At 35.8% G+C, this 57,160-nt stretch carries 69 protein-coding genes and 2 pseudogenes (1 of these 71 cut by a window edge); 3 read left to right on the forward strand and 68 right to left on the reverse strand.

Features of this window, described 5'->3' with window-relative positions:
* Positions 1–86: 86 nt before the first annotated feature.
* The 68 genes and pseudogenes from J2Z38_RS06075 to J2Z38_RS06405 all read right to left on the reverse strand — a co-directional run.
* Positions 87–416 (reverse strand): annotated as a pseudogene (locus J2Z38_RS06075) (VirD4-like conjugal transfer protein, CD1115 family); the annotation flags it as partial.
* Positions 413–898 carry a PcfB family protein gene (locus J2Z38_RS06080; RefSeq protein WP_008800878.1) on the reverse strand — a complete coding sequence of 162 codons (486 nt, stop codon included), beginning with the start codon at positions 896–898 and terminating at the stop codon, positions 413–415. The gene J2Z38_RS06080 and the pseudogene J2Z38_RS06075, both read right to left, overlap by 4 nt.
* On the reverse strand, positions 895–1,746 hold the full coding sequence (locus tag J2Z38_RS06085) for an ATP-binding protein (RefSeq protein ID WP_004830074.1): 852 nt from the start codon (positions 1,744–1,746) through the stop codon (positions 895–897). Before J2Z38_RS06085 ends, J2Z38_RS06080 begins: the two co-directional genes overlap by 4 nt.
* Positions 1,743–2,513 (reverse strand): replication initiator protein A, encoded by a 771-nt coding sequence (locus J2Z38_RS06090; protein WP_004830073.1) that lies wholly within the window; start codon positions 2,511–2,513, stop codon positions 1,743–1,745. Before J2Z38_RS06090 ends, J2Z38_RS06085 begins: the two co-directional genes overlap by 4 nt.
* Positions 2,514–2,602: 89 nt before the next feature.
* A complete protein-coding gene (locus tag J2Z38_RS06095) occupies positions 2,603–2,887 on the reverse strand; it encodes a CD1845 family protein (protein ID WP_004830069.1) in 285 nt (94 codons plus the stop codon).
* Positions 2,888–3,049: a hypothetical protein gene (locus J2Z38_RS06100; protein ID WP_209773856.1), complete on the reverse strand. Its 162-nt coding sequence runs from the start codon at positions 3,047–3,049 to the stop codon at positions 2,888–2,890.
* 595 nt (positions 3,050–3,644) lie between these two features.
* Positions 3,645–4,997, reverse strand: coding sequence for an MATE family efflux transporter (locus J2Z38_RS06105; protein WP_209773858.1), 1,353 nt, complete (start codon positions 4,995–4,997; stop codon positions 3,645–3,647).
* A gap of 26 nt (positions 4,998–5,023) precedes the next feature.
* Positions 5,024–6,769, reverse strand: coding sequence for an ABC transporter ATP-binding protein (locus J2Z38_RS06110; protein WP_071132113.1), 1,746 nt, complete (start codon positions 6,767–6,769; stop codon positions 5,024–5,026).
* Positions 6,762–8,552 (reverse strand): ABC transporter ATP-binding protein, encoded by a 1,791-nt coding sequence (locus J2Z38_RS06115; protein ID WP_000933065.1) that lies wholly within the window; start codon positions 8,550–8,552, stop codon positions 6,762–6,764. The genes J2Z38_RS06110 and J2Z38_RS06115 overlap by 8 nt, the downstream gene beginning before the upstream one ends.
* A complete protein-coding gene (locus J2Z38_RS06120; protein WP_019116057.1) occupies positions 8,542–10,011 on the reverse strand; it encodes an ABC transporter ATP-binding protein in 1,470 nt (489 codons plus the stop codon). Before J2Z38_RS06120 ends, J2Z38_RS06115 begins: the two co-directional genes overlap by 11 nt.
* Entirely contained in the window at positions 9,996–10,766 is a 771-nt protein-coding gene (locus tag J2Z38_RS06125; protein ID WP_442417715.1) for an energy-coupling factor transporter transmembrane component T family protein, read from the reverse strand. The genes J2Z38_RS06120 and J2Z38_RS06125 overlap by 16 nt, the downstream gene beginning before the upstream one ends.
* A complete protein-coding gene (locus J2Z38_RS06130; protein WP_001049471.1) occupies positions 10,699–11,295 on the reverse strand; it encodes an MptD family putative ECF transporter S component in 597 nt (198 codons plus the stop codon). Before J2Z38_RS06130 ends, J2Z38_RS06125 begins: the two co-directional genes overlap by 68 nt.
* Positions 11,296–11,418: 123 nt before the next feature.
* Positions 11,419–12,057, reverse strand: coding sequence for a TetR/AcrR family transcriptional regulator (locus tag J2Z38_RS06135; RefSeq protein WP_001273433.1), 639 nt, complete (start codon positions 12,055–12,057; stop codon positions 11,419–11,421).
* A 287-nt stretch (positions 12,058–12,344) separates the two neighbouring features.
* Entirely contained in the window at positions 12,345–13,928 is a 1,584-nt protein-coding gene (locus J2Z38_RS06140) for a recombinase family protein (RefSeq protein ID WP_019116058.1), read from the reverse strand.
* Positions 13,929–13,930: 2 nt separating this feature from the next.
* A complete protein-coding gene (locus tag J2Z38_RS06145) occupies positions 13,931–14,341 on the reverse strand; it encodes a recombinase family protein (RefSeq protein ID WP_019116059.1) in 411 nt (136 codons plus the stop codon).
* Positions 14,338–15,903 (reverse strand): recombinase family protein, encoded by a 1,566-nt coding sequence (locus tag J2Z38_RS06150; protein ID WP_019116060.1) that lies wholly within the window; start codon positions 15,901–15,903, stop codon positions 14,338–14,340. The genes J2Z38_RS06145 and J2Z38_RS06150 overlap by 4 nt, the downstream gene beginning before the upstream one ends.
* A 61-nt stretch (positions 15,904–15,964) precedes the next feature.
* Positions 15,965–16,177 (reverse strand): SHOCT domain-containing protein, encoded by a 213-nt coding sequence (locus J2Z38_RS06155; RefSeq protein ID WP_019116061.1) that lies wholly within the window; start codon positions 16,175–16,177, stop codon positions 15,965–15,967.
* Positions 16,164–16,574 (reverse strand): helix-turn-helix domain-containing protein, encoded by a 411-nt coding sequence (locus tag J2Z38_RS06160; protein ID WP_019116062.1) that lies wholly within the window; start codon positions 16,572–16,574, stop codon positions 16,164–16,166. The genes J2Z38_RS06155 and J2Z38_RS06160 overlap by 14 nt, the downstream gene beginning before the upstream one ends.
* Positions 16,575–16,748: 174 nt before the next feature.
* Positions 16,749–16,913 (reverse strand): hypothetical protein, encoded by a 165-nt coding sequence (locus J2Z38_RS10790; protein ID WP_459208507.1) that lies wholly within the window; start codon positions 16,911–16,913, stop codon positions 16,749–16,751.
* Positions 16,908–17,735: pseudogene (locus J2Z38_RS06165) on the reverse strand (N-acetylmuramoyl-L-alanine amidase); the annotation flags it as partial. The gene J2Z38_RS10790 and the pseudogene J2Z38_RS06165, both read right to left, overlap by 6 nt.
* Positions 17,728–18,138 carry a phage holin family protein gene (locus J2Z38_RS06170; protein WP_001933615.1) on the reverse strand — a complete coding sequence of 137 codons (411 nt, stop codon included), beginning with the start codon at positions 18,136–18,138 and terminating at the stop codon, positions 17,728–17,730. The pseudogene J2Z38_RS06165 and the gene J2Z38_RS06170, both read right to left, overlap by 8 nt.
* A 1-nt stretch (position 18,139) precedes the next feature.
* Positions 18,140–18,664: a hypothetical protein gene (locus tag J2Z38_RS06175; protein WP_001933613.1), complete on the reverse strand. Its 525-nt coding sequence runs from the start codon at positions 18,662–18,664 to the stop codon at positions 18,140–18,142.
* A gap of 9 nt (positions 18,665–18,673) precedes the next feature.
* Positions 18,674–19,267 carry a hypothetical protein gene (locus tag J2Z38_RS06180; protein WP_001933611.1) on the reverse strand — a complete coding sequence of 198 codons (594 nt, stop codon included), beginning with the start codon at positions 19,265–19,267 and terminating at the stop codon, positions 18,674–18,676.
* A gap of 14 nt (positions 19,268–19,281) precedes the next feature.
* A complete protein-coding gene (locus J2Z38_RS06185; protein WP_019116063.1) occupies positions 19,282–19,494 on the reverse strand; it encodes a hypothetical protein in 213 nt (70 codons plus the stop codon).
* Positions 19,494–19,790, reverse strand: a complete 297-nt coding sequence (locus tag J2Z38_RS06190; RefSeq protein ID WP_001933608.1) for a hypothetical protein — start codon at positions 19,788–19,790, stop codon at positions 19,494–19,496. Before J2Z38_RS06190 ends, J2Z38_RS06185 begins: the two co-directional genes overlap by 1 nt.
* A gap of 12 nt (positions 19,791–19,802) precedes the next feature.
* Positions 19,803–20,084 (reverse strand): hypothetical protein, encoded by a 282-nt coding sequence (locus J2Z38_RS06195; protein ID WP_001933606.1) that lies wholly within the window; start codon positions 20,082–20,084, stop codon positions 19,803–19,805.
* A complete protein-coding gene (locus J2Z38_RS06200; RefSeq protein WP_019116064.1) occupies positions 20,065–20,247 on the reverse strand; it encodes a hypothetical protein in 183 nt (60 codons plus the stop codon). The genes J2Z38_RS06195 and J2Z38_RS06200 overlap by 20 nt, the downstream gene beginning before the upstream one ends.
* A gap of 11 nt (positions 20,248–20,258) precedes the next feature.
* The gene (locus J2Z38_RS06205) at positions 20,259–23,084 is read right to left on the reverse strand and encodes a phage tail spike protein (RefSeq protein WP_019116065.1); all 2,826 of its coding nucleotides are present in this window, start codon (positions 23,082–23,084) and stop codon (positions 20,259–20,261) included.
* A complete protein-coding gene (locus J2Z38_RS06210; RefSeq protein ID WP_019116066.1) occupies positions 23,085–23,756 on the reverse strand; it encodes a hypothetical protein in 672 nt (223 codons plus the stop codon).
* A gap of 2 nt (positions 23,757–23,758) precedes the next feature.
* A complete protein-coding gene (locus tag J2Z38_RS06215; RefSeq protein WP_233463498.1) occupies positions 23,759–26,371 on the reverse strand; it encodes a phage tail tape measure protein in 2,613 nt (870 codons plus the stop codon).
* A gap of 294 nt (positions 26,372–26,665) precedes the next feature.
* The gene (locus tag J2Z38_RS06220; protein WP_019116068.1) at positions 26,666–28,009 is read right to left on the reverse strand and encodes an MATE family efflux transporter; all 1,344 of its coding nucleotides are present in this window, start codon (positions 28,007–28,009) and stop codon (positions 26,666–26,668) included.
* Between the two features lie 362 nt (positions 28,010–28,371).
* Positions 28,372–28,536 (reverse strand): hypothetical protein, encoded by a 165-nt coding sequence (locus J2Z38_RS06225; RefSeq protein ID WP_019116069.1) that lies wholly within the window; start codon positions 28,534–28,536, stop codon positions 28,372–28,374.
* On the reverse strand, positions 28,533–28,898 hold the full coding sequence (locus J2Z38_RS06230; RefSeq protein WP_019116070.1) for a hypothetical protein: 366 nt from the start codon (positions 28,896–28,898) through the stop codon (positions 28,533–28,535). The genes J2Z38_RS06225 and J2Z38_RS06230 overlap by 4 nt, the downstream gene beginning before the upstream one ends.
* Positions 28,899–28,909: 11 nt before the next feature.
* A complete protein-coding gene (locus J2Z38_RS06235; protein ID WP_019116071.1) occupies positions 28,910–29,500 on the reverse strand; it encodes a major tail protein in 591 nt (196 codons plus the stop codon).
* Positions 29,490–29,822: a hypothetical protein gene (locus J2Z38_RS06240; protein ID WP_019116072.1), complete on the reverse strand. Its 333-nt coding sequence runs from the start codon at positions 29,820–29,822 to the stop codon at positions 29,490–29,492. Before J2Z38_RS06240 ends, J2Z38_RS06235 begins: the two co-directional genes overlap by 11 nt.
* Complete coding sequence (locus tag J2Z38_RS06245; protein WP_019116073.1) at positions 29,815–30,195, reverse strand: HK97-gp10 family putative phage morphogenesis protein; 381 nt, start codon at positions 30,193–30,195, stop codon at positions 29,815–29,817. Before J2Z38_RS06245 ends, J2Z38_RS06240 begins: the two co-directional genes overlap by 8 nt.
* Positions 30,192–30,524, reverse strand: a complete 333-nt coding sequence (locus J2Z38_RS06250; protein WP_001933586.1) for a phage head closure protein — start codon at positions 30,522–30,524, stop codon at positions 30,192–30,194. The genes J2Z38_RS06245 and J2Z38_RS06250 overlap by 4 nt, the downstream gene beginning before the upstream one ends.
* Positions 30,524–30,802 (reverse strand): head-tail connector protein, encoded by a 279-nt coding sequence (locus J2Z38_RS06255; protein WP_019116074.1) that lies wholly within the window; start codon positions 30,800–30,802, stop codon positions 30,524–30,526. The genes J2Z38_RS06250 and J2Z38_RS06255 overlap by 1 nt, the downstream gene beginning before the upstream one ends.
* An 18-nt stretch (positions 30,803–30,820) precedes the next feature.
* Positions 30,821–32,014 carry a phage major capsid protein gene (locus J2Z38_RS06260; RefSeq protein ID WP_019116075.1) on the reverse strand — a complete coding sequence of 398 codons (1,194 nt, stop codon included), beginning with the start codon at positions 32,012–32,014 and terminating at the stop codon, positions 30,821–30,823.
* A gap of 6 nt (positions 32,015–32,020) precedes the next feature.
* A complete protein-coding gene (locus J2Z38_RS06265) occupies positions 32,021–32,761 on the reverse strand; it encodes a head maturation protease, ClpP-related (protein ID WP_209773861.1) in 741 nt (246 codons plus the stop codon).
* A complete protein-coding gene (locus J2Z38_RS06270; protein WP_019116077.1) occupies positions 32,682–34,007 on the reverse strand; it encodes a phage portal protein in 1,326 nt (441 codons plus the stop codon). Before J2Z38_RS06270 ends, J2Z38_RS06265 begins: the two co-directional genes overlap by 80 nt.
* A gap of 66 nt (positions 34,008–34,073) precedes the next feature.
* Positions 34,074–34,283 carry a hypothetical protein gene (locus J2Z38_RS06275; RefSeq protein WP_019116078.1) on the reverse strand — a complete coding sequence of 70 codons (210 nt, stop codon included), beginning with the start codon at positions 34,281–34,283 and terminating at the stop codon, positions 34,074–34,076.
* A 125-nt stretch (positions 34,284–34,408) separates the two neighbouring features.
* Entirely contained in the window at positions 34,409–36,001 is a 1,593-nt protein-coding gene (locus J2Z38_RS06280) for a terminase large subunit (protein WP_209773864.1), read from the reverse strand.
* Between the two features lie 86 nt (positions 36,002–36,087).
* The gene (locus tag J2Z38_RS06285; protein ID WP_019116080.1) at positions 36,088–36,366 is read right to left on the reverse strand and encodes an Nmad4 family putative nucleotide modification protein; all 279 of its coding nucleotides are present in this window, start codon (positions 36,364–36,366) and stop codon (positions 36,088–36,090) included.
* A 1-nt stretch (position 36,367) separates the two neighbouring features.
* Entirely contained in the window at positions 36,368–36,613 is a 246-nt protein-coding gene (locus tag J2Z38_RS06290; RefSeq protein WP_019116081.1) for a hypothetical protein, read from the reverse strand.
* Between the two features lie 106 nt (positions 36,614–36,719).
* Positions 36,720–36,893 carry a DUF5049 domain-containing protein gene (locus tag J2Z38_RS06295; protein ID WP_019116082.1) on the reverse strand — a complete coding sequence of 58 codons (174 nt, stop codon included), beginning with the start codon at positions 36,891–36,893 and terminating at the stop codon, positions 36,720–36,722.
* Positions 36,883–37,113: a DUF4314 domain-containing protein gene (locus tag J2Z38_RS06300; RefSeq protein ID WP_019116083.1), complete on the reverse strand. Its 231-nt coding sequence runs from the start codon at positions 37,111–37,113 to the stop codon at positions 36,883–36,885. Before J2Z38_RS06300 ends, J2Z38_RS06295 begins: the two co-directional genes overlap by 11 nt.
* Complete coding sequence (locus J2Z38_RS06305; protein WP_209773866.1) at positions 37,097–37,753, reverse strand: virulence protein; 657 nt, start codon at positions 37,751–37,753, stop codon at positions 37,097–37,099. Before J2Z38_RS06305 ends, J2Z38_RS06300 begins: the two co-directional genes overlap by 17 nt.
* 74 nt (positions 37,754–37,827) lie before the next feature.
* Positions 37,828–39,420, reverse strand: coding sequence for a DNA cytosine methyltransferase (locus J2Z38_RS06310; protein WP_019116085.1), 1,593 nt, complete (start codon positions 39,418–39,420; stop codon positions 37,828–37,830).
* A complete protein-coding gene (locus J2Z38_RS06315; protein ID WP_209773878.1) occupies positions 39,401–40,663 on the reverse strand; it encodes a site-specific DNA-methyltransferase in 1,263 nt (420 codons plus the stop codon). Before J2Z38_RS06315 ends, J2Z38_RS06310 begins: the two co-directional genes overlap by 20 nt.
* 12 nt (positions 40,664–40,675) lie before the next feature.
* Positions 40,676–41,458, reverse strand: a complete 783-nt coding sequence (locus J2Z38_RS06320; protein ID WP_019116087.1) for an S-adenosylmethionine synthetase N-terminal domain-containing protein — start codon at positions 41,456–41,458, stop codon at positions 40,676–40,678.
* 5 nt (positions 41,459–41,463) lie between these two features.
* Entirely contained in the window at positions 41,464–42,060 is a 597-nt protein-coding gene (locus J2Z38_RS06325) for a P27 family phage terminase small subunit (RefSeq protein ID WP_019116088.1), read from the reverse strand.
* Positions 42,061–42,170: 110 nt separating this feature from the next.
* Complete coding sequence (locus J2Z38_RS06330; RefSeq protein WP_026064998.1) at positions 42,171–42,539, reverse strand: HNH endonuclease; 369 nt, start codon at positions 42,537–42,539, stop codon at positions 42,171–42,173.
* Between the two features lie 159 nt (positions 42,540–42,698).
* Positions 42,699–43,133 carry a DUF1492 domain-containing protein gene (locus tag J2Z38_RS06335; RefSeq protein WP_001933558.1) on the reverse strand — a complete coding sequence of 145 codons (435 nt, stop codon included), beginning with the start codon at positions 43,131–43,133 and terminating at the stop codon, positions 42,699–42,701.
* A gap of 48 nt (positions 43,134–43,181) precedes the next feature.
* Positions 43,182–44,525, reverse strand: a complete 1,344-nt coding sequence (locus J2Z38_RS06340) for an SNF2-related protein (protein ID WP_019116091.1) — start codon at positions 44,523–44,525, stop codon at positions 43,182–43,184.
* Positions 44,506–44,796: a VRR-NUC domain-containing protein gene (locus tag J2Z38_RS06345; protein WP_019116092.1), complete on the reverse strand. Its 291-nt coding sequence runs from the start codon at positions 44,794–44,796 to the stop codon at positions 44,506–44,508. The genes J2Z38_RS06340 and J2Z38_RS06345 overlap by 20 nt, the downstream gene beginning before the upstream one ends.
* The gene (locus J2Z38_RS06350; protein WP_019116093.1) at positions 44,774–45,103 is read right to left on the reverse strand and encodes a hypothetical protein; all 330 of its coding nucleotides are present in this window, start codon (positions 45,101–45,103) and stop codon (positions 44,774–44,776) included. The genes J2Z38_RS06345 and J2Z38_RS06350 overlap by 23 nt, the downstream gene beginning before the upstream one ends.
* A gap of 183 nt (positions 45,104–45,286) precedes the next feature.
* Positions 45,287–47,560, reverse strand: coding sequence for a DUF3987 domain-containing protein (locus tag J2Z38_RS06355; RefSeq protein ID WP_209773887.1), 2,274 nt, complete (start codon positions 47,558–47,560; stop codon positions 45,287–45,289).
* Positions 47,547–47,924, reverse strand: a complete 378-nt coding sequence (locus tag J2Z38_RS06360; protein ID WP_019116095.1) for a DUF7768 domain-containing protein — start codon at positions 47,922–47,924, stop codon at positions 47,547–47,549. Before J2Z38_RS06360 ends, J2Z38_RS06355 begins: the two co-directional genes overlap by 14 nt.
* On the reverse strand, positions 47,917–48,591 hold the full coding sequence (locus J2Z38_RS06365; protein WP_019116096.1) for a Rha family transcriptional regulator: 675 nt from the start codon (positions 48,589–48,591) through the stop codon (positions 47,917–47,919). The genes J2Z38_RS06360 and J2Z38_RS06365 overlap by 8 nt, the downstream gene beginning before the upstream one ends.
* Positions 48,566–48,712, reverse strand: a complete 147-nt coding sequence (locus J2Z38_RS06370) for a hypothetical protein (RefSeq protein ID WP_019116097.1) — start codon at positions 48,710–48,712, stop codon at positions 48,566–48,568. Before J2Z38_RS06370 ends, J2Z38_RS06365 begins: the two co-directional genes overlap by 26 nt.
* A gap of 95 nt (positions 48,713–48,807) precedes the next feature.
* Positions 48,808–50,805, reverse strand: coding sequence for a DNA polymerase (locus J2Z38_RS06375; RefSeq protein ID WP_019116098.1), 1,998 nt, complete (start codon positions 50,803–50,805; stop codon positions 48,808–48,810).
* Positions 50,793–51,317, reverse strand: a complete 525-nt coding sequence (locus tag J2Z38_RS06380) for an NUMOD4 motif-containing HNH endonuclease (protein ID WP_001933546.1) — start codon at positions 51,315–51,317, stop codon at positions 50,793–50,795. Before J2Z38_RS06380 ends, J2Z38_RS06375 begins: the two co-directional genes overlap by 13 nt.
* A gap of 120 nt (positions 51,318–51,437) precedes the next feature.
* The gene (locus J2Z38_RS06385; protein WP_001933545.1) at positions 51,438–51,986 is read right to left on the reverse strand and encodes a DUF2815 family protein; all 549 of its coding nucleotides are present in this window, start codon (positions 51,984–51,986) and stop codon (positions 51,438–51,440) included.
* Between the two features lies 1 nt (position 51,987).
* A complete protein-coding gene (locus J2Z38_RS06390) occupies positions 51,988–53,172 on the reverse strand; it encodes a DUF2800 domain-containing protein (RefSeq protein WP_019116099.1) in 1,185 nt (394 codons plus the stop codon).
* Positions 53,165–53,443, reverse strand: a complete 279-nt coding sequence (locus tag J2Z38_RS06395; RefSeq protein WP_019116100.1) for a hypothetical protein — start codon at positions 53,441–53,443, stop codon at positions 53,165–53,167. Before J2Z38_RS06395 ends, J2Z38_RS06390 begins: the two co-directional genes overlap by 8 nt.
* 2 nt (positions 53,444–53,445) lie before the next feature.
* Positions 53,446–53,640 (reverse strand): hypothetical protein, encoded by a 195-nt coding sequence (locus J2Z38_RS06400; RefSeq protein WP_019116101.1) that lies wholly within the window; start codon positions 53,638–53,640, stop codon positions 53,446–53,448.
* Positions 53,641–53,731: 91 nt separating this feature from the next.
* On the reverse strand, positions 53,732–54,349 hold the full coding sequence (locus tag J2Z38_RS06405) for an RNA polymerase sigma factor (RefSeq protein ID WP_209773891.1): 618 nt from the start codon (positions 54,347–54,349) through the stop codon (positions 53,732–53,734).
* Positions 54,350–54,767: 418 nt separating this feature from the next.
* Between J2Z38_RS06405 and J2Z38_RS06410 the strand changes: the two genes are divergently transcribed.
* The 3 genes in view from J2Z38_RS06410 to J2Z38_RS06420 are tightly spaced (each overlapping or abutting the next) and all read left to right on the forward strand, a layout consistent with a single transcriptional unit that may run on beyond the window.
* Positions 54,768–55,895, forward strand: coding sequence for an ABC-three component system protein (locus tag J2Z38_RS06410; RefSeq protein WP_070607199.1), 1,128 nt, complete (start codon positions 54,768–54,770; stop codon positions 55,893–55,895).
* On the forward strand, positions 55,879–56,103 hold the full coding sequence (locus J2Z38_RS06415) for an ABC-three component system middle component 7 (RefSeq protein WP_209773894.1): 225 nt from the start codon (positions 55,879–55,881) through the stop codon (positions 56,101–56,103). The genes J2Z38_RS06410 and J2Z38_RS06415 overlap by 17 nt, the downstream gene beginning before the upstream one ends.
* On the forward strand, positions 56,094–57,160 hold the 5' portion of the coding sequence (locus tag J2Z38_RS06420) for a DUF2326 domain-containing protein (RefSeq protein ID WP_019116103.1). The gene runs 595 nt beyond the window's last position; 1,067 of the gene's 1,662 nt are visible here — the first part of the coding sequence; its start codon is at positions 56,094–56,096; the stop codon falls past the right edge of the window. Before J2Z38_RS06415 ends, J2Z38_RS06420 begins: the two co-directional genes overlap by 10 nt.

Below are 57,160 nucleotides of genomic sequence, written 5' to 3' on the forward strand. Positions count from 1 at the left end.
GTGATTTTGTTATGATATTCTATCATGGCATTATCCTCCTTTTCTCGTGTCTATATATCACTCCTGTTCAGTTAATATTATGCAACCCATCTTGCCGAACCATACTCTTTCCCCTGTCTAAACTTTTTCGCATTTTTGCCTTTGGTATAGACGATAAATTTAATTAAAGCTGCCACGCCCACACCCATTAAAACATCTATTGGATGAACGCTTGGAATAAAGCTCATGGTATTAAGCTCTAATATTCCTTGAAAGATTTTGTCTATCACATCGCCACCAGTATAGGCTCGTACATGGTGAGAAAAGATATTGCCAAAATAGAAAAATGCAAGATAGGGAATATTCTGCTTTAGAAACTTTGCCTTATCTTGCACCTTAAATAAGCCTTTGATGTCTTTTAGTATCTTATCTATCATAGGATCTGCTCCTTTTGTTTATTCTTGACTTTATCTTTAGAAACAGTGTTCTTTGCCATCTCCTTGAACTTCTCAATATTTTTGTGAATGGACTCTTTCCTTTCCGTTTTCTTTTCTGATTCTGAAAGAGCGTGTTTAAAGGCTTTATCCATCACTTTCATGTCTTTTGCCTGAAAGAATACGGAGTATTTACCGCTTTCCTTATCTTTCATTACTGAAAACTTTACCCCATACCGATTAAGTTCCTTTTTCAGTTCCTTCAGCTCTGCTTCTTCTACCGGAATTTCTTCAAGCTGTCCCTTTTTAACCATATCTTTGAGCTTCACTTCATTTCCTTTGCTACTAACGAGCTTTTCCAGTCCTCCGAGTTTCTCAGCCTCTTTCATCAGTTTCTTGAGTAAAGTCAAAAGAAGTTTTGCTGTTACTTTTCCGGCTTTAACCTCCATATTCAGCGTTTTTCTTGCAATTTCTTCATTGATCAAGTTCTCTCACCTCCAGTCAGTAATCTTTCTTTATTCCTCTTCAATTTTTCTTCCTGAATAACTTTCCTGTAATCTTCTCCAAGCACCATCACAGGAATACACATCTCGATAATCCTTGAGTAAATTCTTTGGTATTCCACACTCTCCGTACAGTTTTCAATTTGGCTGTATGAAAGATTTGTGGTAAAGATTGTTGGTTTATGCTTTAAGTACCTGTTATTCACAATGTTATATACCTGCTCTTTTGCATAGCTTGTATCTCTTTCAATTCCTAAATCATCTAAGATGAGAACGGAAGTGTTTACAAGGGATTCGATATATGCGTTTTTATCAAGGTCAAATCCGCCTTTTTGCAGTTCGTTGATTATCTGTGCAAAGTTTCTAATCTTAACGCTTATCTGATACTGTTCAATCAGAGCATTGGCAATAGAGCAGGCAAGATAGGTCTTTCCGCTACCCACCGAACCATAGAATAGGAGTCCGATATTTTCTTTTCTCATCAGCTCATAGTCTTTTACAAAATTCTTTGCGATGATAAGACTCTGATTTTCTTTTCCCTCATAGTTTTCAAAGGTATATGCCCATTGAATCATGGATGTGAAGCAGATACTTTTTAATCTCTCGATTTCAAGCTGCTTTTGTCTTTCTTTTTCTTTTGCTTCTCTATCTCTATCGCATTTACAAGCTGTCTTAAATATCATCTGCTTTCCGAAAAATTCTAATGCTTTTCCATCTTTTCTTTCATGGCACACTTTACAGTAGGCGTGTCCGTCTTTGATGTATTCTTTTTCAGGATCAAAGCTGTATTCCACATCTTCTATCATCACTTTTTCTAATTCTTTAATCATAAATGTACTCCTTTGTTATATTCCTCCCATGTAGGGATATTGGTTTTTTTCTTACTTCCCTGATCTTTATAGAACCAAGAAAGGATTGTTGCTTTATGGTCTTTATATGTCTTTCCGGTACTTTGAAGATAGGTTGATAGTCTTTCAATGTAGTTATCAAGCTCTCCTGCCATTTTTATTTGTAATTCTCCTATATCCTCATCTTTCAAAAAGACATTTTGAAATGTTCCAAGTCCGCTTTTCCCAAAACTATATTCTCTCTTACTATATTTACTCTTATTATTCTCTATATAGTTAGAGTCAACATTTTGAACTTCCTGAAGTTCATTTTCTTTACTTCTGAGGTTAAAATCTTTTACTTCTGAAGTTAAGTTTTTTGACTTCTGAAAGTCATTTTCTTTTACCGCTATTATGCTCATAAAATCTTTAACATAAATGACATTCGGCTTACCAAGTCCAAGCCTTACTCTTTCAATCAGTCCTATTCCTTTTTTGCTGTCTAACTCGTCCAATGTTTTTATAGCTGTCGGCTTTGAGATATTTCTTCTTCTCATAATTTCTTCAACAGTAAAATAGATAAATACTCTGCCTTCCTTGTCCACCCAGTTATTCTTAAAGGACATTCCTGTGCGTTTCAAAAGCATGGAGTATAGGATAATGGCTTCAGCAGACAGTCCCTTAAATTCTTCTCCGTCTACCAATATTTCAGGCACTTTTAGAAAGTTAAATCTTTCCGCTTCTCTGTTATAGAAATAGTCAAAGTTCATGCAGGATCACCTCCTCTCTTAAAAATTTGCAAAGAAAAAGACGATAGTTTTTTCTCTATCGCCTTTGGTAACCATTTTTATGAAATTTTTTAGGTTGATTTTATTGCTTCATTGATACCTTGTAAAAAAGCTATAACAGTTGCTCCAACCATCGGTATTCCGTATGGACTTAACAAGAAACCTAATATCAATGCTTCTATTCCGATGGTAACTTCTTTTTGCAGAAAAGAGGCAATTGCTCCAAATATGCAAAACATCATCAGCAAATATAGTAGGGCTGTTCCAATACCAAGTAGAAATGTCAGAAATGCTGTGAGGATACTTAATGCCAAGCTAATTGGAAACAAAATTATTTTTATTATCCATCTCATCATTTAGTAGTCCTCACTTTCTAAAGCATTCTTTGTATCTCCACACACCATATCAATGCAAACATTCACATCCATATAATTTTTTAAGACTTTTTTTCGTCCTCCCTCTCCGTCTTCTACAAATACATAATGTTTGTAAAACTGCTTAAAATGCAGTATTTTCACGATTTCACTCTTTGTATCAACGCTATGCACTCTACATGGCACGCAAAAACAGTATGAATAACAAGTCGTATTGTCCGTTCGTGGAAACTTGTCGAGTACACTTTTTAACGATAGGACAAGGCTATCGTTAAAAGGTTTAAGCTGTAATGATAATTATTTTCTAACATTTTATTATAAACGAAATTTTAATATTTACAATCCACTGATTATGTTGATTTTTTTTATATCTGCTCTCTGACTTTGACCTTTTGTCCGTTGACATAAAGGTAATATTCTTTGGGCATATATGTTTCCTCCATTTCTTTTTTGTCTGCGTTTTTAGACAAAAAAGGAGGACTTCTGCACATAGGCATAAGAAGTCCTCTAAAATGAAAGAAACTTGCTCTTCCTTTAATTATATTTAATTGTTTAGAAGAGCATATGGAAAGACAAACAGCTATAAAGCTTATAGGAAAAAGGACTATTTTTATTGTGGTTTATTCTTTCAAATAAATATATAGACTTTTCCATTTCTATCCCTCCATTTTATAGCTAACTATTTTCCATAAATTAAGTCCTTCTAATGTTTCAAATTCTAAACACCTAATAAGAAATTTTATGCTTTAACTTTTTCTTTCCCCATTTTATTAAGTTCTCCAAGCATCATGAAGATTCCAACAACAATCATAATGAAATCAACAAGGGGCTGTGTGAACCAAACAGCTTTTACTCCAAATACCATTGGCAAAAGAATCATTGCAGGGACAAACAGGAACAGCTGTCTAAGCATAACAATAATCCCCGCTTTCTTTCCGTTTCCAATAGATTGGAAAAATGTAATGCTCATGACCATTACTCCATATAAAATAAATACGGAATAGAACAGTCTGAAATTTCCTACCCCTTGTTCTATGATATTTGTCTCTACTCCAAACAAAGAAAGTATCTGACTTGATAGCAATAATGATGGAATCCAAAAGATTGCCGCAAGCACAAGTCCTCCGATAGAAAATACCTTCATTGCTTGCCTTACTCTGTCATATTGCTTTGCTCCGAAGTTTGTTCCGACAACAGGCTGCAATCCTTGACTCATTCCCCAAAGTGGAATGAACGAAAAGGCATATACACGAAGCGATGCTGCCATCAAAATTCCGTTTGGATCTCCGCCATACTTAAATGCCATTTTATAAAGCATAGTTTGTTGTATCATAAATAAAAGCTGCATCATCATAGCTGATGATCCTACCCCAAACATTTCTTTTTTTATCTCCGGATTAGACTTTATCTTATGGATTTTAACAACTTTACTCTTTTTCAAGAAATAATGTAGTGTTGCCACTGCCTGAACAAATTGTGCTGTGATGGTTGCAAGGGCAGCACCTTCAATCGCATATTCACCCATAACAGTCATTAAGATAGGGTCAAGAATAATATTCAGTAATGCCCCAAATCCCATAATCGTCATAGCTTTTTTCATCAGTCCTTCACCACGCATAACCATGTTTGCGGACTGTGTGAAGTTTACAAACAAAGAGCCTATAAAGATCACTCTAAGGTATCTAATGCCATAGGCTTTGATTTCACCTGTTGCTCCAACCATAGACAAGAAATGTGGAGCAAGAAGTATTCCTCCAACTGTAATAATTACAGAGAAGAAAATCACCCAATAGATTAGGTTGCCCATTATTTTATCTACAGTTTTTTGATCTCCTTTACCGATTGCTCTTGAAAGTACAGATGCAGAACCTACACCAAGTAAAGTTGAAACACCGCTGTTAAAAAAGGTAAGTGGCATTGCAACGCCGCAGGCAGTCATTGCTGTTTGCCCTATGATTTTTCCAGCAAATATTCCATCCATTAACGGATATAAGCCGATAACAATCATTCCGATAACAGCCGGTATAGATAATTGAAATAACAAGTCTATTGGTCTTTTTGTTAATAATTGTTCTTTCATATCTTGTTTCATCGTCTTCTCCTCTCTTAGACCAATTTTTATATAATTTTTAGTCCTTTATTTTTTTCTTGCAGTTGTACCATATTTTTATAGATTCCATCTAAAGTCATTAAATCACTGTGATTTCCTTGTTCTGCAATATTCCCATCTTTTATTACAATAATATTATCAGCCTCTTTGATTGTGCCTAATCTATGGGCAATCACAAGCAATGTCTTGTTTTTTACCAATTCACTGATTGCTTCCTGTATATAGCTTTCATTGTCCACATCAACACTTGCTGTTGCCTCGTCAAGAATTACAATAGGAGCATCTTTTAATATGCAGCGAGCAATAGAAATTCTTTGTTTTTCACCACCGGATAGAGTTGCTCCTCCTTCTCCAATCATTGTGTCAAATCCATCAGGAAGTGCCATAATAAAGTCATAACATCTTGCTTTTTTTGCGGCTTCTATAACTTCTTCTTTCGTCGCATTTTCTTTCCCCATGGCAATATTATTAAAAATCGTATCTTGGAATAAATAAACTCTCTGGAAAACCATACTAATTTCCGACATCAATTCAGATAGTGAAACATCCTTTATATTCACTCCTCTAATCAAAATTTCACCGGAGTCTACATCCCAAAATCTCGCTAAAAGGTTGGCTACTGTAGATTTTCCTCCACCAGATTGTCCAACTAAAGCTGTCATTGTATTCTTTTTCATTTCAAAATTCATATCATGCAAAACCTCTTTTTCTCCATAAGAAAATTTCACATGATTAAAACTAATTTCCGGCTCACCAAACTTAGCCTTTAAGATATGTTTTTTACCTGTATCCTGTAGTTCCGTTTCATTTAATACTTCTTCAATACGATCTAAAGCAGCATTCATAACTGTTAGCCTGCTTGCTTCTCCATAAAGAGTTTTTAATGGACTGAATAAGTCAAATACAAATAGTATCAGTCCTAACACATAAGGAAGTTTCAACATTCCTTGTAAATGAAGATACAAAGCAAGTGCCAAAATAAATGTAATTCCGATACCATAAATGATGTTCAATCCGCTTGTCCAAGGTGTCATCTTCTTTTCAAACTTTATAGAAGTGTCTCTTGATGAAGCAAAGCTATCTGTAAGAGCCTTTGAATTGTCGCCTAAAAGGTTATAGCTTTTGATTACACTAATTCCTTCTGCAAATGACAAAACTGAATCTGTTAGCTTCTCTCCTTGCTCTTGCCTGATAACAGCTTCAGATAAAGACATCTTATTCATGCCGTTTGCAATCAGTGTTGCAACCAATATTACAAACACCGCAATCAATCCAATTCTGTAGTCCAAAACAAACATGAATATAGTAAGCACAACGGTTGAAAGCACATAACTCATCATATTAGCTATGGTACTCATGGATACTTCCTCAATGAATGCCATATCTGAACTTAAAACAGAATTGATTTTTCCTAAATTTCCTGATGTGAAATATCCCATAGGAAGTTTTCTAAGGTGATTTCCAAGCTTCATCCTTTTGTCTGCAAAAATCAGAAAGCCGGCTGCACTTTGCAATTTATCGCTTAAGAAATGAACCACCGCTTGTAATAAAACCACTAAAACAAGTCCTATTCCTACATATAGAAAAGTTTTGGAGGTATTCGTTTTTTCATAAAATCCTATCAAAACGGTAAATGCAATAAATATAGGCATTTTACTTAATATGGATTCAACAAAGGCAAAAACAAATGCCCCTTTAATTCTATTTTTATACTTTCCTGACAAGTTTAAAATTCTTGATATTAGCTTAAACATTCATTTCACCTGCCTTTCTATCAATTTTCCATTCCTTACTAAATATTGTCGCATCCCATAATTTACGGTAGTCTGCTGATGATTCTAACAAGTCCTTATGTTTTCCATTTGCAACTAAACGGCCATGATTCATTACCAATATTTGGTCTGCATCTACAATTGCCGGAAGTTTATGAGCAATTACAATCAATGTTTTACCTTTTACAAGTTCAGCAATCGCAGCTTCCATCTTTTCTTCATTTTCAGGATCTGCATAGGCAGTAGCTTCATCAAGTACAACAATCGGTGCATTTTTTAAGATAGCTCTTGCAAGGGATATTCTTTGTCTCTCTCCACCTGATAACATCTTTCCTGCCTCGCCAGCCAAAGAGTAAATACCATTTGGGAGCTTATCTAAAAATTCCATACACTGAGCTTTCTTTGCAGCTTCTATCACTTCTTCATCCGTAGCTGACAAATTTCCGATACGAATATTTTCTAAGAGTGAAGTATTAAATAAATATTGGTCTTGAGACACATAAGAAATCTCTTTATTCAGTGCCTTAAGACTCATATCCTGTAAATTTTGTCCTCCAATACTAATGCTTCCTTCTAAAACATCATAGTAATGAATTAAGAGTTTCGCTAAGGTGCTTTTACCTGAGCCTGATTCTCCAACAATGGCTGTCTTTTCTCCAACTTTTGCTGTAAAGCTCACATTATGAATCACATTTTTAATGTATGTTTCAGGTTGTCCATTCTCTCCCATCTTGCTTAGTTGATAACCAAATGTAACATTGTCATAGGAAATAGTTTGATCTATACCTTTAAACTTGTTTTCACCTTGTTTTAATGGTTCTATATTTAAAGCATCTTCCAATGCAGATATTTTATAATTAAGCTGTGGCATCGTTGGTAAAAATCCCAAAGCCTTTAAGAGTGGTAAGCCAATACTCAAAGATAGGCATAAAACCAATATCAAATCAGAAAGACTAACATAGCCCATGTAAGCAAAGTAACCGCCAAGCGGCAATGTTAATATAATCGTGCATGGGAGCAAGGCACTATACAATGCCATCCATGGCCATGCAGTCTTATACCAAGCGAGTGCATAATCTCTATAATCTCCAACATCTTTAGAAAATCTTTGATATGATTCCGCTTGCTTGTTAAACACTTTTACTACTTCCATACCATTCACATATTCAATAATGGTATTATTCATTTTTCCACTCGCCATATAATATGGTCCCATTTTTTTCATTCCTGCGGAATACATAATCATCATAGCGACAATGCTTAGTGGAATGGATGCCAAAGACATAAGTGCCAGTCTCCAGTCAACGAAAAACATTGCAATATATACCATTACAGGCACAATTAAATTGGCAATTCCTTCAGGCAATGAGTGTGCCAAAAGAACTTCCAAACTACCAATATCATCTACAAACATCTTTTTAATAGCACCTGTTCCCTTTTCTTCAATAGCTCCTAAGGGAAGATTCTCCATCTTTTTTTGTAGAGATGTTCTAAGTCCAAATAATGTGTTATATGCTGCCTTATGGGACATATTAAGACCCAAACCACCTAATAATGCTTGCAAAACCAAACATATCAAAATACCGGCAAGCAAAATAACTAACCTTTTGAATTCCAAATTTTGTCCTAAAATCAAAGGATTTATAATCTGATAAGCAAATAGAAATGGCACAACTCCCATAATGACACTTAATAGCATAATAAAACTCGCTAAATGTATTGTTTTCTTATGCGAACCAGCATACTCAAAAACCTTATTTAACATCATTCTCCTCCTTAATCAAAGATTTTTTATTATCCATAAAATCCATAATCACTTGTTCATTTCCTTTTACAGATATTTTTTTATAATTTTCTCTGCCAATCATTAAAACAGAATGGCAAGTTTTGAATAGTAGTTCCAAGTCATGCGTAATAATGATAAATGGAACTTCCTCTGATTTTTCTGTAATTAAATCAGATATAATACTCATACTTCTGTAATCAAGTCCAGAGGTCGGTTCATCTAAAACTATCAATTTTCGATTGGATAAAAACGAAGTAATAATCGCAAGTCTTTGTTTTTGACCACCAGACAATTTTTGTGGGTGGCTTACTTTCTTATGCCACAAATTTGTTTGCTTTAAGTAATCTCGTATTTCTTCCAAATCACTTTCCGTATTCTTTTCTTTACAAAATATCAGCTCATTTTCCACAGTGTCTAAAAAAATCTGAGCATCAACATCTTGCAAAACTAAATAAGAATTTTTCAATCGTTCCTTCTTGTTCTTTCCATAATTCACATCTAATCTTTTTTCGGAAAGCCCACACAAAGAATTTGCTAATGTTGTTTTCCCAATTCCATTAGAACCGATAATTCCCATGATTTCTTTTTCTTTAATGTCAAAAGTCAAATCTTTTATCAAAGTTCTTTTCCCTTGGTGAATATTTGCATTGTCGACTTTTATATAGCTTCTGGTTTTTAATGGCTCTTTTTCCGACACAAGTTCTTTTTCATTTAATGTTCTTAATTCCAGTTCTTTACACTTCCGGTTATCGAGTTCACCTTTTTTAAAAATATTTTCTACCGTTCCATCTTTCATATAGACAAGACGATCAAAAATATTTTTAAGGTAATACAATCTATGTTCAGCTATTACAATTGTCTTGCCAATCGCTTTTAACTTAACAAGTATGTTTTCAAATTTCCTTATACTGTCATAATCAAGGCTACTTGAAGGTTCGTCGAAAAAGATAATGTCTGTATCATAAATAAGTGTTCCTGCTATCGCCACCTTTTGTCTTTCTCCACCAGACAATTCAAAGATAGATTTTTTTCTTAGATGACCTATCTCCAATAAATTTAATGCTTTATCTACCTTTTCTTTTAATAAGTTCTCATCTAACCCAAGATTTTCTCCTACCAAAGCAACTTCATCTTCAACCACATCGCAAAAGAACTGATCCTTGGGATTTTGAAATACATTTCCTATATATTTTGCAAGTTCACCTTTCTGATACGAAGATATTTCTTTTCCCAAAAGCTCAATATTACCTTCTAAATTTCCTTCGTAAAAATATGGAATGAGTCCATTTAGAAGTCTTAAAAATGTTGTTTTCCCACATCCTGAAAGACCTGTTAATACAACTATCTCTCCTTTTTTTACAGACAGTTTTAAGTCTTTTAGTACTAAGTCCTCGCCGTATGAAAATTTGCGTATATTTGCTCCTAAGATATTTTCCATACACTCACCAAAACCAAAATTATTCCAATCATTAACATTACAATATCGATAAAAGTAAATTTTACATCATGAAAACTTGTTTTTTTGCCATCATATTCAATGCCTTTTGATATGATTGAACAAGTTAAGGTATCGCTTATATCTATGCACTTATACATAAGAGGAACAAAATATAATTCAAATGTTTTAATTGGTTTGAAAATACTTGCTTTAAATCCTCTAATTTTCATGCCATTGTTTATTTCCTTCATCCTAATAGAAATTTCCGGAATAAAACGAAAGAATACTGTGATTCCTATACCTATTCCACCATCAATACCAATTTTTCTAAATGCAGCAATTAGATGCGAAGAACTATACGAAGACAGCACTTTTCCCAAAATGAAAAGTGGAGCAAATTTCAACACTATAAGTAGCATTGTATATATAGAACCAACCAAAACATTTCCTAAGTGGGGTTTCAGCAAATAAATAAGCCCCCATACTATAAGCAATGAACATATCGTTCTAAATGCCTTTCTTATAGAAAATAAGAATAATAGTCCTAAGACAAAAATAAGGGAAAATAAATATTGTGATTGCTCTCCAACAGTTAGAATAACTGAAAATAGTAAAATCAACCCAACTATAGTAAGTGGGTTGATTTTATCTAATAGTTGGTACCCTTCTATATAGTTTTTTTCACCTTTACAAAACACTTTTTTTCTTCCTGTTGCTAAAGAATTTGTTGTAAATATATGTTCCAAAATTAGCACCAATAATTGATGCAACGATTGCGATCACTACGCAAATTGCAATGTTTTTAGGGGTGTAAAAATTATAAAGAAATGTTGCATAGTCTGTTGTAAACATCTTAGGGAATTGTTTTGTAAGACCTTCGACTCCAAATACGAATGTGAAATACATCGCATGAAGCGAATATATAAACATACCAGCACCAAAACCAAGTCCTACTCTCATATTTTTGTCTGAGTAATTTTCCTTTTTACCAATCACAAGCTCTGCTAATATTCCTGCAATTGCACAAACTACTATTACGGGCCACATTCCCATAAGAGCATAGAACACGCCGAGTAATAAGAAATATAAGAATGCTGTTCCTCTTTGTGCGACTTGTTTACACATTATTACAAAAACTGGTGCGGCAATAATTGTTGCAAGTGCCGATGATAAATACAAACTCGGAATCATTCCAAAAGAACCTGTCAAAAATCCTAATCCCATCGTAAGAACAAATCCAATAACAGAAAATACTGCTATTTTTACAATACCTTTTAAATTCATTTTTCTCCTCCTTGAATACATATAATATTTTTTATCTGCTTATAAAGCAGCATGTTGCCAATTTGTATAAAATTAAATCTTTAATATAACTAAGTTATATTTGATGCAAAAAAATTTTCCATTTTACAAACCTCTTATTTTGCCCCATCCTTCATTAAAGAATTTTGAAATTAGTTTGGCATTTAATTCTACTTCTTCTCTGCTTTTAGAATGAACAGCAACTTCAGATAAAGCATAATAATATGCATGGTTAATTAAGTGAATTCCCATATCGGTTATTACACTACCGACACCATCTTCACCATAAATCATGCTTAATATTTTGATGTGATTTTTATCTTCTATTTCCACGAGTTCATCTAAAAAATTACTGTATTTTGTTCCATAAGAACCAAACACTAATAACTCAAATGCATCTTTATTTTCAAAAAAATACAAGACCATCTTAACAGCGCCATGTGCTTTAAAGTCTAAAATTTTATAAATGGTTTCTTTCCCAAGTGGAACTTCCTTTTTATATGTCTCAAAACTCTTATCCTCATACATAGCATAGTATTTTCGGATTTGGCTTACAATCGGCTCAACTAACTCAGAAAAAAGTGCTTCCTTATCCTCAAAATGACCATAAAACGCCCCAGTAGTAACACCTGCTTCTTTGCAAATAGCTCTTAAATTTGCCTTTTCAAATCCTTGTTCTTTGAAAATTTTCTTACCACTATTAAGAATCCTATTATGAGTTACTTCATAATCTCCGTTTGCCATGATTTGCCCTCCTTTCTTCAAATATAACTTAGTTATATTATAACACTTGTTATGTTTAAAAGTCAAGATATTTATACACATACATTGACTTTTATGTTATAATTATATAACAAATTTGAAAACTTGCTTAAAGCTTGCTAATCTAATTATTCTTTTGTAGCAAGCACAGTAAGTGTACGGACACTTACGGAAAATTGACGAAGCAGCCCTTGGGGATCTGCTTCTTTTTTTATCAATTTTTAGCTTGTTAGGGAGAACCCTAAGACCCCGAAATACATTCAAAGGATTTAATCAATCCTTATTCTTTCAATATTTATTTCTATTCCAGATTTAAAGGTTATTTCAAATTTATCATCATATATTTTTATTTGCTTGATGTATTTTCTAACAAGTTCTTCATCATATTCTGTTATCTCTCTGCTTTGAATTTTGAGAAATTTCTCCATATCCTTGATGCGTCTTTTGGCATCTTCATCAAGAGCCTTTTGAACAAGCATCTTATGTTTTTCACCCTTTAGGGTATCAACTTCATTAGCAATGTCCGTATAGTCTTTCTTAGCTCTTACCTGTGCAAGGAGTTCCTTTTGTTTTACCGCAATTACTCTATTGATGGCTTCTATTTCTTCATCGTTACTTCCAGCAACTACTTTTTCAATATTCTTTATTAGAATTTTTTCAGTATCATCAGAAGTTTTCAAAACCTCATTCATGGCTTTTACAACTGCTTTTTGTAGTTCTTCCTCTGGTATAGTAGCTGCATCACAGCTTTTTGGCCCATGCTCAACCCTTGTACAGCATCTCCATACCACCAAACGCTCTCCACGATTATTCCAAGCAACTCGCCTATAAATATCTCCGCATTTCGAGCAAATACAAAGACTAGAAAGCGCATATTTACTTGAATAGACTCGCTTTTTCTTTTTCCCTTCTCCACTAAACATATTAGCGCGCCTTAGCATTTCTTCCTGCACCTGTATGAATATATCTCTTGGAATAATGGCTTCATGGTTATCTTTTACATAATATTGAGGCTCTGTTCCATCATTTTTTATACGAACTTTATTGATAAAATCTGTTGTAATTGTCTTTTGAAGTAGTGCGTCACCAATGTACTTTTCATTCTCTAGAATTCCTTTTATGTTAGAAACATGCCACTTAAGATGTCCTGCTCCATTTTTTATTTTATCCCTCTGGAGTCCTGTCGCAATTTCTCTTAGACTTGATCCAGTTAGATACTCACGATAGATTCTTTTTACAACCTTAGCCTCTTCCTCATCGATAATCAGATTGCCATCTGCATCTTTGGTATAGCCTAAAAACCAGTTTGTGTTAATCTGTACTTTTCCCTCTTGATACCTAAACTGTATACCCATCTTAACATTCTGAGATAATGAAGCTGATTCTTGCTGAGCAAGTGATGCCATAATGGTAAGAAGAAGTTCACCGCTTGCTTCCATAGTATTTATATTTTCTTTCTCAAATATGATAGGTATGTTGCTGTCTTTTAGCTGCCTTACATACTTCAGGCAGTCTATGGTATTTCTTGCAAATCTACTGATGGATTTAGTTATGACCATATCCACCTTACCGGCCATGCAGTCATTAATCATCTCATTAAAGCCTTCACGTTTTTTGGTATTTGTGCCCGATATACCATCATCCGCATAAATTCCCACAAATTCCCAATCACTATTTCTAGAAATATAGTCCGTGTAGTGCTTCACCTGCATTTCATAACTTCCAGCTTGCTCCTCGCTATCAGTACTAACTCTACAATAAGCTACTACCTTTAACTTAGGTTTTTCTTTTTGATTACTTATCGAATTTCCCGGTCTTTTCCTAGCGGGAATAAGCATTACATTCTCATTCAACTCTATCCCTCCCTAATCAAACTATATACATATTCTGCCTGCTTATATGGATCATCAAATTTCAGCTCTGCTCTGCAGCACTTAAATTCTCTAACAGGCACAAACGCTTCTGAAGGACTAATTTCTTTGATTCTGTTCCTTTGAATCGTATTATTTTTTCTAGCTTCTTGAACCTTATTAAATAGATCTTCATCTATCAATTCTGGATAAAATTCTGTTCCAAGATATACCGTATTTCTTAATATCTTTCCAATGGAACTATGTGTTTTATCTATTCCTACAGCTTTTGCTGATGCCCTCATTGAGTTACATTCAAGATATTTTTTATATAGAGCAATCACCTTCTCAGCCTCTGGTATATAGATAACACCTTTTGCATTCTCTACTCGGTATCCATATGGTATGTGTGTCACTTTACTACCACCTCCTCTGTTAAATTTAAGCCGCACTTCAGATGAAAGGTGAATTTAAGTCTATCTTCTATCGTGATCTTCTCAACAAATTCCGAAAAAGTATCATCAATAAAATCTTTGATACAATCACTTTTGTTTATAAATCTTAGTAGTTTTTGAGCTTCATTTAGATGATTTAGATCTCCACTAACGATTGATGAAACACTTGCTTTTTCCTTTTCAAGGTCATCAAGCTCCAGGGAAATATTATTGTTTTCTGCATAAAATACATCTAGCTCTATATAACCACTACTTAATAGCTTTGTTAGTACCTGAGCTTGTTCATTCAGCTTTTCTATTTTTTTATCAAGTTCTAAAATATGCCTTAGCCGATCCTTGTTATTGCCACCTCGCAAAGTGTCTACAAAAGGCTTCAGCATAGTATTTTTGCCTGCTATAAGCTTATTCATCATTTGAACATATGCTGCTTTGATATGTTCTTCTCTTATATACTTCATGTTGCAGCTTTTCTTATCTTCAATATGCCTAACGCAGGTCCAAGCAGCATAGTCTCCACTTTGTGCATATCTCATGCACCTTTTTACTTTTGAACCACATTCACCGCAATATACCTTTCCGGAAAGAGCGTATCTTTTTTGATATTTGTTATCTGAACCATCTATATTTTTTTCTTTTCTTCTCTGACCTACTACAGTTTTTACCAGTTCAAAATCCTCATGGCTAATAATAGGTTCGTGGTGATTTTTCATCATATATCTGACCTTTTCTCCACGATTTTGATGTCTGTTAAAATTCTCGTCTGTATAGGTTTTTTGAAAGATAACATCTCCTGTATATTTTTCATTCTTTAAAATAGCTTGAACTGTTGAAGAGTGCCATTTAATGTTTTTCTTTGTAGCTATGCCTCTTTTGTTTAGTTCATTCGCTATTAGATATGATCCCAATCCTGATATTGCCATTCTAAAAATTTCCTTCACAATCTCAGCTTCACTTGGAACAACAACCATCTTTCCATCAACATTTTCATAGCCGTAGGGTGGATAGGAAATAACATAAGTCCCATTTTCAAACCTTCTTTTTAACGACCATTTGCTATTTTCCGAAATAGATCTTGATTCGCTTTCTGCAATAGAACTTAGAATTGAAAGCATAAGTTCTGAGCTCATATGCTCAGTATCTATATTTTCCTTTTCAAAATAGATGGCTACTCCAAGTCCTGTAAGTTTTCTTACCATTTCAAGGCAGTCCACTGTATTTCTTGCAAATCTACTGATAGATTTTGTGATAACCCTATCAATTTTTCCTTTTTCACAATCATCAAGTAATTTCAGCAGGCTCTCCCTTTTTTCTATTTTTGTTCCACTGATACCTTCATCAAAATATAGCCCTGCGTATTCCCAGTAAGAATTTGCCTTTATGTAATTTTCATAGTGTTCTTTTTGAACTTCAAGACTAAGGAGTTGTTCTGCACTTTCTGTTGAAACTCTAGCATAGGCTGCTACTCGCATTTTCTTAACTCTGTTATTTTGCTGTCTTTTCTCTATTTTTGTTATCTTTGCCATCGTCTCACCTCCTTTTTGGTCAGTACTATATATCACTCTAAAGACATTATTTATCAAGTTATTAATCCAGTATTTCCTCATAAAACGGCTCAAAATTGAGCTTATTAAGCTCGCTAATCTGCACCGCTTCATCTTCTGAAATTAATCCATTATCTACTAGCCTCTTTGTCAGCATTTGTGCCACTTCATATTCAAAGTCCTTTTGCATTTTTTCTTCTGTGAAAGATCTAGCCTCTGTTTCTATGGAGATTTGAGCACCTTTAATTATCTGCATTTTGCTCACCTCCAAACCTGTCATAGATATAGCAGCTATGGCTACAATACTTACGATTCTTATTTCCATAAGAGATAAAAATCTTACCGCAGCTAACACAGGTACATTCATAGTTGGCTTTCTTACTTACTAACTCTCTATTTTTATTCCACCAGTTATTTCTGCATTTATCTGAACAAAATCTTTTCTTTTTTCTCCCCGGTTTTTGTATGACAGGTTTGTCGCAATACTCACAGAGAGATGTATCCTCATCACAAGTTTTAGTTCCACCAAGGCCATGACGCTTACAGTAACTTTTGATGGTATTTACAGAAATATTTATCTCTTTTGCTATCGCTGTATATCCAAGTCCCTTTTCTCTTAAAATCTTTATCTTTTCTTTTTCTTCTAATTTCATCGGTCTACTCCCTTCTCACTGGCTAAGGGAGTTTCAAAACGATTTGTCCGACTTAATGTAAAATCTTCTCCCTACAAATCACAGGCAAAAGAAAAGAGAGGATAGTAAACCCAAATAAAAAAAAGCCTGAAGATTATTCCAATTAAGGAATAGCCTCCAGGCTCAATTTACTACTTATAAAAGTTCATTCACTCGTCTTTGTACTGCAGTATAGTCATATCCAGCTCTTTCAAGTCTGTTCTTTCTATCTTGACCATTACCCCAGTCACCTCTAATAACTTCACGAGCTAAGGTGTCAATGGATTTTCCAGCAGGTTTACTTGCATTTCCAGATAAGATCTCATTTACTCTGTCTTGAACAGCATCATAGTTATATCCTGCGGATGTCAGACGGTTTACTCTGTCCTGTCCATTACCCCAGTTGCCAGCAATTACCTCCCTTGCTAAGGTATCAATGCTCTTTGATTGCGAGCTTGTTACAGGGTAAACAGATCTACCATTTGCATCATAGACAGAATATCCTGAATTTGCATTGGCACACTTTTTAGCATTTTCAAAGTTTCTAAATGCACCCTTTTGACTCTTTGCATCAGACCATGACTTTCTCACCCTATATAAAGATGAGCTTTGTGTCACAGATGGACTTGTACTTCCACCATGTAGTCTTTTGTTGACCTCACTTGCAATGTAGGTAAATTTGCTACCAAGATAAGGTCCTGGACAGTTGGTATTGGCATACCACTCATGTTTTTGTAATACGCCGTCTTTTCCACCTGTATAGGTACAATTCTTGATGCCATTTCTTCTGCAAATATCCGTAACTAAATCAATCAAGGTAGCAAGCACTCTATCGCTTACAGGCCAATTGCCTCCGTTACTTGAATTGGCTACTTCAATAGTGATGGCTCTGTTATCACACCAAGAAGATGATGTACACCAAGAGCGGTTACTCTCATCTACACATAAAACGATTTTGTTATCATTTCCGATTCCATAATTACACGATGCCTGTCTTGAAGTTGGCTTAAAAATTTGACCGATAGTTGCTGCACTCACAGCGCCAGCTGTATGGTGAATAGCAATTTTTGTAATGGGCTGATTTCTTCGTCCACTATGGTTTGGACTGTAATTTACTATACTAACTAATGAACTGTTACTCATGACTTTCCTCCTTATCGTTTAGCTGCTTTAATACTGCCTTTAGCTTTTCAGGAACAGGTAGTCCTAGATGAACAGAGTTTTCAATAAGTGATAGACCCTCATTTGAAAGGTAAAAGAAAACCACTGCGGTTCTTAGTACACTTCCAGACTTAATCACCTGCACATCAATGATGTTGGCAATACCAACAAGCATAAAAATAAGCACCTTTCTAAAGATGCCTTTAAATCCTACTGCACTGGATAACTTCCTATCTACCACAGCACACATCACCCCTGTGATGTAATCAATGACTACAAATAAAACGAGTGCGATGATAAGTCCATCACACCCGCCTAAAAAATATCCAAGCCATCCGCCAACTGCCGTAAAGGCAAGCTGGCACATATTCCATAATTCTTTCATACTACATTCCTCCTAATATCATACTTAAATCAACTGCCCTAATTGCCGTGACAATAACGGGTATTTCCATTTCAGGCTTATCGCCATAAAAACGAATTCGCATTTTTTCATCAATTTCCAACCTAAAAACAAGCCCCAACTCACGGATGACATCACTCCCTTTTTCATCATCAATCTTAATAAAAGATGCAATACTGATATGATCTTCTATCTCTTGTAGTTGAAGGTGCTCCTTTATTTTGTCATAGTAGTAGATCCCATCTTCTAATTTCCACTCATTCGGCTTTATAGAGAAAATTAGAACAACCGGTGTTATCTTCAGTTCAAACTCCTCAAATATAGAGCGGTTTGCTCTTGCAAAATACTCTCTGTTAATTACTTCTTTTCCTTTAGAATTTGGTTCATAGTCTGGTGTTTCTACTGTCGGATTTCCTTTAAAGGCAGGGCTATCAATTGGTGCAAATTTTCCTTTTAGCTTGGCAAAGAACCTGTCTAAACCTTCTTTAGTTAAAAACTTCTTAGCCATAAGCATCACCTAGACAAAAAGTGTGTCTATCTCTTCATTGGTGATGCTTGTAATATCTGTAGCCTTTAGGTAACCACTAAGATCGACTGATGTAGTACCAATCTTTTCAAACTTCTCATTCACCCAGATGAATTCATCATAAGCATCGTTATCTCCCTTATTATTAGAAACAAGATAGATAATTGCCTTATCACCGCTAGTTGGAAGTTCCTCTACCACAGAAAATTCGATAGATTTCACATTACCAATAAGCCCTTTCACTTCTTCAGTAAGTTCTGTCTTTTTCACATAGTCTGCATAATCATCAAGCTGTGCTACTTTTTTCGGAATCGCCGTTACTTTAGCATATGCATCTATACCTTCCATCCCTTCAACGCTATGAGGGATTTCTGATTTCTTAGCATAATCACCTGCATCTGTAAGGCTCTCTACCTTGGTTGGAATAGCAGATTTCAGCGCATAGTTTTCAGCATCCAAAAGCTCTGTCACATTCTTTGGAATTGAATTTTTCACCTCATCAATTTCACCCTTTTTGACAAAGGTGTCCTTTAGTTTCTTCCAAACATATAAAAGTCCATTGTTATCTAAATATTTTGCCTGCATTTTTCTTCCTCCTGTTATTTAAGTAATTCTTCCAGTTCAATATTTGATATTGTGTTTAACCCTAGTTCTTCTAGGCTTCTATTGCCAATCAGCTTCACTTCATTTATTTTTGGCTGATTGATTAAGTTGTTATAATCAGAAGCTGGTGTGTCTGATACTCTAATAATTGTTTCAAATGATGCATCCATCGGTGCATCTCTTTTAAAGCTTGTCGTAATTTCTGACATTAAATTTCACCATCCTTTAAAATTTCATATGTGCTGGTTCGTATTAAAGCGGATGCTATTGCACTTCCATCAGAAAACTTTGCTCTTATTTGGATTGTCACAATTCCTTCTGTAAAAAGTAGCGTGTCCTTTTGAGATAGATGAACAGATACAATATTCTTTTGTATTTTTACTTCATCAATACTCTTCTCTAATACGACCTTGCCATTTTGCTTATAGGTAATAAAAAGGACAGATGCATTAGTTAAATCCACATCTGTCCTAAATATGTTTGTTGGTGTTGTTCCTCTATGCATTGGATTATCCTCCTATGCTTTTTCTTCATCTTTTGCCTTTAGTTTTAAGATTTCATCATTAAGTTCTTTTTCTCTATCTTCATAATATTTATCAATGCTTTCTCTAAAAGCCTCCACTTCAAGAGAATTTTCTGTGATTACTGCAGATCTTACATCAACAAGTATGCCAGATAATATCCCCTCAACCATATAAGTTGGAATGGGTATTTTTTGTTGTAAGTTTGCGATACTAGAACTTAACTCCCCTCGAAACTTCTGGTAGGCAAGGGCATAATTAATGGTTGGCTTCTCCATGAGATTCCTCCTTGTCTTTAAGTAGTAAGTCCAATTTGTGATTGATTTCTTCAAGAAGCAAGGTATTTTTATCATCCTTAGCTTCTTGCTTTTTTACTACATCTTTTTTAAGTGTCCCTTCATTGATGACTACTTCATTTGTGTTAATAATTAGTTCTGCCATTTTACATCCTCCTAACCATAATAATTTAAATCCATTAATACACCATCTTTAAAAACCATACGTCCGCTTGAACCCCATCTAGATACAGTACCATCTGAATTCATACCAAGTATCTGTACAAAGTTAATTGTGGCATTCACTCCAAATCCTGTTTCCCACTGTGGATCTACAATCTTAAATCCATGTGCATATAGGTTACATCCAAGATGAATACCATACTGGCTATAAATACTGTTTGATCTTGAAAAACAAAGCATTGTAGTGTAACTTCCAGCATTAGCAGATTCTTCTTGAGAAAATGCCATATATTTTCCTTCGCTATCAAGGTCAAAAACTAGGCCTTTATGGGAGCTGTTACCACTCCATACATTTGTACCAATCTTTCCGATGTATTTCCCATCACGATAGAAGTGATTTCCATTTTCATCAAAGACTGCTCTTTTATTACTGCTATCAATCGAACCGTTATATAGCCCAATCTCTCCTGCAGTAATCTGTACATATCTACTAGCACCATTAAAACCAAGTAAAAAACTGTTATAGTTTTGTCTCATAAAAGTACCAAACTCACCTTTTTTCACCATTGATGAGATAGAGCCTTCCACAACAGATATTTTTGATATTGCTGTTTCTGCCTTTTCCTTAGCTGCACTTATATCCTTGTCCACAACTCTTATCCAGTCAAAAGATAGAGAAGAACTGATGCTCTCAGTTGATGAGTATTTCCATAGTTTTCTAGTTCCGTCTTTGTATGGGGAATGTTCTGACTCTGGATAAGACGAACCTGAAAGTAAGACCGCATCACCTGCATCGGTTGGTAGTTTTGATTCACTGCCTATCACTTCCTGTGATGAACTCGCTTTCTTTATAGAATCAATCTTAAAACCATAATAATCATGACCAGAACCATCACTTCTCCAGTAAAGCCAAAACTTATCTGATGGAATAAATACCGTTTGACCCGCTATACTTGTTCCACCACATCTTGGAAGTGCATATGTCTTGCCATCAAGCTCATAGAAGATTTCCACCCAGTCATATCGTTCACTTTCTGTCCTAGAGCTTGCATTGAATTTAAGCTCTAGTCCTTGCTTTTTCATAATATATCTATAAGCATATCCCGTTGTTGTATCATAGAAAAAATCACCAACATGGGTAAGCCTTAATCTATCACTATTCCAGCTATTGGTTGGTGCTCTTGAATAATTAGGAACATAGGTGCCGTAGTAATTACCATTCTTCTGCTCAAGCTTTTGATTAATTGTTTCTACACTTGCCTCAATCTTTTTATCCGTAGCAGAAAGTCTGGTATTCACTTCACTGATGGTATAATAGTTTTTTAACTTCTTGTCTGTATCAGATATGGCCTCTTTCTTTGAATCAAGAATCTGCCTTTCCACTTGAGAGGTATAGGAAACTGATAGTTTTTCAGCATCAATAGAATGGCTCATAATTCTTTCGCCATAGATCATTCCATCAAGTGTCATACCAACAGCATATGGACCCTTATATCCATTACGACTTCCACCAATACCGTTCATATTTATCTGAAGAACCTTTGTAGCTGTGTCCTTATCTGGTGTATCCATATATAAGTCTCTAAGCCATCTACCAGAGGAATCATATTCTGTTAGCTTATATCCACCGGTACCTGTATTCATCTGAGCCTTAAGGTTATCAATGGCACTTTGGACTCTCTCATTATCAATTTTTCTTGTAACAAGGCCTTCTTCTTTTATCTGCCTTACTGCATCTTGAGAACTTTGGATATAGCCTTTACTCTGATTACTTCCAAGCACCACCTTAATTTCACCAGGCTTTTGCAGTGGTATGGTCTGTTTCATAACGGGAAAGATTCTATCCATTCCAAATGGATAGGCTCTGCACCTTACCCTATCCCCGCATTCAATGGTTTCTGTAAAGATTCCAAACTCAGACAAGTCAACAGCTGAAAGATTAAGTTCTACCATTTCAAACTGATTATCCTTAAGCCACTCTGTTCCTTTTCGTATAAGATTTGCAGGCACGGTCACATCATCCCATCGTACCACCTTACAAACCCAGCCAAATTCTGCTAGTGCCTCTTTAGAAACAAGATAGTTCTTACCATCATTTACCGATGTAATATCTGTATATTGTTTTAGAACAGCATTCACATCACCTTCTATTTCCTTACCAAGTGGAATGATGGCTGTTGACACATCTTCTGCAGATAAGTCTTCTGTATAATCAAGAAGGTTAAGTCCAAACTCTATGTTCTGACCTGTGTCTTTTCCCATTTCTTCAAGCCTTAAATAATCAAGAATTAAATGACTACCTTCTCTTCTTAGTTTCAAATATCCACCAAGTTTTTCTACCATCTTTGTCATAATTACTTCTAGTGTGGTTTCATAATTGGTGTAGCGATATAAAGAGTCATTTGGATCGGTAATGGTCACTCTTCCAAGCTTTATTCTTTTTCTTTCATCCACTTTTTCATTATGAATCTCTAGGAACTTTGATAGTAGCTGGTATGGCGTTTGGTCGTGGTATTCCCTCTGAGGCTGGATGCTATCAGCTAGATATGATAAAAGACCTACGCACTGGACTTTCTTATTTCCTCGTAGGTCTTTTGTCTGTTCTCTTACTTCTCCTATAAAGATTTCTCTTTCATCTCGGTATACGCTGACAATGGATTTTCTGTTGTAGATTTTTTCATAGTATGGATTTTCAGGCGGACATATAAAGCTAAGAGTTCCAGCAGTATTTAGTTCCAAATTCAGTGTAGAACTAATTAAAACTGCCTTCTCATCGCCAGGATAATAGATGGTATTCCCATCCATCACAATTTTATACACTTATAGCCACCCCCTCTTATATGAAATATCTAGTGTGCTACTACCTGTGAAGGTAAGCACTAAGTTCTTTCTTCCTCTAACTTCGGGAAACCTGCTCATGCCTTTAGGCAAAGTAAAATTCTTTCCTTGAAAATTTAAGCTTAGAACATTTTCTGTTTTATTATGAAATTCAGGAACTATGGTCATATCTGAATCATAGGGTAATGTTATAGTTTTACTACTTGTAATAACAATCCCATTAACTTTATGAGTAAACTCACCATTTTTCAAATCTTCTAGCCTATACTTATATGGCTCAAGCTTATAATCTAAAGTAATCAGAGAATAATTTTTATCTGACTTAAATTCACTCACCCATATTCTTCCTAAATATACATAGTCTTTTTCTGTATCAAGTACTAGCTTTGTCTTTTTACCATGAACTGTGCTTAGAAGTTTTCTATAGACCTCCTGCCACTTTTCCATATCTGAAACAATAAACTCAAAGGAGCCTGTTCTCATCTCATAGAGCACTTCACCTGCAAGACTTTCCGTTATATCAATCTCACCATGTCTTCCCGGTATATCAAGATACTCTAGCTTTGGTGATGGTAAGTTAACAACCGGCTTACTTGTCGGCACAAGTCCAAAGTCTTTATAACTATGAAACTCTCCTATTTTCATTCCGTACATTCTTACCATCCCCTTGCCTTTCTATTTTGTAATTTCCCTAGTGCCATATCCATCTGTGGTGCAATTTCTCCAACAAGCTCTCCAGAATCAAGAACGATGCTTGTTTCTGCAAACTGTGGGAAGTATCTATCCATAATGGCAAGAACTCTTGTCATTACACTAAGAAGTTCTCCATTTGCTCCAGCTGTCATGTTCTGAAGAGTATCAAGTCCCATGATTACTTCCGGTCCTGCCTCTCCGCCTCCAAGAAGATGTCCACCTTTACTTCCAAAGATAGTTGCTCCATTTAAGAGCATTGGTTTATTCATCGCCTTTTTATACCAATCAATAGATAGATGTGGTACAGATGGTGGTGCTAAAGAGAAATGCCCTCGAATACTAAAATGTGGCAGTTTGATATGTGGTAATTTTAAGCTGATACCAGCAAAGAAACCTTTAATCGCATCTACCACATTTTTCACCTTATTCTTTGCCCCTTCGATTGGTGTAACAATGGCACTCTTTATACCATTCCAAATGGAAACGGCTGTATTTTTGATTCCATTAAATATAGAGCTTACTGTACTTGATACAGCATTAAATACCGATGATACCTTTGACTTTATACCGTCCACCACAGATCCAATTACACTTTTGATTCCGTTCCATACATTTGTCACAACCGTTTTTACTGCATTAAAGATTGTAGTAATCACAGTTTTTATAGCATCAAGTACAGTAGAAATCGTAGTACTAATTGCATTCCATACAGTTGTAATGACTGTTTTTATGGCATTCATGACAGTAGAAATAAAGGAACTAATCGTATTTAAGACCGTCATTACAACAGTCTTTATTGACTCCCATGCAGCCATAACAGTTTCTTTACAGTTTTCCCAAATAAATCTAAAGGGAAGTGTGATAAGTTCAAAGTAGCCTTTAATAAGCTCCACAATAAACATCAGTGCTACAGTAAGTATATTTTTTATGGTTTCCCAAACTGTAGTGAAGATACTAACTAGACCTTCCCATATTCCTTTAAAAAAGTTTGATATATTCTGCCAAATACTCATGATTGCAGTAGATACTGTTTCCCATAAGCCTTTGAACCATTCTGTAATAGCGCCCCAGTTTTTAATAATGGCAATGATGGCCACTACCGCTGCTATGATAGCTGCAATAATTCCTATAATTGGAAGTAGCGAAACATTAAGAGCACCAAAGCCCACTGCTGCTCCACCTGCGGCAGTACCTGCGGCTGCTGTTCCTGCTGCACTTGCACCTCCTGCAACGCCCACTGCTGTAGTTGCGGTGGCTGTTCCTCCAAGTAGTCCAATGAGTCCGCCAAGTGCAGATGTAATAGTTCCAACTGCTGTGATGACTTTTCCGATGACAACTAAAACAGGTCCAACTGTTGCTGCAATAAGAGCAATTTTTACAATGGCATCTTGCATACCAGGAGATAGACTATTCCACTTTTCGTTTAATGATTTCATCATCTCAGAAAATTTGGTAAGCATCGGTGCAAGAACGCTCATAAGAGAGTTGCCGACATCAGCACCTACTATCTTTAAGCTATTAAGAGAGGTCTGAAACTTATCGATTGGATCTAAGGTTTCATTAAATGTGCTATCTACATTTCCAATATTATCTTTTAAGGATGTACCTAATTCTTCAAATGATAAGGAGCCGTTTTTACAAGCTTGATAAATTGCACCACCTGCTCTTTTACCAAAGAGTTCATAAGCCGCTTGTAGTCCTTCCGTTTCACTACTAGCATTCACCATGCTGTCTTGGATTTCTTTTAGTGCCTCTTTCATAGGCTTTCCATTTGCTGTAGCATTAGCAAGTGCCTTTGTAAGTCCTGTCATAACCTGTGATGTATCAGCTCCAGACATTTCAACATTTCCGAGGAAGTTTGCTGCATCACTTGCAGAAAAACCAAGTTGCTGAAGTGCTGCAGAATTGGTCACCATGCTCCTCGCAAGAGTATCCATACTGATACCGGTTCTTTGACCAACCGCATTCATGGTATCAAGTAAGGCTCCTGCATCACTTGCTTTAAGACCAAAGGCAGATATGACCTTCTGCGTATTATCAATAGCAGTAGATACATCTGTATTATTAAGCTGAGCAAATTTTATAAATTTACCAGAAAGTTCTTCTAGCTTTTTACCAGTAAGACCAAATCTAGTATTCACCTCACCAATAGCAGCACCTGCTGTTTCAAAGTCTGTAGGAATTGAAGTCGCAAGATTTTTCATGCTATCTTGCATTTCATTTAAGGCTTTACCTGACGCACCTGTTTTTTGGACAATTATATCCATACCAGCATCAACATCATTAAATGCCTTTAAAGAAGCAGCACCCATCGCTACGATAGGTGCTGTTATATGTGTGGATAGACCTTTGCCAACTTCAGTAGTCTTATCTCCAACTTCCTTAATCTTATCCCCTGCCTCTTTCATAGAAACAGATAATGCAGATGGTACTTTCTTTGCTTCTTCCTGAAGGGACTTTAGATTATTTTCTGTTTCGATGATTTCTCTTTGAAGGGCATCATACTTATCTTGTCCAAGCTCTCCATTTTCAAGCTGTACTTTTGCCTGCTTATCTGCCTCTTTTAAGGCATTCAACTTTTCACTAGTTTCAGAGATTTCCTTTTGAAGTAACTGCTGTTTTTGAGCAAGCAACTTTGCATTGGAAGGATCAAGTTTTAATAGCCTGTTCACATCACGAAGTTGTGACTGCGTTGATTTAATTGTAGAGTTTACACCTTTTAAGGCTTTATCAAGACCAGTAGTATCTCCACCAATCTCAACAGTAATACCTTTTATTCTATTGGCCACCTTAACCCCTCCTTTCCTAAAAATAGGTATAAAAAAGACACCTACCTTTTGTAGATGCCTTATTTTAAATATTTTATGATTTTAGATTATAAAATTTTTTAAACTCTTATTCACACTAATAGCAAAAGGAATTGTGATGATTGTTGTTATTAAATCTGAAATTGTTTGAGCATATATAACACCATTTAATCCCATAAGTTTAGGCAACAATAAAATGATAGGGATAAACACAATTCCTTGTCGCAATGAATTTAGAAATACTCCCCCTAATGCCTTTCCTGTAGACAAATACAAGGTAGAGTAAGTAAACTGAAATCCAAATGTTATAAACATAATTACAGCTGCTCGTAATGCCGGCACTGCTATATTTAATACATTTTCATCAGTCCCAAATATAGATAATATACTTGGGGCAAATATATAAACTATCACAGTCCACACTACACAAAATACATTTGTCCATTTAACACTTGCCTTTATAGCTTCTCTCACTCTTTCATAATTCTTAGCTCCATAATTAAATCCAGCTAATGGTTGTAATCCTTTCATATATCCAAATACAACATTTGTTCCTAATGTTACAATTCTAAGAACAATACCCATTGCAGCTATTGCTTCTTCTCCATAAAAGGACGCTGCATAAGATATTTTGCTGATGGATATTGTTTGTAGAATTTGAAGTATTAACATGGATATACCTATCTTTAATATATCCTTGTAAATTGCAACTGTAGGTTTAAAGTTAGGTAACTTTATCTCAATTAAATTTTTATCTCCTACAAAGTAAATGAGATACATTAGACTGGTTATAACTCTGGCTATGAGTGTCGCAATCGCTGCACCTCTCACTCCTAAATTAAGTCCGAATATAAATATCGGATCTAAAATCATATTTGATATAGAGCCTACAATCATAGCCTTTAAGGAAATTTTAGCAGCTCCTTGTGCAACGGCTAAATTTCCAAGTGTTACATTTACCGTTCCCAAAATACCGCCTACTATGAATATTCCTGTATACGACTTGGAAATTTCAATAATAGATGGTATGGCTCCCATAAATTTCAAAACGCCATCTAAATAGCAAAACAATGCAATAGCTGTAACTATCCCTAAAATTGCACTTGTTAGTAGAGCAACTGTCGCTACAATACTTGCTTCTTTTTTATCATTTCCTCCAAGTAGCCTTGATATATAAGAGCCTGCTCCGGCACCAAATGTTAATCCTATCCCTAAAAAAATAAGTTGAATCGGAAAGGCAACAGAAACGGCAGCTACTGCCTCTTTTCCAAGTCCGGACACAAAATAGGTGTCCACAACATTGTATAAGGCAGCTACCAACAAACTGATAACCATAGGTATACCTAACTTAAAAAGTGCCTTATCAATATTTTCTTCTTTCAAAATTTTTATTCTGCTTTCGTTCATTTAAAATTTCTCCACTTCTCAATATTTTATTTTCTGTATTTATGCAACAAAAAAGGCATAAATACAAAATAGTATCTGCCTTTTGCTTAATAATTTATAAAACAAAAGGCTACAGACAAAACATTGCCCATAGCCTTTTACATTTTATTTATATATCGAGAAATGCGCACAAAAACAAAGCCAACTAAATGACCTAATTTTTTGTATTTCCCGATGAAATCTTAAATGTAATTTATTTGCTATACTCTGTACAATGTTTCATCGGTTTCATTTGTACAGAGTTAAGTTTGTTCTTAGGATGATTTTTTAAATATATGCTCATTACGCTACCCTTCTACTTTTTATGAATTATACTATATAAATCAAAATTTATCAAACTCAGCTTGACCTGCCACCTTGCTATATTTCACTCCGTCATTTGATTTTTCAGTCCAAATATCTAGTACCATACCAATTGTAAGTAAATCAAGTTCTGAAATGCTTATCCCTATTTCCACGCATCTTAGTAGAAATAGAGCTGTTGTCATTTCCCTACTACTTTTTGGAAGTTTTTTTTAGACTTAACTTCTGTCTGAATATTTGCTCCCCAAAGTTCAAGTATTTCAGGAAGAACCTCATAAATAGAAAACATTTCAAACTGGTCAAGCCAATCATCAATGTTTCCTGGAATACTTCTATCTGCATGGTAAGCCATGATGTAGGCTACATTTTCAAATATCTCAAGGTCATCAATTTCAAAAGACCCTTCATTGGCCTTGAATGTTTTCTCCAGCTTTGAGAGGTCTTTGAAAATATCTCTTTTAAATTTAATTCTATACAGTCTAGGGATTGTAGCAGATGAACGAAACTTTACATCAACCTCTCCTACTTTTACTGTTTTCTCAAGCATATTTCCCCTCCTTATTTTCCCGATGGCTTTGGTGTTTCAGAATTAGCCTGTGGAATATAAACGTTCTTATACCAGTTAGCATAGGTATCAGCCGATGTAGTATCTCCAGTTCTTGATTTTACAAGTCCATCCTCTCTTGGATCTGCTGTAAGTGATAGTGTTTCTGTTCCAGGCTCTATAGTATCTTCCTTTGTTTCAGATTCAATGGACGGACGAGATGCGGAGCAATTATATAGGACGTGCCTAATTGCATTGATATCACCGTCAAATTCAAATAAGAGTGCAAACTTTTCTGTTTCTGATACATTTGCCTTTTCTACAAGTACTCCGTTTTTATCCAGTTCTTCTTTTAGGATTTCCGTTCTAAACCATTCAGGTATCAGTGCAATCTCAAGGTCACCGCTATATCCATTGTTGGCAGTAGATCTAAAATACACAATACCATCTGCATAAAAAGGACTGGATTCTCCTTCAGCTTCAAGGCTGATACTTACCGCCCCTGGGATTGCTTTAGGATTTTCATAAGAAAATGTCCCTTCGCTTGATTTTTTAAGTTTTGCTGCATGAACATTTTTAAGGTTATATTTCACTTTATTTCCCATGATTTTCTTCCTCCATTTCAAAAATATATAAGATTTCATAGAGTTTTTCCGACTCTATAAAGATCTCTGTTTTGTTATAAAAAATGCCATGCTCATCGAGCACAGCTTCTACTTTCTTTTCTGTTTTCGGACTTTTGTAATCCGTATAGATTTCAATATGAACTTCATTTGCTTTAAAATACACTCTTCCGTCTGCTGAAAAGTTATCGCTCGCTGGCAAGATGTAAATAAGAAAAGGCGGCTCTGGCGATTCCCCTTCAGCAAAGTGATGATAAGCATTTGGAAGTCCTATATGCTTTATAATTTCAAGTAACCTATCCATTGGAAATAGCCTCCTTTATCTCTTCTTCAAATACCTTTACAGCCTTTTCTTCAGCTGCTGCAATATGTGGTCTAGCAGATACTCTTCCTCCACCACGCTTTGCATGACCAAATTCGAGAAGGTGGGTAAGCTGATATTTGTTTTTTGAATGAACTACAAGCTCTAAACTGCTAGATGTTTCTCTCACAGTTTTCACAGTCCAGCTTTTCCCATATTTTCCTGTATCACTTGGAGCATTCGCACTGATTTCATCACGCACTGTCTTTCCGGCTTTTTGAACTGCCTTCTTCACATTTTCCGTTGTAACATCAGCATATTTTTCAAGTTCCTTCATCACTTCAGATGAAAGGCTATCAATTTTCACCTTGCTCATCTCTCACACCTCTTACAATGAAGTTTTAGACTTTTCTTCCTATAATTCATGTGGTCAATTCCTTCAATTTCATAAATATCATTATGAAAAATAACTCTATAGCAGGTGGAAGATAAGACCGATACTTCCTTACTGTAGCGAATGGTAAAGTCAATCTTGCTTTCATCCCATATAGCACCACTACTTGTTTCTTCCTTTGGACTTTCACTGCTGATAGTTGCATGGCAAGAGTAGTATTTACTCCACACATTTTTATGGTTTCCTATTTTATCCACTTCAATTTTGCTTTTTTCTATAGTAATGCGTTCATTTAATAGTGAAACTTTCATTAAAATTCCGCCTTTCTTACTCCAAATAACATGGATCTAAGTGTAATCGTTAGCTCATGATGGTCTGCCTCTTCCCTATGTTCATAAAGATAGGCGGCAGCATATAGCACTGCCACCTTGTATTCTTCAAAGTTCTCACAAATGATTTCTTCTTCCTCTTTTCTTGCTATAGAAAGACACATTTTTTCAGAAGACTTTATAAGGGTGCTAATCAGATTATCATCTTCACTTGTATCCACCCTCAGATAGTTTTTCATTTCTTCAAGACTTACAACCATAACTAGCACCCCCCTCCTTTATTTTGCTTTAATAGTTAAAAGATGAACCGCCTCAGGAAGAATCAGTTTTCCATCCACTCTTTCCTTTGCAATAAAGCCTGTTGTATCTGTTTCAGCATAAAGCTCCGTAAGTTCCTGCATAGACCTTGTTCCTCTGTCTGCAATGTTGTAATAAGAAAAATCACCGAATGCAATGGCAGGTTTTCCCGCTTCTACAAGAGGTGCATACGCTGATGTAAAAATAGGATAACCAAGCAGTCTATCCGGCTCTCCTTCTTTAATGGAAGGCTGCCACATATAGTTTCCATTACCATCTTTAAGTTTTCTAATGATGGCAATGGTCTGGTCATTCATAATAAATTTAGCCTTTTGACGATATGGTCTTCCAAGTGCATACACAAGACTGATAATATCATCAGATGAAATAGCTACTCCTGCTGTTGTTACATCACTGATTGCACCACCATCTTTATGGAAAATTCCAAGAGGCTTTTTCTTACCGTCTCCGTTTAGAAATGCATCTTCCTCGGCATTACCGATTGCCTTACCAAATTGCTCGATAATATAGCTTTCAAGCGGGAACATGCTGTCATAAAGAAGTTCATTTGTAACCTTAACACCAACAGCAAGCTTAAATGCATCAATTGTAATCTGACCAAAAGTAGAATCAGAAAATGGAATTTTACCACCTTCTTCAACCCAAAGAGCGGCTGGCTTAGTAGCTGTTATTGTAATTCTATGAAGACCTGATGTTGTTATCTTAGTTCCTAAGGTTCTCATTATGTTATTTTCCGTTAATACATCAATCAGTCTCTTATCATATTCCTCCGGAACAAGATATCCTCCATCAGTGTCCACTCCTTCCTGCAAAAGGTTTGTAATCTGCTTAAAGTTACTTCTGATTGCCTTAAGCATATCCCTTCTGTATTCATCGGATGCTCTTCCCTTTTTCTCCGGATTATCATCCACTTTCATTGGCTTTGTAACAATTGCATTTGATGTAGGTCTAGATAATTCTTTATCCATCTCTTCAATCTTCTTAAGACGCTCAATCTCCATACTGTAGTTATGGACTTTCTTTTCCATTTCATCATAGCTTAAAGCATCTTCTTCAGAAATAAGGCCGTCTTTATCTCTCTTACTTTCAAGAAAAGCCTTAGCACCTTCCCAAGCCTTATTACGTTTTTCAATCATTTCTAAAATCTTACTCATAATTTTCTACCTCCAATTTTTCATTAAAAAAAGACGTTCCATTAAGGAATCCGCCTTTACATGAGTGTTATCTGTTTCTTTATTTTCTATTTTGCATTTAGCTGCTATTCTTTCCATCAGTGAATTTACAACCTGTGCCTTTGAATACATCATGGAAACTTGTGGTGCTTCTATGTCTGTAGTTTCACTTCTTTTTAAGATATCATCTGCAAATCCAAGCTCCACAGCTTTATTAGCATCCATCCAAGTTTCTTGATCCATTAAATGTGACAATTTCGTTCTAGACAACCCTGTCTTAATTTCATAAGCATTGATGATGGACTCTTTTACTTCATCTAGCATCGAGATTGCTTTTTCCATTTCTCCTTTATTTCCAAAAGCTATGGTCATAGGATTATGGATCATAAGCATTGATACCGGACTCATCATCACTTTTGTGCCTGCCATTGCAATAACCGATGCTGCACTTGCTGCTATCCCATCAATCTTTACTGTGACATCTCCTTTATATTCCATCAGCATGTTATATATCTGGGCTGCTGCAATACAGTCACCTCCTGGAGAGTTAATCCAAACAGTAATGTTTCCATTACCCTGATTTAACTCCTCTTTGAAAAGCTGTGGTGTCACATCATCGTCAAACCACGATTCTTCAGCTATCGTTCCATTAAGGAATAGGATGCGTTCTGTCGTTTCTGTTTCTCCTTGATTTACTACTTGATTCTTCCACTTCCAAAACTTCTTCATTCGGTTCTTCCTCCTTTCCATCTTCACCTGCAAATGCTCCTGCCCTTTTAAGCGGGAGCATATTTCCATTTATGAGATATAGGTCACCTCCATCTTCACTTGGAATACGGTCTAGGTTTTCTAATTCCCTAATATCGTTCGCTGACATCCATCCATTTTGTCTGCCGATAGCATAGCCATTCATTCTTGATTGGTAATCACCACGAAGGAGTCCGTCCACATTGAATTTGACATAGTACTTTTTCTTTTCCTCCTCAGTAAACAGCCTTCTTACAATGGACTGCTCCCACCTTGCCACCCAAGGATCAAGCGTATACTTCACAAACTCAAGCGACTGCTGCTCAATATTAGAAAAGCTCGACTTCTCAAGGTCACCTACCATATGTGGTGGAACTCTAAAGATTCGAGCTATCTCATTGATTTGAAATTTTCTTGTTTCTAAAAACTGTGCTTCATTTGGAGATATTGAAATCGGTGTGTACTTCATTCCTTCTTCCAAAATCGCTATCTTATGACTGTTACTACCAGAGAACCCTTTTGACCAGCTTTCCCTCATAGCCTCAGGATCCTTTACTGTTCCCGGATACTCCAAAATACCACTTGGAGTTGCACCATTAGCAAAGAACTTAGCTCCATATTCTTCCGTTGCGATTGCCATACCTATGGCATTTTTAGCCATAGCAATTGGTGAATAGCCAACAAGTCCATCAAAGCCAAGTCCAGGAATATGAAGAACATCTGACTGATTTAACTTCACTCTTCCTTGTTTTTCTGTTCCTGCATCAGAATCACTGACAAAATATTCATAGTAAATTTGACCTTTATCATCTCTATCTACCTTCATCCTGTCTGGCATAAGCGGATAAAGTCCTAAGACTTCACTCTTACCATTTCTGATAATTTGAGCATAGGCATTACCCCAAAGAAGTAAATGTGTCATCATGGTTTCTCTAAAAATAAAACTTGTCATTTCAGAATTTGGTTCATCATGAAGAACTTTATATAAAGGATGATTTATTGCTTTTTCTGTTCCTGTATCGATTCTTTCATACACATGAAGTGGCAAACTCGCTACTGCCTCTGATAATATCCTTACGCAGCTATATACTGCAGTCATCTGCATAGCTGAGCGTTCGTTTACTCTTCTTCCAGATGATGAACCACCCATCAAAAAGCTATATGAACTACCATTTGTTCTATTACTAGGCTTATCTCTACTCTTGAATAAACCGCTTAGTATTCCCATTTACTTTCCTCCTAATTTTCTGTATGAAAAAAACACCTCCTAAGAGATGCTCTTAATAATAAATTTTTAACTATATACCGGCTCTACTGTTTCTTTCAAAAGACAAATATCTAGTCCAATCTTCATGGCCTCGTAAACATCTGTCATTGTGCCTCCAAGGTTAAGAACCTCATTTTGAATATCTTCTTTTGTCCATCCTTTTGAACCATCATTTTCTCTTGCAAACTTATCCATGACTTTTTTAACTACAAGTTCTAATACCTCTTTTTCTAACATTATATTTCCCTCCTTTAATCCGTTTTAGTTGGTTTGTATAGGTTAAACGAAGTTGAATATGAGTACAACCCACTTGTAAGAAATAGGGATTTAAATGTAAGAATTAAGTATTTTAATGTTGTTTTTTAAATGAACAAAATACCCCTGCCATCATATACACTTTCTGTATTTTGATTTCCACATCTAATTGCTCTATCAAGGCCCATGATAGTAGCAATAGCTCCATCAATCTTTTCTGTTGACTTTTCCTTATCTGCTTTTATATTTCCAGCAGGATCGGTTCTAATAAAAATATTATCCATCATCCATCTAAGAACCGGATTTCCACCGTGAGCAAGCTTTTGTTCCAGTGTTAATTTCATAAGTTCCTTAGTAGGTGGACTCATATCCTTAAAACCTTGTCCAAAAGGAACTACAGTAAAGCCCATATTTTCTAGGTTTTGTACCATCTGAACAGCACCCCACCTATCGAAGGCAATTTCTCTAATGTTGAACCTTTCTCCTAGCTTTTCTATGAATTTTTCAATATATCCATAGTGAACAACATTACCTTCTGTTGTCTGAATGTATCCTTGTCTTTCCCAAACATCATAAGGTACATGGTCACGTTTTACTCTTAAACCCAGCGTATCTTCAGGTAGCCAAAAGAAAGGCATAATGCAAATTTTATCGTCTTCATCTATTGGAGGAAACACTAAAACAAAGGCTGTAATATCCGTTGTAGATGAAAGGTCAAGGCCTCCGTAGCATACTCTGCCTTCAAGTTCATCTTCATCTACTGCAAAGGAACAAGCATCCCATTTTTCCATTGGCATCCATCTAATTGCTTGTTTTACCCATTGGTTAAGTCTTAATTGTCTGAAGGAGTTTTCTTCTCCCGGATTTTGCTTTGCTGATTCACAGGCAGCCTTTACTTTATCAATTCCAACCGTCACCCCAAGAGATGGATTTGCTTTCTTCCATACTTTTGGATCTGTCCAGTCATCTTCTTCATCAGCACCATAAATCACTGGATAAAAAGTGGAATCTATTTTTCTTCCTTCTAAAATATCCTTAGCCTTTTGATGCGTTTCATAGCAGATAGAATGTGTGTCTGTACCTGCTGTTGTTATAAGAAAATATAAAGGCTGAGTTCTAGCATCACCTGAACCTTTAGTCATAACATCAAAGAGTTTTCTGTTTGGCTGGGTATGAAGTTCATCAAAGACTACACCATGAATGTTAAACCCATGCTTGGAGTAGGCTTCCGCTGATAATACTTGATAGAAAGAATTTGTTGGCTTATAGATAATTCTTTTTTGTGATGCCAGTATCTTAACTCTACGGTTAAGTGCAGGACACATCCTTACCATATCTGCTGCAACATCAAACACTATAGTTGCCTGCTGTCTATCAGCAGCACATCCATATACCTCAGCTCTTTCTTCATTATCACCACAGCAAAGAAGTAAGGCAACAGCTGCTGCAAGTTCACTCTTTCCCATCTTCTTTGGGATTTCAATGTAGGCTGTATTAAACTGCCTATATCCATTTGGTTTAATCACTCCAAATAAATCTCTTATGATTTGCTCTTGCCAAGGAAGTAACTTAAATGGCTTACCAGCCCAGGTGCCTTTGGTGTGGCTTAGGCATTCAATGAAATTTACAGCATAATCTGCATGATCCCTGCTATAGATAGAATCTTTTAATTTAAATTTTGTAGTCTTGTATTTTGCCATCAACTCACCCCTTTTAGACATAAAAAATACAGCCCTTTGGCTGCTACTACGAGAAACAGAGCCTAGGCTCTGAAAATCTTTTATTGTTAGTTTTGTTTTAATGCCCACTCAATTGCGTGACCATCATCTTTGAATCGTTCTTCGCTTACTTCCCTTAGTCCAATAAAACCTTCACATGAATGGTCATCATCTAGAAATTCATGAACTGCTGCAAAGTAGCAATTACCATCTGGGTGATAGTAGTGTCCTACAAGAATCACCCTATCTCCAAAGGTTATGACCCTACCCCATCTAGTTTCTAAATCTTCCGGTGTTGCCTGTGTTGGTATCTTGTACTTGTTAGCTAAATCTATCATTTTGCTCATCTTATTTCCCCTCCAATTCTAAGAATTCATCGTAGGTGATAAGACCTGCATCGTAGAGTTCAAAGTTTTCGTTTCCTTTATAGAATTCTCTTTCTTTTTCTTCTCTTGCTTTGGCTCTTTTTAGGTATTCGTTCCAGCCAATCTTGCCTTCGTCATAAAGTTTTCTTTCAGGCTCTCTTTTATAAAATGCTGCTTTCTTATCATTTAGTTTTTTTGTCGCTTCCTTAAAAATTTCTTGCTTTGTCATGTGCGTTTCTCCTTTGTTTTTGGTATGTGTATATTCCCGTAATTTGAAGGATATATCAAGTCATTTTTAAAGAAATATGTGCTTTATTTTCATAATAATAGTAGTTTTATTTGCCGTATAGAATGAAATCAACATAGGCTTTTCTATCCGTTTCAAGAAAATCTACAAGTTCATAAAAATCCATTTCATAAGCGATTCTTTGAACTACTCTTATATCAAACATATTAGTAATCCCTGTTTTTCTAATAGCAAGTATCTGTTCCTTTATCTTATCGTTCATCTGAAACCCTCCTGCAGAAATCTTCACCATAAGCTACACTTAGGCTACTTCCGTTATCCCAAGAAACCATAATAGAGCCAATATCATCAACACCTCTTACTGTTCCTGCTGTACCAATAGGCGGTGCCTGAATATCCTCCATAAAGACAAGCTCTACTCTAGTTCCAACTGGATACTTTTTTCTTAATTCTTCAACAACCTCTTTATTTGGAAATCTCATCTTCATGACCTCCATTTCTAAATGCTGATGATCCTGAAAGCTTTTCAAGAAGTATTTTTCTATCTTTCTTAAATTCATCTCCGATAAAGCCTAGTCTTAAAAGAAAACATCTAAAGGCATACTTTTCATTGACTACTTCTTTGGAAGAATCGTTGATGCGTTTGGCATCCATACTCATCTTACAAAGTGCAGCAATAAATTTTGTATATGTCATTATATGTTCGTTATCGATATTTTCAAACCAAGGAAAACTTATTTTTTCTTCATCTTCCTCTATCTCAAGGCTTGTAATTCCTAGTGCCTTTTTGATTAAATCGCCCTTATTTTCAAAGATTTTCTCTAGCTTGGATAAATCCACCTTCTCTCTTGGAATTGCCACTGTAAGCCCCTGTGTGGCCACTGGCTCCCTTTTAATCTCTTCTTTAGGTACAAAGCCGTCACCGATAAGATTGTGAACTAACCTTTCAAGTGCGAAATCATCTTCACATAAAACCGTTCCCGTCTTATCAATTGTAAAGATTCCAACCTCATAAGCTGTACTTGGCATTCCTAAATACTTGGATTTTTCATTTGTGATTCTTTCAATCCCTTTGACAAGCTCTTTTCTCTCTTTACCTGTAACATTAAATTTTACTTGCACTTGTTTTTCCTCCTTTAGTTTTGGTATGTGTATATTCCCGTACTATCAGAGATTTATCAAGTTATATCTGTGCATTACTTAAAATAAAAGTGCTTAATTCCTGCAAGTACAAAACATACATTAGGAAGTGCCACGCCATTTCCCCACATCTTATATTCAGCTGAATCTGTATGAGGACTAGCAAGCCACTTTCTTATCTGTTTTTCACTTCTAGGCTTAGTAGCTTTCGTCACAACTTTCCTATAGGTTTCAAAGACTTCAGTCCAAAATATCAATTCTCCCTCTGTGGGATTGATAGTTTCTAAATCATCACACCAACCATCTGGGAAACCTTGAAGTCTTCCGCATTCCTTTGGAGTTAGTCTTCTAACAATATATCTTTGACCCGCCACGTCATTTACAACAGGTGGATCTTTATAGTCACTTGCAACTAAAGTATTAGCTAGATTTTCTACCGCCTCAGTATGATGGGAGTTTTTGCTGGTTGAATAGATTTCCTTTTCAACGATGAGTTTGCCTTGACCTGCCATCTCACTATGAACACCCTTTGGCCCATCCATCGCACAAAGTGTACCTGCTGTTTTGTCACAGTAGACAATGGCAAGTCCGCCTTGATTGGCTTCCGGTGAGTTTTGACCCGTGTTAATGGTTCTTGCCACATCAGTTTCATAAACATTAGCTCTATGATTTTTGGTGTTTTCTGATGTAATACGGACATCAAAGGTTCTGGTACTATCCTCAACTACAAAAGGCTGGTTGTTTCCACCAGTTCCAAGGCTTGCTCCTATAGTATTACTCACAGCAAGAGGTCCTTTAAATCTAGAGTCCTGTCCATGATTTTCAAATACCAATGGTGGATGATTCCCTACGCTTGCGGTGATTGTTCCACTCTTATTTTTATGAACATCCATCCTCTGACCCCCTTGGTCATTTAAGCATAGATTTGTGACTGAACTTCTAATGCTACCTTTAGAACCTGTGGCAGTTCTTTGCCACGGGCTTTTGCTCTTTTCAAGATGCCAAGGCATGCCCTCGGACTCAAATAATATTTTTCCGGCACTTCTTCCATTAAAATCGCAGACAAGATAGATGCGTCTTCTTCTTTGGGGAACTCCCCAGTACTGAGCATCAAATACCCTCCATGCGAGTGAGAAATCTTCTGCCATGATAAGACCTGCGTTTTGCCATTTCTTAGGTCTAGCCTCATCAATTTTATGTCCTTTGATCCCACAGATTTCTTTGAGGACTGAAAAGAAGTCCTCTCCTTTGTTTGAGGAGAATGCACCTGGCACATTTTCCCAAACGATATATCTTGGTTTTTCTCCATGCGTTTCCTCCCTCATTTCTTTAATAATTCTAATTGCCTCATAAAATAAATTAGAGCGAGAACCACTTAGCCCCGCTCTTTTACCTGCTATAGACATATCTTGGCATGGGCTGCCAAAAGTGATAATGTCCACAGGTTCTATTTCATTTCCTTTAATACCAGATATATCTCCTAAATGTTTTACATCCGGCATTCTTCTAGTTGTTACTCTAATTGGAAAAGGCTCAATTTCTGAACAACTAATAGGCTTTATACCTACAAGTTTTGCTCCTAAACAAAATCCTCCTGAACCATCAAATAGAGAACAAAGTGTTAGAGGTTTATTTTGTTTTTTCTCCATGTGTTTCCACCTCTTTCACTAAATCTTTATATGATAATTTCTTACCACCACGAATCACATAGACATTTTCATTATCCCCGGTATCTTCCACATATCGTCTTAAAATAACTGATGCATACTTTTCATCAAGTTCCATCGTATGACAGATTCGATTTGTCTTTTCACAAGCAATTAAGGTTGAACCACTACCTCCAAAGGTATCAATGACGATGGCATTTTCTTGACTTGAGTTTTGAATCGGATAGGAAAGTAAATCTAGTGGCTTTGATGTCGGATGATTTTCATTTCTCTTTGGTTTATCAAAGTTCCAAATAGTTGTTTGTTTTCTATCGGAATACCATGAATGCCTACCATTTTTAAGAAAGCCATAAAGCACAGGTTCATGTTGCCACTGATAATCACTTCTACCAAGAACAAGTGAGTTCTTTACCCATATACAACAGCCTGCAAGATGAAATCCTGCATCAATAAAGGCTTTTCTAAAATTAAGTCCTTCCGTATCAGCGTGAAATATATAGGCTGCTCCACCACTTTCCAAATGCTCTGCCATATTTTGAAAGGATAGAAGAAGGAAATTATAAAACTCTTCCTCTTTCATCGAATCGTTTTTTATCGTAAGTCCACTGGCACTTTTAAATGAGACCCCATAAGGGGGATCGGTAATAATGAGATTGGCTTTTTTACCACCCATCAAAGTATCTACATCTTCCTTACTTGTTGCATCACCACACATCAGACTGTGTTTGCCAACATTCCAGATATCGCCTTTTTCTACAAAGGCAGCTTTTTCAAGTGCTGATGTCAAGTCAAATTTATCATCTTCCACCGTTTCCTTTTCAGAATTTCCAAATAACTCATCAAGTTCTGCTCCATCAAAGCCCGTTAGAGCTAAATCAAAATCCATTCCTTCTAATTCTTCAATCTCAATTCGGAGTAGTTCCTCATCCCAGCCAGCATCCAGTGCCATTTTGTTGTCAGCTATGATATATGCTTTCTTCTGTGCCTCAGATAGATAGTCTACAAGTACACATGGCACTTCTTCCATCTTTTCTTCCTTAGCTGCCATAACTCTTCCGTGACCTGCGATGATATTAAACTTTGAATCGATGATGACCGGATTGATAAAACCAAATTCTCGTAAAGAGGATCTAAGTTTCATAATCTGCTCTGGGGAGTGAGTTCTTGCATTATTCACATAAGGGACTAGTTTACTAATTTCCACCATTTCCATTTTTGTTTTCATAAGCTCACCCCATTAAAAAAGACCCCATTCAGCGAACTTTTCAAATCCACCAATAGAGTCTATATACTTTCTTGCGATATTCACGATTTCGCTATACGGCTTACCATCAACTACTTCATCACCAATGGCACAGCTAAGTTCAATCGGTCTTTGTTCCACCTGTGCTTTAAGAAAAGCGTAGATATTTACTGATATATCTGCTTTGGATAAGTCTTTACCATGAAGACCGCCGCCTGTAACTGAATCAGCCATGTCCGATCCAAGTTTACGGTTTGTTGCTCCTGTATCTACATCAGTTCCACCAGTCCAAAAGCCTAGAGGATTAATAATAGCAGACTGATATTTACCTTTTAATTCTTCATTATTCGCATGGCTTTGGCAGATGATTAGCTTCTTATCATCAAGGATATATTTTCCATCATAGGGATAAGTTCCATAGATTTCTCTTGCAATTTTACTTAAAGCCTTATCTTCATCTGTTAATGGCATACCTTTAAAGATACCATTATCACCACATCGGATAGTTTCTTCTTGGTTTTTAGATAGGTGTTTATCTTGTCTTGCAATGACAATATCTTTTTTAACCTTTCCAGCAATACGAGCTATTGCCTCTTTAATTTCCTTATACTTAAAATTCACCGTGCTTTCTATAATCACATGGCACACACCATGACCGATTAAGACTTCTACGGCAACTTTAGGATTATCACAATTTTTATATGCGATATCAACTATAGCACCTGCTATTCTATCTGCAATTTTATCTGGGTGTTTTGGATTTACTTTTTCTATCATTTTTCTTATCTCCTTCTTCTTAATAGCTGCTCCATAAGGTCATCGCTATCTTCTTCATAAATTTCTGTACAGTTCTGTTTGACGATGTCGTATATCTCATACCAAATAAGATTTGCTGTTTTTTGAAACTGTGATGACATCTGAATAAATGGCGAAGCAATTACTCCACCTGTTGTTGGATGCTTTCCAAGCATTCCATATCTACTAATAGCATCCTCGCATTGAATATATCTGGCAAAGGCCTGTGAATATGACTCAAGCAATCTTTTATTTACTAACTTTTCGCATTTTCTCTCCTTTAGCCACAGCCATGTTTCTTTATATATTTCATCTGCGCCTAGTGGAATACCGTCCTTTTGTTTTGCAGATAGGTACTCACCAGGTTTTGGCATATCTATTCCATCAAGTTCTACACCATCAGGTAAATCTACAGAATCAAGTTCTGCATAGTACATATCCGGTATATCATTTGCAAGCAGTTTTACCTTTTCTCCATTTTGTATTTTTTCAGCTATCGGTCTTGGTTTATCTCCTGCTTTTACTCTTCTCCCACCTCTATATGTTCCGTCTTTGGCCACATTCATCACTTCCTTTCCATTCATATTTTTTAGTTTTCTTTAATACCCCCTTTGAACCTGTGTTTTTGTGCATGAGACCCCACGCCCGTTCCACGGTGGCTAGGTTCGTAGAGATAATGACCGCCCCTACCCATTTACTTTTTATTCCAACGGTCTCCTCTTTGGGCATGAATTCTCGCATGACACGATTTGCATAAAGATATCAAATTGCTTTTATTATGATTTCCACCTTCAGAAAGAGGTTTGATGTGATGCACTTCTTCTACAGGAACTAAAATTTTCTTCTTAAAGCACTCCTCACAAAATGGATGCTCTTTAACATAAGCATCTCTTACTCTTTTCCACACTCGTCCGTACCTACGGCGTACAGCAGGATTCCTGTCGTACTTCTCGTAGCGTTGGTTCTCTTCCCTTTGATGCTTTTCACAAAACCTGCCATCAGTTAAGTTAGGACATCCAGAGTAAGAACATGGACGCTTTGGTTTTCTTGGCAAGTCTTCCACCTCCTTTTGGGCATAAGAAAAGCCCTGAAAGATTTCTCTCTCAAGGCTTGTATTCTTATAATTTTTGCTAAGTATATCATACCACAAAGGCAAAACTATTAAAAGATAGTCAAACAGTATTATTTAGTCTCAAAGTGTCTCAAAGCGTCTCATTTTGTATCAACTTTTTATATCTATAGGATTTTCAGGCATTTTTAACTTAACTAGTGCATTCCCATGCCACCTTAAAACTGTAGCTCTTGAAGCATGAAGTTCCTTTGCTATTTCATCCCATGTCATATTGTTTAAATAACGATAGGTAAGTAGCAGTTGTTCATCCACACTTTCAAGTTTTGAAATCATGTCAAGAATTTGCTCTTTAAGCCTGATAAACAATATAAGTTTCTCATTTATCTTTGCCTCTAAGTCCATTATTTTATTTAAACTTTTCACAAAAGGTGCTTCAGTATTTTTGCTAGTTTGAACTCTGTCTATATCATATCTTGGAGAGGATACACTTGTTGCCATTAACCTAAGTCTTTTTATATCTTCTAGGTAATGCTGTATTCTTTTATCAAGCAGATATGCTTGCTTTAAATATTCTTTTATTTCCATTCTTACCTCCAACTTGAGGTAAGTTCTCCATAGAACCTCTTTTCCTCGTTACTTTAATCTTGCTTTAACTGAATCAATCAGTGCATCTTGCATTTTCTCTTTTGCCTTTAGTGCTTTCATCACATCTTCGTCAATAGTACCTTCAGAAACAATGTGATGAATAACTACTGTGTCTTTTTGTCCTTGTCTATAAAGCCTTGCATTGGTTTGCTGATAAAGTTCTAAACTCCAAGTAAGTGAAAACCATATAAGTGTTGATCCACCTAATTGCAAGTTAAGTCCATGACCAGCACTTGCAGGATGAATGACTGCAATAGGAATTTTCCCTTCATTCCAGTCCGTTATATCCTTACCTGTCTTAATCTCTCTAACATCAAACCTTTCTTTTATTCTAGTTAGATCATGTTTAAACCAGTATGCTACAAGAACAGGTTTACCATTAGCACCTTCAATTAAATCTTCAAGTGCATCGAGTTTTCTATCATGAATTACGATGCTTTCCTTTTTATCGTTATACACAGCACCGTTTGCCATTTGAAGAAGTTTACTAGATAGGGCTGCAGCATTTATAGCATCGATTTCTTCATCTTCAACGGATAGCACCATATCCTTTTTTAAGGAATCATATAATTTTTGTTCCTTTTCCGATAATGAAACCACCACCTCATTCATAATGCATTCTGGCATTTTCAGAAAGTCTTTTGATTTCATAGAAATCGTAATATCTGATATAAGGCTATATATCATTTTCTCTGCTCCATCTTTAGGTTTATATGAAAATATCATCTGCTGATTTCTTTTATCTGGTACAAAGAAGTTTTGTCTGTAGTGAGTGATATATCTTCCAAGCCTTTCTCCCATATCTAGGAGTCTAAACTCTGCCCACAAATCCATAAGACCGTTACTTGATGGAGTTCCTGTAAGTCCTACGATTCTCTTTACCTTTGGTCTTGCTTTAAGAAGTGATTTGAACCTTTTTGCCTGATAACTTTTGAAAGATGATAGTTCATCAATTACCACCATATCAAAAAACCACTTAAAGCCACTTTTTGTAATAAGCCAATCTACATTTTCACGGTTAATAATGTAAATGTGTGCGGGTTTCTTTAATGCATCAAGCCTTTCTTTTTCACTTCCTGTTACTACAGAATAGCTAAGATATTTTAGATGTTCCCATTTTTTAATCTCCTCTGGCCATGTAGAAATCGCAACTCTTAATGGTGCGATAACAAGAGTCCTTGATACATCAAAGTAATCAAGCATAAGTTCATTTATTGCACTAAGGCTTATGACACTTTTTCCAAGACCCATTTCCAATAGAACTGCTGATATTGGACTATTTATGATAAAGTTCGTTGCATACCTTTGATAATCATGAGGAGAGTATTTCATCAATAACACCTCCGATTTGCTCTTTATCATCAATCACAAAACATTTAAAACCTAACTTCCTAAAATCAGCCATTCTTTTTAGCTGAAGAGGTCTTGGTTTTTTACCTTTTGCCTTAAGTTCTACAAAAGCAAACTTCCCTTCCGGGAGAAGAAGTAAACGATCTGGAATACCAGATAGACTAGGACTTACAAACTTTATTGCAAAACCACCTTTTTCTTTAATCTTACGAACTAAGCATTTTTCAATATCACTTTCTCTTAAACAGCTCATCTGCTCTCTCCTTTGCCATAGCCTTTATTTTTTCATCAATATCATTTCTTGTCTCACTAGCTAAATTGCCGTAAAACACATCAACATATTTATTTCCAAGATTAGGATAGTCAGAAAACATATTACTATCAGCCTTTGAACAGATTTCATCAATAGTATTTAATGCCTTTAATAACCTACCTGTATCCTTGGCATGAAGTACAGGACTAATTGCAACTACCGCTTTTGTCCCTACTGTCTTAAGGAGTCTCATATACGCTCCTGCATTTTCATAAACTTCAATTTTTCTTTCATTTATTGTAATCATCGTATTTCTATTCCTTTCATCAAATTGTTAAAAATAGTTTTGTCCTATTTTGTCACGCTGTCGCTATATAGATAGCTTTTTTAAATTAATTTATTTATATATAAAGTATTGCTACATATAGAACTGTGTATGGGACGTGGGAACAGCGTGACAAAACCCTTATATGTGTGACAAAAAAGTCTTTTACTCCGATAAAACACTCGGATTGATGGAATACACCACATTCTTAGGTCTTCCATTTCTCATTTTTTCTGCCGGATCTATTTCTGAAAGACGGATATATCCATAGTCTTCAAGATTGTCCAGTATGCTTTGTGCCTCTTCTGCACTTCCAACCCACCTGCAAAGTCTCATGACTTCCCTTCTTGTAATGTTTACAAGTTCTTTTTCTTTTAATTTTTCAAGAACCATAAGAGCAGCCTTAAAGTCTGAACGAACTCCCATATCTCCATAGGCATTAACTGCATGGACTAAAAAATATTTTCCAATTTTAACAGCATTAGAAAAAACTTCTTCATCAATTACAATCGGTGAATCTTCTTCTAAAAGAGCATCTCCCACATCTTTTTTTATCACACTACTTCTTGCAAGTATCCCTGCAATGCGAAGCGTATTTCCCACTAGTTTTCCGAGCCAATCGCTGTACATAGTAAATTCACCTACAAGCTTTTGTTCCACCAAGTCAAAATACTCTTTTAAGAGTTCCTTTGCCTTTTCACTCAGCTTTATAATTTGTGTATTTCCCGTCTTTTCTTCCATCAGAATATTATCGATTAACTCCTTATATTCCCTATATACATCTTTGGAAATGCATTCTGATTCTAAGGTCCTTTTTCCAACAAAAGATTGTGGTGTAGTGTATAGAAATCTTGCGGTTAGCCCTCTATGACGAAACTTCTTATTTCTCATTAGCTCACCAATCACTACAGGTTGAACAGACAAGAGAATGCTAAGACACGCATTTTCAACATAGATAGAATTTCTCATAATTCTATCTACGGATATGTTTTCTCCGGAGTAGGCTTTAAGAAAAACATCAATATTTACCTTGCTGGAATAAGTGCCTGATATGACATCAAAAATTCCACCTTCAGATGAAATAATAGAAATAGCATTATTATTTTCTGCCAAACTTTCTGTGAGTTTTTCAGTAGTCGTATCATCCACATAAACCTTTAAAGGCTTACTTTCTGTAAAATTTACAAGTTCTTCTACCACACTTCTGATTTCATCATTAAATTCACTAGAAGTTTTGTCCTCTCCCTTTTTCTTACTTTGGCTCAGAAGACTGTTTTTCTTGTTTTCTAGTCTCTGTTTGATGACTTTAGACATTTCAAATTCCACTTTATGAATTTGGTTATATTTTTTGATATATTCATCCACAGGTTTTATGACAAGCGAAATAACTGCAGACTTTCTTTCCGAAGGCTCTGCTATAATTACGCTGTAAATATTAGTTGGTTCATGCCAATCCGCTTTTCCCTCAACTTTATATAAATTTTTCATACAAGCTGATACAGTAGCAAGAACTCCAACTGCTGCCATATCCACAGGAGTCTGTGTTGATTTTCCTACAGCAATTGCATAGTTTCGTAAAGCCTTAGGAAGGGCTTCAATAGGAAAATTTGGCATCTTTTCTCCCGTAAACGGTAATGGCTCATCCCAAGAAACTTTTTTATATTCGTCTGGAGGTATATATCCTTTTTGTTTAGATATATTTTCATAAAAGCTGATTGCACTCTTCCAAATGAGTGAAAGTTCTTCCCTATCCAAAGGAGGGTTACACTTTTCAGATTCCTCTAAAAATGCTTTTTTTGCCTTTTCGCTTTTCCCGTATCGTTTTAAGATAATTCCTGCAAAATGGCTTAATGTAGAATTGCGACTTCCTTCTTGTATTTGGCTACCTAATATAGGTAGATCTTCAAATTTTCTTCTTCCTAAATAGTCAGTAACTGTTAAATCCCCTTCATAAAGTTCTACTTCCGGATTTTGTGTTCCATAAATAAACCTTGCGGCATCTAAGGCATTATCATCAAAGTATGGAAATTTAGCTTGAATTTGCACTTTATAATCAGCGTATTCTCCAGCATCCTTTATTTCTTCAATTGGGAAATATATATGAAACCTTGGTCTTGCTGACTTATTCCCCTTTACCTTCATATGGTTTCTGCTATACGATGCAAAAAAGCATACTCCTGGAAAGGCTAATGCCACATCAAAAGGTGTCACCCAGTCTTTTTCATCATCTGAGTGGTCATTATCACAGTCCATAGGTATGCAATTAGAAGTTATGAACTTATCTTTACTTCTATAACTGCCTTGAAACTCTGCTGTAACATGGTCAAAAGAGATAGCTTTTATAAAGCTATCCCTATCAGATACTGTGACCACATTAGGATAAAGGCAGTTATTCTTATTTCCGATGCAAGTAGCATCATAACAATTAAAATTTAGCATTTGTCTTAACCTCCAAACCCTCACTTGTAAAATACTTAATCACTTGTTTTCTTTTTTCAGCGATTTCAATTTCTCGCTTCATGCCTTCAGTGATTTCAGTACCAAAGACCCACACCTCTTGGCATTTACCAAGAAGTATGACATCCATAAAAAGTGCATCTTTTCTTTGTTCTAAATCTCTATCATCCATAAAAGGAAACAAGAGATGTGGAGTTACAGGAATTGCACCATTCTTATAGGCAAGTTCCGCATAATGAATGGCTTTCTTAATGTTTAAATCTTTATCACCACTATATGGAGAGCAGATATATGCAAGTGGTCTGAAGTTTGGATTTTCAAGGTGTTTCTTATATGTCTTACTCATAATCTGCCTCCCTTCCAATCTTTCCTAAATACCATTCAAGTTGTATTTTTCTTGCTTGATAATCTGGAGTAGAAATCAAAAGACCTGCATCAATTTTTTGCAATCTATCTATTAGATACATTTGACTGGAAGATAGATACGGACGAATACTTTGGCCTTTATCGATTCCATACAATTCCCTGAACTGTTTTGCTGACATCCCAAGAACAAGTCGATTTATCATGTCGCATTCGTTACTATAGTGATACGCCTTTGGATGGTCATGAATTAAACTGATATTTTCAGTTAAGATAGGAAACATCTCTCTTGCTGAAATAAGCGTTGTTATGAAATCTTCCATCTCATTAAACTTTTTGATATATAGTTCTTTAAACTTCATAGCCTTTGGCCCGGTATAACCCATTGCCAAAATGGTAAAACCGTCTCTTGTTAACAGATAGCATGGTAGTTTTCTACCTGTAGAATCCTTATAGCTACTCAACTCAAAATTGAGCTCAGTAAATTCTTCACTCAGCCCAGATTTGGGTTCAGTGATTGACTGAATATCACGAATTACATTTGAATGTCTTTTTTCAAAGAACTGTGCAACAAATCTGCTGTCTACTCTGGCGGTGTTATGCTTGTCAGCCATAATGCCATAATCATTCATTGGAATCATTGCTTTCATGATTAACACCTCCATTCAAACATCCGCTTAATTCTTCTACTGCCACTTGGAGCTCTTTTATTTGCTGGTCTCTTACCTTATCCATTGTTTCCAAGTCGGTGATTTTTTCTTCAATAGTCATCTATTTGACCTCCTGTAATTTTTTTGAAGGCACTATTACCTTCTAAATCACAGGCAAAGAAAAAGAGCGGATAGTAAACCCCGCTCAAAATTTTTCTAATCTTTTTTATAAAATTCGCATTCGTAACCATCTGCACGAAGAAGTAATCCCTTCGCCCAAGGTGGCGTTCTTCCCATTTGCTCACATACTGCATCAAGGCTCATTCTTTTATCTGCCTCTATAATTATTTCATCGTGAATATGAGCTACTATCTGGCAGTTTCTTAATGTCTTCATAGCAAAAAGCAAAATATCTCTCGCAGTCCCTTGAATAATGTTTTCTACAAATTTAGGACCATAACTTTCCAGCCTTTCCCACTTTTTAGCATTACCGACACCTTCATAAGTAACTGACTCACCACCGAACTTATTCTCACCAATTCTAGGTTTTACATAGGCAAGTTTTCTTCCTGAAGGAAGTTCTATAAATAAAAATCCACTTTTCCATGAGAATTTTATGCCATGAGTTTTAGTTTCTATTCTTTGCTTTATACAAGTTTTGACCGCTCTATCAACATCCCACCAAAGGCTAGTAATCATAGGATTTGAGTTTCTCCAAGCGTCAACCAGTGGCTGAAGTTCTTCTTCAGTAAGTCCCATATCAAGTGCTCCCATAGCTTTTAATGCACCTACCGAACCCCCATAGCCAAGTGCCAGTTCTGCGATTTTACCCTTTTGGCGAAGTTCACTATTTATACCATGCTTTTCAACAGGAACTCCAAACATCTGACTTGCTGATGAACAGTAGATATCTTTACCTTCTTCAAAGACTTTCATTCTCCATTTTTCGCCTGCAAGCCATGCAAGGACTCTCGCTTCAATGGCTGAAAAATCAGCTACAATGAATTTGTTATTGTTTTGAGGTACAAAGGCCGTTCTAATAAGCTGTGATAAGGTATCTGGGATATCTTCATATAATATTTCAATCGCATCTACATTTCCTAATTTTACAAGTGCTCTAGCATCAGCTAAATCTGGCAGATGGTTTTGTGGCAGGTTTTGTAACTGAACAAGTCTTCCTGCAAATCTTCCAGTTCTATTTGCACCATAATATCGAAACATTCCTCTTTCCCTATTATCTGTGCAGGCAGCATTTTTCATAGCTGTATATTTTTTTACAGATGACTTTGATAACTGCTGTCTTAAAGTAAGGACTTCTACCAGTTCTTTAGATGCCGTCTTTATTTCTTTTGCTACTTCCTTTTTGCCTAAAGACTCCATTTCAAGTCCATGTTCAGATAGCCAAGTTCTCATCTGAAGAACTGAGTTAGGATTTTCAAGTCCGGTAATTTCTGTTAGCTTTTGCATAAGACTAGCCTTTACACCAGTATCTAATTTGATTGCTGATTCAACAAGTACAGGATCAATAGCAATGCCTCTATCGTTGATTTCCTGGTCTAGATAAAACTCATCCCAAGTGTCTCTTGACACAGGAAATCTCGATAATTTCTCTTGAATTCCCATCTCCACTTCCACATCACGCTTGTTATATGATTTGAATTGTTCCCATTTTTCTTCATCATGAAAGTACAGATTCCTTGTTCTTCCTCCGTTAGTTTTTGTCGGAGTGCAGGGTACACAAAAATACTTGATTAGGTTTTTACCTTCGCTTAATTTCTGCTTATCAAGTCCTAGCACAGCACCCACTCCTTCAAGAGATAATGGAAGTCCAAGTGTTGCAGACCAAATCATGGTACATTTCCAAGAAGTCGGATTTAAAAACATAGCCTTTGATGTACTAAGCTTATGATTATCATAAAAAGGATCTAGACTGATACCTTTATCCCTTAAATATCTTGATAAACAAACTCTCTCAAATTGTGCATTAAATGCCCATTTACTTATTTTCTCATCAGTGAGTGCGTCCAATATTTCAGAAGGAATTTCCTCTCCTTTTGCTAAATCTATTACTTTAACATCACTACCATCAACGCTGTAAGCAAATAAGAGTATTTCAAAATCATCGGATTCGGCATATTTATATACTCCCGACTTTTTCAAATTAACAGAAGAAAAGGTCTCCAAGTCCAGTGATAGTGTCTTTATTCCAGCCATCCATATATCCTCCTTGTTTTGATATTACTAACGGTGGTTTGTGATACCCCATATAATTCAGCTATTTCATAGCCACGATAACCACATAAGAATCTAAATCGAATGTCGTATACATCCTTTATAGAAAGTTTTCTCCATCGTCCACCGTCGTTATAAACATCTAATATATTTTCACTTCTTGTACCGTAACGAAGATTTTCAACTCTGTTATCCTTTGAATGACCGTTATTGTGTAGAACCTCATTTCCTAAAGGGCATTCTCCTAAAAAAGTACGTGCTATTAGTTGATGTACGGGGATTCCATTCGTTCCATGTCCAAGAACAACAGAAACATGTCCTGCTTTGCAGTATTTACCTGGTTTCAAAATTCTGCCTTGAACTGTTCTCTGAAACTCACGCCCTGTAAAATGACAAATTCCCCTTACTTTTCTTGTTAAGCTACGTATCCGCCCCTCGCTACTTGCTTGATATTTCCCCTCATATCCAGGAATATCTTTCCATATTTCGTTCATTACTCCTCCTTAAACAAACAGGTGGCAAGGTTGCCCCCACCACCCGATTTCTGTTATTCTTTCATTATTTGTTTCTAATGTCCTTCCATATCCTGAAAACAGGTAATGAGTACAGAGCTCCTATGCCAAGAAGTCATCATCTTCTAGGCTTGTGAAATCATCAGCAGCATTACTTCTTCCACCAAGTGGCTCACCATCTCTAATCTTTTGAATATTTCCAAGTCCGCAGGCAATACCTTTATTTCCATTTGAGTTAAAGGCATAAAAGCTGATTGATACACGAGCATAACAACCTGAATATACTTCACTTCTATCAAGGATAGGCTTTACAGCTTTATCTACAATTTGAGGTGCTGTTACGCTATTTGCGTTGATGAAATAATGACCCTTATAGGCCTCATCATCACGCTCAATATCTCCATCACGAAGAGGCAGTTTAATAGCAGCCTTGTTTGGTTTCTTCCCTCCAAACTTACCGATTCCTTCTTCGATTGCAGCATCAATTGCCTTTTCAATTGCCGTAATTGTTTCTTTATCATCCTTTGGAATAAGAAGAGATACACTATACTTCTCAGGCCCTCCATTGATTGATTTTGGCTCCCAGCCGTTAAAATATGAAAGTCTTGTGTCTTTTCCTGTGATTACCTTTGTTCTACTAATATTTGCCATTTTAATTTTCCTCCGTTATTTCATTAAATTCGTTTTTAACATTTGATACATTTACTTTCTGACGCTTATCTGTGTTTGGTACAAGCGTCAACTTTCCAGGTGGTTTAATTATGAGGTCACCTAGAATATCCTCAAATTTCTTCTTTCCCATCAGCTTTTGCATTTCAGTAAGTGTAATAAGACTGGTTTTAAAGATATCTGTATATCCGTTTTCTTTTGCTTTTTCGATTACAGAATCCTCATCCTTATACTTTCTTACCGACCTACCCTCTACAACCTTAAAGCCATCCCACTCTTTACCATGATTGACCGCCATATCTGTTGCATATGCTAAGATGCTATTTGCCCATGAAGTCAAATCCGGAATAACCACTAGGATTTCTTCTACTTCGGCATCTGTTAATAGTGGGGGTAGTTTAAACTCATCTTTTGCAAGTTTTAACTTTTCTTCCGCCCTTGCTCTACACCTAACTGCAGCCTTACAAAATTTGCACCAATCACCTGAGCAATATTCTCCCTCGCCTTTTATAGCCAAATCTGCCCTAGGTTTTAGAACTTCCTCTGCCCACTTCTTTAGTTCGCTTGCAGAAATCGTCCAAGTAGAAACATTCTCTCTTCGTGGCTGAAAGATTGACATACTGACTTCTTTTATGTCATATAGACTTTCATAAATTGCTAGTGCTCCAAGTGCATAGCATTTCATTTGTGAATTCTCATAGGCATCCACAAGAACTCCCTGTCCGTATTTAAAGTCGATGATGGAAAGCCTATCATCTGAAACGATCAAGCAATCTGCAGTTCCAAATCCATCTGGAACATACTCTGAAAAATCCACTTTCTGTTCAATCAAAATAGCCGGATCCTTACACTTCTGCTTGGCTAATTCATATTGCTCCAAAACAAAATCCACATAGGCATCAGTACATTCCTGCATTTCGTCTGAGTCATAATCAGATACAGGTCGTTTACTTCGCATCTTCAATGCCTTTTTTAGTTTGTGTTCACAAAAGGCATGTGCTGCCGTTCCTTCTTCTGCTGCTGCTGAACTGGTATTTTCAAACTCTAGTTCAAGCACTGCACTTGGTGTACAGTTCAGCCACCTATGAGAACTTGATGGGGATAAAATTGCGTGGCCCAGGCCAGCCTCTCTTGCACCTTTGGTACAATTCACCTTCTGTCTAGTCAATTTTGATTTCCTCCGCTTCCTTTAGTAGCTGACTGTAGTTTTCCGTTGGTACATCAGATAACTTCGTTCCGCCAAACTTAACAATCAGCTCTTTAACCTCTGCTGTTTTCCCATGCTGACTTAAGGTAGCAAGCACTGCCCTTAAGTCTTCCAGTTTTAACTCTTTTGACTTAGGTGTTTTTTCTTCCTTTTCATCTTTTATCAGCTCCTTTAGATTTTTGACGAGCGATTCTAAGTCTGTGATGATGTTTTTAATTACTTCTTTTTTCATGATTACATTTCTCCTTTTAATACTTCTTTGACATCTACAGATTCAACGGTTTCTCCGGGCTTAAGAAGATAGACCTGTGTATAATCTCCAAACAGCCACTTAATAATTTTTGATGGAAGTTTTCTGATTGCACCTTTAAGCACAGGTGTCTTTTTTCCATCTTCCTTTGTTACATTAATTACGACTTTGTGTTTCATAGCTTTGCCTCCTTTCTGTAGGGCTCGTATTCTCCCTTACAAATCACAGGCAAATAAAAAGGCAAGGTAGTAAACCCTGCCTAAAAATTTTTTATATTTTCATGTTTTTTCTGATTACATCATACGCAGATGCCAGTCTCTTTGTTATTGCCATCTTGGTTACGCCAAGCATATCTGCAATTTCCTTTTGTGTGTATCCGTCAATAAACTTAAGATCAAGAACCTCCCGCTGTTTATCTGATAGAAGTTCCCTTATATCTTCCATCTCCTCTGACCATTCAAACTTGTCATCAAATGGAACTGCTGTTGCTGCAGTAACGCTGGCCTTGTCTTCATCAATCTCATTTTCAAAAGCAAAATCTAAAGATAGATTATAATTTGATGGAAAAGCCTCGCTGACAGCATCTTTGATAGCGTCCTTATTTGGTTCATAACCATGTTGAAGTTTGAATTTTTGAACATACTCTTTTTTGAATGCCTTAATTCTTTCTTTTTCTTCATCACTTCTTTCCGGTCTAAGATTCTTACAATTGTAATAAACCTCACTATCATCCAGTGCATGGAGTCTTTTAATGTCCATCTCAGTTACACCATCCTCTCCTGGTCTAAGTACTACAGTTTCTGTTGTGTACCCACCATTTTCCGTTCTTACTTGATATGAGTATTTATATACTCCACGCTCATCTTGTCTTGTTTTACGAATTTTCATTTGAAATCCCTCCGTTTTCTTGGAATGAAGGAATTTCTAGAAATCAGCTAAAATAAGGCACAATAAAAAGACCACAAGCTTTTCTGAAGTTTCCTTCATTCATTACTTGCAGCTCGCCTTATTCGGTTAGTGAGCTGAACTATTTAGTTTTTCCATGCTTGTTCCGAATAAACCCATAGCTAGTAGGTCAACAAACATGAATTTTTTCTTGAAGTGATAACACTTCTTAAAGCAAACCATCCATCCTTTTTGCGAACGGTAGGTTTGACCAAAGATATATTCGCGTGATATAATATGTGTAAATAACACAGTTTTTCTTTGATGATTACATTTTACAAAATCGCTACTTTGAACTGGTTCTTGTTAGGTTCAAAGTAGTTCAAAGAGGTTCAAAATAAAAAGGAGGTGGTTACAATATATGGAGTTTAAAAATTTTTATTCACTGCTTTTTAATAGAATCAGCGATACATTAACCTCCGGAGAATTTGTTCGTGACTTAATTGCGATGATTACATCCGTACCGGAAAATGAATGGGGATTAAAAAAAGACCCTTCAAACAGGGTCAGTTTAAAGACATATGAAAATTTTGCTAAAAGAGGTATTAACAAAACTACTTGTAAAGCAATTGTATACAGACTTACCCCTGATAATTTCATTGATAGTTTACATACAAGACCAGAGGCAACTCTAGAACTGTTGGCGGACGATTTACACCCATATAATGCGGCTGCTACAAGGGAAAATGTTGCAGAACTACTAGCAGATATATTTGTAAATATTATTAGAACTACGGCAGGATTAACTTCTCCAGATATTCTTGAACAACAAAAGCAAATACAATCATCACTAGATTTGAAGACAAAATACGGAAAATACTTGCTTCAAGAATGTAATAGCCATTGTCCAATGTGTGGTAGGCTGCTATTCGTTTCAGACTCTTCAAAAATTAATGATGTCTATGAAGTAAGTAAAATAAATAAAAGTAAACAATCAACTATAGACAACACAGTTGCACTATGTCCTACTTGCTTTGCTACCTATCAAATGGACACCGGCACAAAAATGACTAGAGAACTAGTTAAAATAAAAAAAGCCCTTTCTAATCGTATGGAAAGCATGATTGAACTTGATGCTATACAACTAGAAAAGGGACTAACAAATGTAATTACAAAACTAAAAAAACTTAAAGAAAAAGATTTCTCTGCTCTAACAATGGATCCAAAAGAAATAGTGGAGAAAATAGATAAATCCAAGGATTTTCACTTGTACTTTCAGGTTAATAATTATGTAATGACCTACTTTGTAACAATTCGTGAAATTTTAAAAAATCTTGATAAAAGACAAGAAATAGACTATGAAGATTTGCAGCATCAAATAAGGGCAGCATATAAAAAGCTAAAGAAAACAAAAAAATCCGATATCGAGATCTTTACAAGTCTATCTGAAAGAATACATAAAGTAACAATGCAAGAAGAAATATTTTGCCAAGCCATTGTTTGCTACTTTATTCAAAGCTGTGAGGTGTTTGATGCAATTACCAAATAAATTATATTCATATCAAAAAAGCACCCTAGCTTTAATTCCTAGAATGCTTAGAGAAATTAAGAATGGCAATGTCAATGTTGTAGATATTTATCATGCGATTAGTCAAAATTTAGATGACCCTACAGATTTTTTGTCTGTTATGGATTGCCTATATGCTTTAAATGCAATTGAAATGACCGATGAAGGCGAGGTGAAATTATGCTTGTAGAGATATATTCTCCAGTTTTCATGGAGAATAATGAGATTAGAAAACCAATCAAACTAAAAGAAGGACTAAATGTAATCCAAGGTGCAACAAAAGGGTCTAATTCTATTGGTAAGTCATCTGCGTTACTGGCTATTGATTTTGTTTTTGGTGGAGATACTTACTTAAATAGTGATGGTGTAAAAAATATTGGAAACCACACAATCTATTCATGTTTCAAATTTGATAAAAAATATTATTTTGGAAGAAGTACCTTAGATCCAGATACCATCATCCTTTGTAATCCCGATTATTCAGAAACCGAAAATACAAAAACAAAGAAAGAATTCCTTGACTTTTTATTGGAAAAATATATCAGCAATAAAACTGATCTTTCTTTTAGGCAACTAGTAAGTACCTACTTCCGAATTGCTGGAAAACACAATAACGAAGCGAACTATCCTTTGCAAGGATATAGAAACCAAAGTACAAAAGAATCTATCAAAATATTAATGAGTCTTCTTGATTACTTTAAAGATATAGAGCCGTTCCACGCTAGGTATGATTTAGAAACAGATAAGTTGAAAACATTTAAAAATGCCAGAAAATATAGCTTTATATCTAATCTAGTGGGTGGAAAGACTAAATTTGAAGAAAATATCAAAACCATCAATGAATTAAAGGCTGAATTAGAATCCCTTACAGATACAACCAGCGAAGGTATTACTCAAGAAGAAATTGAACAATCTAAGCATTGCGAGAACCTAAAATCCCAAAAACTATACTTTGAAACGCAGTTAGAAAGATACCAAAGAAGAAACAAGCTGCTTAGCATTAGCATGGAGTATGGTCTTATGCCTACTGAAGCAGACATACAAAGCTTAACTGAATTTTTCCCAGAAGCAAATGTTAAGAAAATCTTTGAAATAGAAAATTACCATAAAAAACTATCTTCCATATTGAGTTGTGAATTTAGTAAAGAAAAAGAAATTCTAGAACAGACAATCACAGAATTGAAAACTAACATTGAAAATATTAGTTTAGAACTTTCCAACCATAAAGTTAAGAACCAATTTTCAAA

It is taken from the genome of Anaerococcus degeneri (assembly GCF_017874475.1).
GTDB classification, from domain to species: domain Bacteria; phylum Bacillota; class Clostridia; order Tissierellales; family Peptoniphilaceae; genus Anaerococcus; species Anaerococcus degeneri.

Coding starts and splice junctions, on each gene's coding strand:
- J2Z38_RS06085 (WP_004830074.1), bottom strand. CDS start 1,746: ATGATTAAAGAATTAGAAAAAGTGATGATAGAAGATGTGGAATACAGC.
- J2Z38_RS06090 (WP_004830073.1), bottom strand. CDS start 2,513: ATGAACTTTGACTATTTCTATAACAGAGAAGCGGAAAGATTTAACTTT.
- J2Z38_RS06095 (WP_004830069.1), bottom strand. CDS start 2,887: ATGATGAGATGGATAATAAAAATAATTTTGTTTCCAATTAGCTTGGCA.
- J2Z38_RS06105 (WP_209773858.1), bottom strand. CDS start 4,997: ATGAAACAAGATATGAAAGAACAATTATTAACAAAAAGACCAATAGAC.
- J2Z38_RS06110 (WP_071132113.1), bottom strand. CDS start 6,769: ATGTTTAAGCTAATATCAAGAATTTTAAACTTGTCAGGAAAGTATAAA.
- J2Z38_RS06115 (WP_000933065.1), bottom strand. CDS start 8,552: ATGTTAAATAAGGTTTTTGAGTATGCTGGTTCGCATAAGAAAACAATA.
- J2Z38_RS06120 (WP_019116057.1), bottom strand. CDS start 10,011: ATGGAAAATATCTTAGGAGCAAATATACGCAAATTTTCATACGGCGAG.
- J2Z38_RS06130 (WP_001049471.1), bottom strand. CDS start 11,295: ATGAATTTAAAAGGTATTGTAAAAATAGCAGTATTTTCTGTTATTGGA.
- J2Z38_RS06135 (WP_001273433.1), bottom strand. CDS start 12,057: ATGGCAAACGGAGATTATGAAGTAACTCATAATAGGATTCTTAATAGT.
- J2Z38_RS06150 (WP_019116060.1), bottom strand. CDS start 15,903: ATGGCAAAGATAACAAAAATAGAGAAAAGACAGCAAAATAACAGAGTT.
- J2Z38_RS06155 (WP_019116061.1), bottom strand. CDS start 16,177: ATGCAGATAATTAAAGGTGCTCAAATCTCCATAGAAACAGAGGCTAGA.
- J2Z38_RS06160 (WP_019116062.1), bottom strand. CDS start 16,574: ATGAAATTAGAAGAAAAAGAAAAGATAAAGATTTTAAGAGAAAAGGGA.
- J2Z38_RS06170 (WP_001933615.1), bottom strand. CDS start 18,138: ATGAAAGAATTATGGAATATGTGCCAGCTTGCCTTTACGGCAGTTGGC.
- J2Z38_RS06175 (WP_001933613.1), bottom strand. CDS start 18,664: ATGGCTAAGAAGTTTTTAACTAAAGAAGGTTTAGACAGGTTCTTTGCC.
- J2Z38_RS06180 (WP_001933611.1), bottom strand. CDS start 19,267: ATGCAGGCAAAATATTTAGATAACAATGGACTTTTATATGTTTGGAAG.
- J2Z38_RS06185 (WP_019116063.1), bottom strand. CDS start 19,494: ATGTCAGAAATTACGACAAGCTTTAAAAGAGATGCACCGATGGATGCA.
- J2Z38_RS06190 (WP_001933608.1), bottom strand. CDS start 19,790: ATGCATAGAGGAACAACACCAACAAACATATTTAGGACAGATGTGGAT.
- J2Z38_RS06195 (WP_001933606.1), bottom strand. CDS start 20,084: ATGGAGAAGCCAACCATTAATTATGCCCTTGCCTACCAGAAGTTTCGA.
- J2Z38_RS06200 (WP_019116064.1), bottom strand. CDS start 20,247: ATGGCAGAACTAATTATTAACACAAATGAAGTAGTCATCAATGAAGGG.
- J2Z38_RS06210 (WP_019116066.1), bottom strand. CDS start 23,756: ATGTACGGAATGAAAATAGGAGAGTTTCATAGTTATAAAGACTTTGGA.
- J2Z38_RS06220 (WP_019116068.1), bottom strand. CDS start 28,009: ATGAACGAAAGCAGAATAAAAATTTTGAAAGAAGAAAATATTGATAAG.
- J2Z38_RS06225 (WP_019116069.1), bottom strand. CDS start 28,536: ATGACAACAGCTCTATTTCTACTAAGATGCGTGGAAATAGGGATAAGC.
- J2Z38_RS06230 (WP_019116070.1), bottom strand. CDS start 28,898: ATGCTTGAGAAAACAGTAAAAGTAGGAGAGGTTGATGTAAAGTTTCGT.
- J2Z38_RS06235 (WP_019116071.1), bottom strand. CDS start 29,500: ATGGGAAATAAAGTGAAATATAACCTTAAAAATGTTCATGCAGCAAAA.
- J2Z38_RS06240 (WP_019116072.1), bottom strand. CDS start 29,822: ATGGATAGGTTACTTGAAATTATAAAGCATATAGGACTTCCAAATGCT.
- J2Z38_RS06245 (WP_019116073.1), bottom strand. CDS start 30,195: ATGAGCAAGGTGAAAATTGATAGCCTTTCATCTGAAGTGATGAAGGAA.
- J2Z38_RS06250 (WP_001933586.1), bottom strand. CDS start 30,524: ATGAAAGTTTCACTATTAAATGAACGCATTACTATAGAAAAAAGCAAA.
- J2Z38_RS06255 (WP_019116074.1), bottom strand. CDS start 30,802: ATGGTTGTAAGTCTTGAAGAAATGAAAAACTATCTGAGGGTGGATACA.
- J2Z38_RS06260 (WP_019116075.1), bottom strand. CDS start 32,014: ATGAGTAAGATTTTAGAAATGATTGAAAAACGTAATAAGGCTTGGGAA.
- J2Z38_RS06265 (WP_209773861.1), bottom strand. CDS start 32,761: ATGAAGAAGTTTTGGAAGTGGAAGAATCAAGTAGTAAATCAAGGAGAA.
- J2Z38_RS06270 (WP_019116077.1), bottom strand. CDS start 34,007: ATGGGAATACTAAGCGGTTTATTCAAGAGTAGAGATAAGCCTAGTAAT.
- J2Z38_RS06275 (WP_019116078.1), bottom strand. CDS start 34,283: ATGTTAGAAAAAGAGGTATTAGAACTTGTAGTTAAAAAAGTCATGGAT.
- J2Z38_RS06280 (WP_209773864.1), bottom strand. CDS start 36,001: ATGGCAAAATACAAGACTACAAAATTTAAATTAAAAGATTCTATCTAT.
- J2Z38_RS06285 (WP_019116080.1), bottom strand. CDS start 36,366: ATGAGCAAAATGATAGATTTAGCTAACAAGTACAAGATACCAACACAG.
- J2Z38_RS06290 (WP_019116081.1), bottom strand. CDS start 36,613: ATGACAAAGCAAGAAATTTTTAAGGAAGCGACAAAAAAACTAAATGAT.
- J2Z38_RS06295 (WP_019116082.1), bottom strand. CDS start 36,893: ATGAACGATAAGATAAAGGAACAGATACTTGCTATTAGAAAAACAGGG.
- J2Z38_RS06300 (WP_019116083.1), bottom strand. CDS start 37,113: ATGAGATTTCCAAATAAAGAGGTTGTTGAAGAATTAAGAAAAAAGTAT.
- J2Z38_RS06310 (WP_019116085.1), bottom strand. CDS start 39,420: ATGGAGAAAAAACAAAATAAACCTCTAACACTTTGTTCTCTATTTGAT.
- J2Z38_RS06315 (WP_209773878.1), bottom strand. CDS start 40,663: ATGAAAACAAAAATGGAAATGGTGGAAATTAGTAAACTAGTCCCTTAT.
- J2Z38_RS06320 (WP_019116087.1), bottom strand. CDS start 41,458: ATGATAGAAAAAGTAAATCCAAAACACCCAGATAAAATTGCAGATAGA.
- J2Z38_RS06325 (WP_019116088.1), bottom strand. CDS start 42,060: ATGAATGGAAAGGAAGTGATGAATGTGGCCAAAGACGGAACATATAGA.
- J2Z38_RS06335 (WP_001933558.1), bottom strand. CDS start 43,133: ATGGAAATAAAAGAATATTTAAAGCAAGCATATCTGCTTGATAAAAGA.
- J2Z38_RS06340 (WP_019116091.1), bottom strand. CDS start 44,525: ATGAAATACTCTCCTCATGATTATCAAAGGTATGCAACGAACTTTATC.
- J2Z38_RS06345 (WP_019116092.1), bottom strand. CDS start 44,796: ATGAGCTGTTTAAGAGAAAGTGATATTGAAAAATGCTTAGTTCGTAAG.
- J2Z38_RS06350 (WP_019116093.1), bottom strand. CDS start 45,103: ATGATTACAATAAATGAAAGAAAAATTGAAGTTTATGAAAATGCAGGA.
- J2Z38_RS06355 (WP_209773887.1), bottom strand. CDS start 47,560: ATGCTAAATTTTAATTGTTATGATGCTACTTGCATCGGAAATAAGAAT.
- J2Z38_RS06360 (WP_019116095.1), bottom strand. CDS start 47,924: ATGAGTAAGACATATAAGAAACACCTTGAAAATCCAAACTTCAGACCA.
- J2Z38_RS06365 (WP_019116096.1), bottom strand. CDS start 48,591: ATGAAAGCAATGATTCCAATGAATGATTATGGCATTATGGCTGACAAG.
- J2Z38_RS06370 (WP_019116097.1), bottom strand. CDS start 48,712: ATGACTATTGAAGAAAAAATCACCGACTTGGAAACAATGGATAAGGTA.
- J2Z38_RS06375 (WP_019116098.1), bottom strand. CDS start 50,805: ATGGCTGGAATAAAGACACTATCACTGGACTTGGAGACCTTTTCTTCT.
- J2Z38_RS06380 (WP_001933546.1), bottom strand. CDS start 51,317: ATGAACGAAATATGGAAAGATATTCCTGGATATGAGGGGAAATATCAA.
- J2Z38_RS06385 (WP_001933545.1), bottom strand. CDS start 51,986: ATGGCAAATATTAGTAGAACAAAGGTAATCACAGGAAAAGACACAAGA.
- J2Z38_RS06395 (WP_019116100.1), bottom strand. CDS start 53,443: ATGAAAAAAGAAGTAATTAAAAACATCATCACAGACTTAGAATCGCTC.
- J2Z38_RS06400 (WP_019116101.1), bottom strand. CDS start 53,640: ATGAAACACAAAGTCGTAATTAATGTAACAAAGGAAGATGGAAAAAAG.
- J2Z38_RS06405 (WP_209773891.1), bottom strand. CDS start 54,349: ATGAAAATTCGTAAAACAAGACAAGATGAGCGTGGAGTATATAAATAC.
- J2Z38_RS06410 (WP_070607199.1), top strand. CDS start 54,768: ATGGAGTTTAAAAATTTTTATTCACTGCTTTTTAATAGAATCAGCGAT.
- J2Z38_RS06415 (WP_209773894.1), top strand. CDS start 55,879: ATGCAATTACCAAATAAATTATATTCATATCAAAAAAGCACCCTAGCT.